General features: G+C 60.1%; 48 protein-coding genes (2 of these 48 cut by a window edge). 23 read left to right on the top strand and 25 right to left on the bottom strand.

The genetic code is table 11. The annotated features are described in order from the left end of the window. From IC235_RS08665 to IC235_RS08645, 5 genes are all read right to left on the bottom strand, one after another. A protein-coding gene (locus tag IC235_RS08665; RefSeq protein ID WP_191004777.1) for a sensor histidine kinase crosses the window boundary here: on the bottom strand, positions 1 to 2,321 show its 5' portion. It extends 529 nt beyond the left edge of the window; the window shows 2,321 of its 2,850 coding nt (coding positions 1-2,321); its start codon is at positions 2,319 to 2,321; its stop codon lies beyond the left edge, outside the window. A 179-nt stretch (positions 2,322 to 2,500) separates the two neighbouring features. Beyond that, complete coding sequence (locus tag IC235_RS08660; protein ID WP_191004776.1) at positions 2,501 to 2,725, bottom strand: hypothetical protein; 225 nt, start codon at positions 2,723 to 2,725, stop codon at positions 2,501 to 2,503. Positions 2,726 to 2,854: 129 nt separating this feature from the next. Further along, positions 2,855 to 4,366 (bottom strand): MFS transporter, encoded by a 1,512-nt coding sequence (locus tag IC235_RS08655; RefSeq protein WP_191004775.1) that lies wholly within the window; start codon positions 4,364 to 4,366, stop codon positions 2,855 to 2,857. Between the two features lie 46 nt (positions 4,367 to 4,412). Continuing rightward, complete coding sequence (locus tag IC235_RS08650) at positions 4,413 to 6,032, bottom strand: hypothetical protein (protein WP_191004774.1); 1,620 nt, start codon at positions 6,030 to 6,032, stop codon at positions 4,413 to 4,415. A 167-nt stretch (positions 6,033 to 6,199) separates the two neighbouring features. Beyond that, positions 6,200 to 6,631: an IS1/IS1595 family N-terminal zinc-binding domain-containing protein gene (locus IC235_RS08645; protein WP_191004773.1), complete on the bottom strand. Its 432-nt coding sequence runs from the start codon at positions 6,629 to 6,631 to the stop codon at positions 6,200 to 6,202. A 646-nt stretch (positions 6,632 to 7,277) separates the two neighbouring features. Here IC235_RS08645 and IC235_RS08640 point away from each other — a divergent pair. Further along, positions 7,278 to 8,198: a flavin reductase family protein gene (locus IC235_RS08640; RefSeq protein ID WP_191004772.1), complete on the top strand. Its 921-nt coding sequence runs from the start codon at positions 7,278 to 7,280 to the stop codon at positions 8,196 to 8,198. Between the two features lie 516 nt (positions 8,199 to 8,714). Further along, positions 8,715 to 8,978 (top strand): hypothetical protein, encoded by a 264-nt coding sequence (locus IC235_RS08635; protein WP_191004771.1) that lies wholly within the window; start codon positions 8,715 to 8,717, stop codon positions 8,976 to 8,978. 139 nt (positions 8,979 to 9,117) lie between these two features. Here the strand turns inward: IC235_RS08635 and IC235_RS08630 are convergent, their stop codons facing one another. The 3 genes from IC235_RS08630 to tsaE form a co-directional block, all read right to left on the bottom strand. Continuing rightward, positions 9,118 to 9,573, bottom strand: a complete 456-nt coding sequence (locus IC235_RS08630) for a DUF1569 domain-containing protein (RefSeq protein WP_191004770.1) — start codon at positions 9,571 to 9,573, stop codon at positions 9,118 to 9,120. Between the two features lie 67 nt (positions 9,574 to 9,640). After that, entirely contained in the window at positions 9,641 to 10,867 is a 1,227-nt protein-coding gene (locus IC235_RS08625; protein ID WP_191004769.1) for an alanine dehydrogenase, read from the bottom strand. Positions 10,868 to 10,960: 93 nt separating this feature from the next. Then, positions 10,961 to 11,398 carry a tRNA (adenosine(37)-N6)-threonylcarbamoyltransferase complex ATPase subunit type 1 TsaE gene (tsaE, locus tag IC235_RS08620; RefSeq protein ID WP_191004768.1) on the bottom strand — a complete coding sequence of 146 codons (438 nt, stop codon included), beginning with the start codon at positions 11,396 to 11,398 and terminating at the stop codon, positions 10,961 to 10,963. A gap of 214 nt (positions 11,399 to 11,612) precedes the next feature. Here tsaE and IC235_RS08615 point away from each other — a divergent pair, with 214 nt between their 5' ends. The 3 genes from IC235_RS08615 (at position 11,613) to IC235_RS08605 (ending at position 17,945) form a co-directional block, all read left to right on the top strand. Further along, positions 11,613 to 14,084, top strand: a complete 2,472-nt coding sequence (locus tag IC235_RS08615; RefSeq protein ID WP_191004767.1) for a TonB-dependent receptor — start codon at positions 11,613 to 11,615, stop codon at positions 14,082 to 14,084. Positions 14,085 to 14,156: 72 nt separating this feature from the next. Continuing rightward, positions 14,157 to 16,619, top strand: a complete 2,463-nt coding sequence (locus IC235_RS08610) for a TonB-dependent receptor domain-containing protein (protein ID WP_191004766.1) — start codon at positions 14,157 to 14,159, stop codon at positions 16,617 to 16,619. A 69-nt stretch (positions 16,620 to 16,688) separates the two neighbouring features. Then, on the top strand, positions 16,689 to 17,945 hold the full coding sequence (locus IC235_RS08605; protein ID WP_191004765.1) for a pyridoxal phosphate-dependent aminotransferase: 1,257 nt from the start codon (positions 16,689 to 16,691) through the stop codon (positions 17,943 to 17,945). Between the two features lie 381 nt (positions 17,946 to 18,326). On the opposite strand, the gene porX is transcribed toward IC235_RS08605, so the two are convergent. Beyond that, the gene (gene porX, locus IC235_RS08600) at positions 18,327 to 19,895 is read right to left on the bottom strand and encodes a T9SS response regulator signal transducer PorX (protein ID WP_191004764.1); all 1,569 of its coding nucleotides are present in this window, start codon (positions 19,893 to 19,895) and stop codon (positions 18,327 to 18,329) included. Between the two features lie 191 nt (positions 19,896 to 20,086). On the opposite strand from porX, the gene IC235_RS08595 reads away from it, so the two are divergent. From IC235_RS08595 to IC235_RS08565, 7 genes are all read left to right on the top strand, one after another. Next, the gene (locus tag IC235_RS08595) at positions 20,087 to 20,410 is read left to right on the top strand and encodes a four helix bundle protein (protein ID WP_223847146.1); all 324 of its coding nucleotides are present in this window, start codon (positions 20,087 to 20,089) and stop codon (positions 20,408 to 20,410) included. Positions 20,411 to 20,500: 90 nt separating this feature from the next. Continuing rightward, positions 20,501 to 21,730: an HD domain-containing protein gene (locus tag IC235_RS08590; protein ID WP_191004763.1), complete on the top strand. Its 1,230-nt coding sequence runs from the start codon at positions 20,501 to 20,503 to the stop codon at positions 21,728 to 21,730. Between the two features lie 218 nt (positions 21,731 to 21,948). Further along, positions 21,949 to 22,989, top strand: coding sequence for a UDP-3-O-(3-hydroxymyristoyl)glucosamine N-acyltransferase (gene lpxD, locus IC235_RS08585; RefSeq protein ID WP_191004762.1), 1,041 nt, complete (start codon positions 21,949 to 21,951; stop codon positions 22,987 to 22,989). 99 nt (positions 22,990 to 23,088) lie between these two features. Continuing rightward, positions 23,089 to 24,483 (top strand): bifunctional UDP-3-O-[3-hydroxymyristoyl] N-acetylglucosamine deacetylase/3-hydroxyacyl-ACP dehydratase, encoded by a 1,395-nt coding sequence (locus IC235_RS08580; RefSeq protein ID WP_191004761.1) that lies wholly within the window; start codon positions 23,089 to 23,091, stop codon positions 24,481 to 24,483. A 111-nt stretch (positions 24,484 to 24,594) separates the two neighbouring features. Further along, entirely contained in the window at positions 24,595 to 25,404 is an 810-nt protein-coding gene (gene lpxA, locus IC235_RS08575) for an acyl-ACP--UDP-N-acetylglucosamine O-acyltransferase (RefSeq protein WP_191004760.1), read from the top strand. A gap of 12 nt (positions 25,405 to 25,416) precedes the next feature. Beyond that, positions 25,417 to 26,049: an ABC transporter ATP-binding protein gene (locus IC235_RS08570; protein ID WP_191004759.1), complete on the top strand. Its 633-nt coding sequence runs from the start codon at positions 25,417 to 25,419 to the stop codon at positions 26,047 to 26,049. Positions 26,050 to 26,251: 202 nt separating this feature from the next. Then, on the top strand, positions 26,252 to 26,614 hold the full coding sequence (locus IC235_RS08565) for a hypothetical protein (protein WP_191004758.1): 363 nt from the start codon (positions 26,252 to 26,254) through the stop codon (positions 26,612 to 26,614). 241 nt (positions 26,615 to 26,855) lie between these two features. On the opposite strand, the gene IC235_RS08560 is transcribed toward IC235_RS08565, so the two are convergent. Beyond that, on the bottom strand, positions 26,856 to 27,662 hold the full coding sequence (locus IC235_RS08560) for a DUF4197 domain-containing protein (protein WP_191004757.1): 807 nt from the start codon (positions 27,660 to 27,662) through the stop codon (positions 26,856 to 26,858). Positions 27,663 to 27,776: 114 nt separating this feature from the next. Between IC235_RS08560 and IC235_RS08555 the strand changes: the two genes are divergently transcribed. Then, positions 27,777 to 29,069 (top strand): competence/damage-inducible protein A, encoded by a 1,293-nt coding sequence (locus tag IC235_RS08555; protein WP_191004756.1) that lies wholly within the window; start codon positions 27,777 to 27,779, stop codon positions 29,067 to 29,069. A 38-nt stretch (positions 29,070 to 29,107) separates the two neighbouring features. Continuing rightward, positions 29,108 to 29,440: a hypothetical protein gene (locus IC235_RS08550; RefSeq protein WP_191004755.1), complete on the top strand. Its 333-nt coding sequence runs from the start codon at positions 29,108 to 29,110 to the stop codon at positions 29,438 to 29,440. A 453-nt stretch (positions 29,441 to 29,893) separates the two neighbouring features. Here IC235_RS08550 and IC235_RS08545 read toward each other — a convergent pair whose 3' ends face one another. Then, positions 29,894 to 30,292: a hypothetical protein gene (locus IC235_RS08545; RefSeq protein ID WP_191004754.1), complete on the bottom strand. Its 399-nt coding sequence runs from the start codon at positions 30,290 to 30,292 to the stop codon at positions 29,894 to 29,896. A 59-nt stretch (positions 30,293 to 30,351) separates the two neighbouring features. Continuing rightward, positions 30,352 to 30,705, bottom strand: coding sequence for a hypothetical protein (locus IC235_RS08540; protein WP_191004753.1), 354 nt, complete (start codon positions 30,703 to 30,705; stop codon positions 30,352 to 30,354). Between the two features lie 237 nt (positions 30,706 to 30,942). Here IC235_RS08540 and IC235_RS22940 point away from each other — a divergent pair, with 237 nt between their 5' ends. Beyond that, entirely contained in the window at positions 30,943 to 31,083 is a 141-nt protein-coding gene (locus tag IC235_RS22940) for a 2Fe-2S iron-sulfur cluster-binding protein (RefSeq protein ID WP_317173547.1), read from the top strand. Next, positions 31,080 to 31,235 (top strand): 2Fe-2S iron-sulfur cluster-binding protein, encoded by a 156-nt coding sequence (locus IC235_RS22935; RefSeq protein ID WP_449405151.1) that lies wholly within the window; start codon positions 31,080 to 31,082, stop codon positions 31,233 to 31,235. The genes IC235_RS22940 and IC235_RS22935 overlap by 4 nt, the downstream gene beginning before the upstream one ends. A 481-nt stretch (positions 31,236 to 31,716) precedes the next feature. Here IC235_RS22935 and IC235_RS08530 read toward each other — a convergent pair whose 3' ends face one another. From IC235_RS08530 to dnaG, 9 genes are all read right to left on the bottom strand, one after another. Further along, complete coding sequence (locus IC235_RS08530) at positions 31,717 to 32,064, bottom strand: hypothetical protein (RefSeq protein ID WP_191004752.1); 348 nt, start codon at positions 32,062 to 32,064, stop codon at positions 31,717 to 31,719. Between the two features lie 37 nt (positions 32,065 to 32,101). Next, the gene (locus IC235_RS08525; protein ID WP_191004751.1) at positions 32,102 to 32,716 is read right to left on the bottom strand and encodes a pentapeptide repeat-containing protein; all 615 of its coding nucleotides are present in this window, start codon (positions 32,714 to 32,716) and stop codon (positions 32,102 to 32,104) included. Between the two features lie 127 nt (positions 32,717 to 32,843). After that, positions 32,844 to 33,155: a divalent cation tolerance protein CutA gene (cutA, locus tag IC235_RS08520; protein WP_191004750.1), complete on the bottom strand. Its 312-nt coding sequence runs from the start codon at positions 33,153 to 33,155 to the stop codon at positions 32,844 to 32,846. A gap of 12 nt (positions 33,156 to 33,167) precedes the next feature. Next, positions 33,168 to 33,506 (bottom strand): divalent-cation tolerance protein CutA, encoded by a 339-nt coding sequence (gene cutA, locus IC235_RS08515; protein ID WP_191004749.1) that lies wholly within the window; start codon positions 33,504 to 33,506, stop codon positions 33,168 to 33,170. Between the two features lie 324 nt (positions 33,507 to 33,830). Continuing rightward, positions 33,831 to 35,060 carry a bifunctional 3,4-dihydroxy-2-butanone-4-phosphate synthase/GTP cyclohydrolase II gene (locus tag IC235_RS08510; RefSeq protein ID WP_191004748.1) on the bottom strand — a complete coding sequence of 410 codons (1,230 nt, stop codon included), beginning with the start codon at positions 35,058 to 35,060 and terminating at the stop codon, positions 33,831 to 33,833. Between the two features lie 60 nt (positions 35,061 to 35,120). Then, a complete protein-coding gene (locus IC235_RS08505; protein WP_191004747.1) occupies positions 35,121 to 36,290 on the bottom strand; it encodes a glycosyltransferase in 1,170 nt (389 codons plus the stop codon). After that, a complete protein-coding gene (locus IC235_RS08500; protein WP_191004746.1) occupies positions 36,287 to 37,543 on the bottom strand; it encodes a glycosyltransferase family 4 protein in 1,257 nt (418 codons plus the stop codon). The genes IC235_RS08505 and IC235_RS08500 overlap by 4 nt, the downstream gene beginning before the upstream one ends. A gap of 235 nt (positions 37,544 to 37,778) precedes the next feature. Continuing rightward, a complete protein-coding gene (locus tag IC235_RS08495; RefSeq protein ID WP_191004745.1) occupies positions 37,779 to 38,834 on the bottom strand; it encodes a potassium channel family protein in 1,056 nt (351 codons plus the stop codon). A gap of 372 nt (positions 38,835 to 39,206) precedes the next feature. Next, entirely contained in the window at positions 39,207 to 41,306 is a 2,100-nt protein-coding gene (dnaG, locus tag IC235_RS08490) for a DNA primase (protein WP_191004744.1), read from the bottom strand. A 471-nt stretch (positions 41,307 to 41,777) separates the two neighbouring features. Between dnaG and IC235_RS08485 the strand changes: the two genes are divergently transcribed. After that, positions 41,778 to 44,852 (top strand): leucine--tRNA ligase, encoded by a 3,075-nt coding sequence (locus IC235_RS08485; protein WP_191004743.1) that lies wholly within the window; start codon positions 41,778 to 41,780, stop codon positions 44,850 to 44,852. Positions 44,853 to 45,103: 251 nt separating this feature from the next. Here IC235_RS08485 and IC235_RS08480 read toward each other — a convergent pair whose 3' ends face one another. From IC235_RS08480 to IC235_RS08470, 3 genes are all read right to left on the bottom strand, one after another. Next, positions 45,104 to 46,033, bottom strand: a complete 930-nt coding sequence (locus IC235_RS08480) for a hypothetical protein (RefSeq protein ID WP_191004742.1) — start codon at positions 46,031 to 46,033, stop codon at positions 45,104 to 45,106. A gap of 751 nt (positions 46,034 to 46,784) precedes the next feature. Continuing rightward, the gene (locus IC235_RS08475) at positions 46,785 to 47,843 is read right to left on the bottom strand and encodes a response regulator (protein WP_191004741.1); all 1,059 of its coding nucleotides are present in this window, start codon (positions 47,841 to 47,843) and stop codon (positions 46,785 to 46,787) included. Further along, positions 47,821 to 49,434 (bottom strand): sensor histidine kinase, encoded by a 1,614-nt coding sequence (locus IC235_RS08470; RefSeq protein WP_191004740.1) that lies wholly within the window; start codon positions 49,432 to 49,434, stop codon positions 47,821 to 47,823. Before IC235_RS08470 ends, IC235_RS08475 begins: the two co-directional genes overlap by 23 nt. Positions 49,435 to 49,618: 184 nt before the next feature. Between IC235_RS08470 and IC235_RS08465 the strand changes: the two genes are divergently transcribed. Further along, positions 49,619 to 49,936, top strand: coding sequence for a thioredoxin (locus IC235_RS08465; protein WP_191004739.1), 318 nt, complete (start codon positions 49,619 to 49,621; stop codon positions 49,934 to 49,936). Positions 49,937 to 50,362: 426 nt separating this feature from the next. Here IC235_RS08465 and IC235_RS08460 read toward each other — a convergent pair whose 3' ends face one another. Beyond that, complete coding sequence (locus IC235_RS08460; protein WP_191004738.1) at positions 50,363 to 51,772, bottom strand: T9SS type A sorting domain-containing protein; 1,410 nt, start codon at positions 51,770 to 51,772, stop codon at positions 50,363 to 50,365. 368 nt (positions 51,773 to 52,140) lie between these two features. Between IC235_RS08460 and IC235_RS08455 the strand changes: the two genes are divergently transcribed. The 5 genes from IC235_RS08455 to IC235_RS08435 all read left to right on the top strand — a co-directional run. Next, positions 52,141 to 54,609 carry a heavy metal translocating P-type ATPase gene (locus tag IC235_RS08455; protein ID WP_191004737.1) on the top strand — a complete coding sequence of 823 codons (2,469 nt, stop codon included), beginning with the start codon at positions 52,141 to 52,143 and terminating at the stop codon, positions 54,607 to 54,609. 11 nt (positions 54,610 to 54,620) lie between these two features. Continuing rightward, positions 54,621 to 54,776: a cbb3-type cytochrome oxidase assembly protein CcoS gene (gene ccoS / locus IC235_RS08450; protein ID WP_191004736.1), complete on the top strand. Its 156-nt coding sequence runs from the start codon at positions 54,621 to 54,623 to the stop codon at positions 54,774 to 54,776. 123 nt (positions 54,777 to 54,899) lie between these two features. Then, positions 54,900 to 57,110 (top strand): cytochrome-c oxidase, cbb3-type subunit I, encoded by a 2,211-nt coding sequence (ccoN, locus tag IC235_RS08445; protein WP_191004735.1) that lies wholly within the window; start codon positions 54,900 to 54,902, stop codon positions 57,108 to 57,110. A gap of 77 nt (positions 57,111 to 57,187) precedes the next feature. After that, positions 57,188 to 57,391 (top strand): hypothetical protein, encoded by a 204-nt coding sequence (locus tag IC235_RS08440; protein WP_191004734.1) that lies wholly within the window; start codon positions 57,188 to 57,190, stop codon positions 57,389 to 57,391. After that, positions 57,385 to 57,671, top strand: partial view of a hypothetical protein gene (locus IC235_RS08435; protein ID WP_191004733.1) — the 5' portion only. Its footprint extends 52 nt past the window's final position; 287 of the gene's 339 nt are visible here — the first part of the coding sequence; its start codon is at positions 57,385 to 57,387; its stop codon lies off the right edge, out of view. The genes IC235_RS08440 and IC235_RS08435 overlap by 7 nt, the downstream gene beginning before the upstream one ends.

Here is a 57,671-nt window from a genome sequence, read left to right as displayed (position 1 = left end):
TCAGGCACCGGAATGGCCACCCGTTCCAAAGTAGCCTGGCCGGATTCGAATTTTTCCAAATCCAGCACCAGCGAAATCAGGCGGGTGAGGCGTTCCGCTTCGCGCGCGATGGTCAGCTGGAAGCGCTGGCGCTCGGCCTCCTCCAGCTCGGGGTTGTCGGCCAGAATCTCGGCCAGGGCGCGGATGCTGGTCAGGGGCGTGCGCAGCTCGTGGGTGACGGTGTACAGAAACTCGTCCTTGCGCTGGTCCAGGGCCTGGAGCTGGTCGTAAGCGCCCCGTAACTCGTCGGTGAGGCGTTGGAGCTGGCGCGACTGCTTCTGCAGCTGGCGGTTGGCTTCGAGCAGCTGCTGGCTTTCGCGCAGAATCCCGACCACGTTGTCGTAGCTGATTTGCTCGGCCCCCGCCACGGAAGCGACCAGCAGGCGCGCCGAAGCCGGGCCGAGGCTGCCCGCCAGCAGCTTTTCAGCGTACGTGAGTAGGCGCGGGTCGGCGACGCTGGCCTGGTGGCCGGGCGAGTTGAGAAGCTGGGGCAGGCTTGGGTTTTCTGGGAGCACGGCGTCAGGAAAGCGGATGGCGAAGGCGCGCAGGGCCTGGTTGGTGCGCTTTTTACCGAGGAAGCCCAGCAACAGGGCCCGCACGTCGGGAAAGGCCGTACTACCCTGCCAGCCGGCTACTTCCTCGGCCAGGCTGCGGCGCGTGAAAACGTCGACGAAGACGTCGGCTTGGCGCAGCTCCAGGGCCGAGGGCCGCCCGGCCAACGACAGCCCCACGTAAAGGCCAATGTTAAAGAACCAGCTCCAGAACAGGCCGTGCGAAAGGTAGTCGAGCCCTTCGAACCCAAACAGCGCAAACGGCCGCAGCCAGGCCACCCCGCCCACGCCCTCGGTGAGCACGGCCGCCGGCAGCCGCCCCGGCCCCACCAGCGTGGGCAGCACCAGCGTAAAAAACCAAACCCCAAACCCCGCCAGCAGGCCCGCCGTGGCACCGCGCCGGGTACCGCCCTTCCAGTACAAGCCCCCCAGCACGGCCGGGACGAACTGCGCCACCGCCGCGAACGACACCAGGCCGGTGTTCACCAGGGGCAGCTGCTTGCCCACGCCCATGTAGTAGCCATACGCCAACAGCAGCACGACCACGACCGCCAAGCGGCGGCTTTCGAGGGCCACCTGCCCCAGATAAGCAAACCAGCGGGTTTGTAAAGCCGGCCGCGCCGCCGGCACCCGAACCAGCAGCGGCATGAGCAAGTGGTTGCTCATCATCACGCTCAGGGCAATGGTTTCGACGATAATCATGCTGCTGGCGGCCGACACCCCGCCCAGGTAGGTGAACAGGGCCAGCCCCGCGTGCCCGGCGGCCAGGGGCAGGGCCAGCACGTAGGTGTCGGCGTCGAGCCCCTGCCCGCCCAGGCGCAGCATGCCTCCGAAGGCCACGGGCAGCACAAACAGGTTGATGATGATGAGGTAGAGCGGAAACAGCCACATGGCCTTCCGCAGGTGGTTCTCATCGACGTTTTCGACCACCGACACCTGGAACTGGCGGGGCAGCAGCAGAATGGCCGACATGCTCAGCACCAGCAGCGTAAACCACTCGGCGCCGCTAGTGCCGGAACCCCGTAGCGTGAACAGCTGCCGCAGGGCCGGCACCGCCGCCGCCTGGTTGAACACGTCGCTAAAGCCCGCAAACAGGCCGAAGGTGACAAATAGGCCCAATACCAGGAACGCGACCAGCTTGAGCACGCTCTCCACCGCCACAGCCAGCACAATGCCCTCGTGCCGCTCGGTGGCCTCCACCGAGCGCACCCCGAAAAAAATGGTGAACACGGCCAGCAAGCCCGTGGTGTAGAGGGCCGTAGCGGCGGCTCCCCCCACCCCGGCCCCGCTGCCCGTCATCGTCACGAAAGAAGCCGCAATGGCCTTGATTTGCAGCGCGATATAGGGCACGATACCCAGCACGCAGCCTCCCGTAACCAGGGCGCCCAGCGCGGCGCTCTTGCCGTAGCGGGCCGAAATAAAATCGGCAATGGAGGTGAGCCGCTGCTGCCGGCACACCCGGATAATTTTGCGCAGCACCAGCCACCAGGCCGGAGCCAGCAACGTGGGCCCCAGATAGATGCCCACGAATTCGAGCCCATTGTGCGCGGCCCGCCCCACGCTGCCGTAGTACGTCCAGGCCGTGCAGTACACCGCCATGCTCAGGGCATACACGTACGGGTTGCTCACCAGGCTCTTCCGAGCCACCGAGCGCCGCTCGGCGGCGTAGGCGACGCCGAAGAGCAAGGCCAGGTAGCCGAGCGAAAAGCCAATGACGAGCAGCTTGGACATGGAGCGGGTGAGGAATGCGGGCCGGGTGAATTAATGGATTGATGCGGACTCAACGAAACAACTGGCGCCGCCGAGGCTTGATGCGTAAATATTCTCCTGATTGCGCCAGGGCCGCGCAAGTCCGGGCTTGGGCTCCCTTCAGCCCGACCTGGGCCCCGGACGCCCGGTAGCGGCCTGACTTACTCTTTACTACCGCGTACCAGGTAGCCGGTGAGAGCTACCAGCAGCCCCCAGAGCAACAGCACGTATAAGTACAACACCGGCACCCCGCCCACCCGACCGTCGCGGTCGAACACGGCCAGCAGCGGAAAGTTGAGCAGGACGCCGAATAGCCCGGCTAGAAACAAGAGGCGCTGGGCCCGGCGTGGCTCATCGTGCTCGGAGTGCGGGGTCGGGGGCGGCATGGGAAAATCGGGCTTGGCAGGTAGGAGTCGGGCCCATCTTAGTCTTAGCGCTGGGCAGGCCCTCCAATTTAATGGAAAAGCCGCCGACCCGGTGGGCCAGCGGCTTTTCCTTCGTTAAGCGAGCCGCTCTTACGCTGCGGCAGGCTGCTCGTCCATGAGCTTCACGTTGCGTACGTCCTTCATATACAGCGAGCCAATGATGAAGCACAATAGGGCAATGGTTACCGGGTAAGCCAGGCCCATCAGGCTGCTGTGGTCCTTCACGAACGTCCCCTCGGGCTGGGCCGCCGCCCACACCGTGAGGGAAGTCGCGATGAAGGGCACAAAGCCGCCAAATACGCCGTTGCCGATGTGGTAGGGCAGCGAAAGCGAGGTGTACCGCACCTTGGTGGGAAACAGCTCCACCAGGTACGCGGCAATGGGGCCGTATGCCATGGTCACGAACAGCACCAGGCAGAAGGTGAGCAGAATCATGGGCAGCAGTTGCGGCGAGGCCGATTGCATGACGGCCGGCACGGCCGCCACGGCGGCCCCCGCGGCGTCGACGGTGGCCGGAACGGCGGCGGTTTTCTCAGTCAGGGGGCCCGCGAAAGCCTTCAGGCCGTGGAAAATCGGCACCGTGAAGAGCGCCCCGCAGAGCAGGCCCGTCATAATGATCTTCTTCCGGCCAATCCGATCCGAGAGGCTGCCGAAATACACGAAGAAGGGCGTGGCCAGGGCCAGGGCCGAGCACAGCACGATGGCGCCGTCCACGATGCTCATCTTCAGGGTCGATAGCATGAACGAGTAGGCGTAGAACTGGCCGGTGTACCACACCACGCCCTGGCCCATGGTCGCGCCAAACAAAGCAATGAGCACGAGGCGACGGTTAACGGGATTCACAAACGACTCGCGGAGCGGGTTGGTGCTGGTTTTACCTTCAGCCTTGGCTTTAGCAAACAGCGGCGACTCGGCCAGCCTGCGGCGGATGTAGTAGGAAGCCACGATCAGCGCGCCCGAAAGCAGGAAGGGGATGCGCCACCCGTACTCCTTGAACGCCTCCTCGCCCAGGACCTTGCGGGTGGCCAGGATTACGAGGACCGACAGAAACAGGCCGGCCGTGGCCGTAATCTGGATAAAGCTGGTATAATACCCCCGCTGGTTGTCGGGCGAATATTCGGCCACGTACGTCGTGGCGCCGCCGTACTCGCCACCTAGGGCCAGGCCCTGCAACAGGCGCAGCACCACCACGATGGCCGGGGCCGCCAGCCCGATCTTGTCGTAGCTCGGAATCAGGCCGGTGACGAACGTAGCCCCGCCCATGATGAGCAGGGTGAGCAGAAACGTGTACTTGCGGCCTATCATATCGCCGATGCGGCCAAAAAACACCGCCCCGAACGGCCGCACCACGAACCCGGCGCCAAACACGGCCAGCGCGCCGAGCAGGGTATCCTCGATTTTACCTTTCGAGCCGAACAACACCGGCCCAATGATGGTGGCCAAGGAGCCGAAGATGTAGAAATCGTACCATTCGATAACGGTGCCCACTGAGGAAGCGGTAATCACCTGCCAGATCTTACTCGTGGGCGTGGTGTTGTTGTCGTGGGCAATCGGCGTTTCCACCGAGCTGCCGTACCCGGCGGCGGCTATGCTTTGGTCCATGATTAAAGCGGAAATGAGGTGATAAATAAGGAAACGGGGCCGCGGCCTACAGGAAAATCTGGGTTTGCAGCGTGATTTCGGGGCGGTATTCCACGTCGGTAGGGGCCGTTACCGTGCTGGGCGTGCCCGCTGGCAGCGAGAAGTCGGGCCGGTGGCGGTAGTTGAGCGTAAACTTGGCGTTGTGCCCGTCGAGGAAGAAGTTGGCGCCCACGTCGACAATGTTCACGTTCTTGCGCTCGTTGGCGGCGGTGCGCAGGCCCTCGTAGCCTGCCAACAGGTACGAGGCGTAGGGCTGCACGCGCATCTTGGGGCCGAGCAGGCTTTTGGGCAGTAGGTAACCCGCTTCGGCGAAGCCCGCCTGCCCCGTACCGGACTGCGGCACGGCGTTGCCGCGGCGGGCGTTGGTGCCGTAGCCGGGGTTTGCGGCTCCAATGAACCGCACGTGGTTAGGGCCCATATTATAGTTGTAGTACACCCCGTAAACCGTGAAGGCGGTGCCCGTTTCCTTATTGATGGGCGTATCGAAGAAGGCGTCGAGCGACCACAGGCCGATGTCGTGCTTGCTCGTGGGAATGGCCGCAATCTGGGCCGGGGTGAAGGCAGCGCCGGGCACGGCCACGGTGTTGTCGCGCGAGAACATGCCGTCGTGGTTATAAAAGAAGCCGCCCCCCAGGTTGAATACCCGCTTGGTACCCAGGTAGCTGCCCACATTGAAGGGCAGCAGGTTCGACTCTTGCTCGAGAAACTCCCAGCTCAGGTAGCCCTGGTAGATGTGGTTGGTACCTTGGGGGTTATACTGAGCCGTGTTGTTCCCGATACTGGTGGTTACCTGGTCCGCGCCCGTGCCCGTAGTAACCGGGGTTCCGCCCAGGGAGAGTGGCGTGAGGGTCAGATTAGTGAGCATTGACTCGTTCACACTAAACGCGTAGTCAAGCTTGCTTATCCGGCCTTTGGCATACGCCCCAATGCCCCGGGCAAACTGATCGATGGCTTCAATCGTGGGCCAGTTGGTAAGCGGCGCGTCCAGCGTCAGGAAGTTGAGCGTACTGGCGCGCGTCAGGCGCGAAAGGCCGTTCTGGTAGTGCAGGCCGGTGCCCAGGCTCAGGTACTTGTTAACCTTGTATTCGACCACGGCTTCGTGAATGAACAGCTGCGGCTTTTTCGCATCCGTGGCCGGCGCAAAGCCGCCGTTCACCGCCGTCTGGTTGTTGATGCCGATGTGGGTGTAAATCAGAAAGCGGGGGTTCAGCTGCGCCAGGATAATGAGGCGCGAGCGCCGAATGGCGAAGTCAACCTGGTCGGTCTGCAGCTTGCCGGGGGCACGCTCGGTATTGCTGTTGTTCTCGGTGTAGCGCGTCCAGATCTGGTGCCAGGTAATGAAGCGCAGGTACTTGGAGCCGTCAGGCGAGATGTTCACCTTCATGCCCGCCCCGTAAGGCACCGACTCGGTGGGCGGGGGCGTGGCCGCGCTGCCCGCCGCCGGGGCTACGGGGGCCGAGGGCGTTTGCTGACCGGAGGGTACCGGGTTGGCTCCCGCCGGCACTGGGGTCGGGGTGGGTAGGGCGCCCGGCGGGGTAGGCGGCGGGGGCGTAACCTGGCCGAACGACGCACCGGCATTAGCCAGCATCAGGCCACTTAGGGCTAAAGCGTAGCGATGAACTCGCATAAGCAAAAGGAAGGAATAGGTGAAGAAAGAAATTGAAATGCACCGTGCAGGCCTGGCCCGTACCCGCCAGACTTTGCAGCAGCTAATTAGCAGTCTCAACCCATCCTTTGCTACCCAGGCGCTATACTTTTGCTAACTTCTATAGCCTTTCGGCCGGGGCCCGCTCTTTACGCGGTTCGAAACCGCTCCCAGCGAATGACCATGAACTTATCACCCAACTCGGTGACGATCATTCCCGCGCCTTTTAAATTGCCCGGCACCTGAAAAAATGCGGCCAGCTCGCTCTGGTTGAATATCTTGTACGTGGGGTGATAGTCGGTTTGGCGCGGGGCCCGCACCCCGTATTTCTTCACCCAGTTCATCACACTCACGTGGCTCACACCGAGCAAGCGCTCTATTTCCCGGTACCCCACCCCCTCAATATAAAGCTGCAAGGCCTTCACCACGTAGTACGGGCTCACTTCCCGACCTACTTTGGCCACCGTGTAGTGGTAGCCACAGTGCTTGCACTTAAACCGCTGCCGGTCGTTCACTACCCCACTTTTAGTGGCTTCTTTCGATTCGCATTTCGGGCAAGCGGGAGCCTGTATTGGGGCCATAGTCGACAAGGGAGGTAGAAGCTATAGATGATCAGCAAATCTATATCTATTTAGCGAATAAAAGCGTGAAGTTTGCCTGAACCGATCAGCTATTTATTTTGGCAATCAATTTAATACGTATCAGCTAGCCAAATCACCCCGCCTCCTGTTTCACCACCCAACTCATGCGGCTTTAATCGCATTTCACCTATGTTGATAATTTTGAACTATTCTAATTCACAACACTGACTAAAGCCAGCCCGCGCAACACGGCCCCACCCTACTCAACTCAAGTACTCTGGACCGCACGACCGCGGCAGCAAGCCCAGCCCGCGGCCCACAAAATGCGCATTGCGCCAGCCACAGCTTTGGCCGCCCGGTAACCTAAGTAACCTTTTTTTGCGAAGCCGAAGGTAAGTTTGGCGGAAGAAGCCTGCCTTCAACTCTATGCTACTTTAACAAATTCTCGCTTCCTAATAAGCTCCCATTTCGTCTCCGAGTCACTTGGTTCCCCTCTGCAGAGGCTTCGCGCATCAAGCGAACTGGGGTCGTACCCGGTAGGGCGGGCCCTACCGGATACGACCCCGCAGGGGGCATATGAGGTCGGGTGAGCTTGCTTGGTAGTCCTGTCACCTTTTCGCCCCCGTCCGTATTTTCTTCTCGCTTCATGTCCGCCTTTCACTCCCTTACCCCCACCGACCTCAAACCCAGCCAATGGCATCCCTTTATGGTGGGGGCCGTGGCCCCGCGCCCGGTCGCCTTCGCCAGTACCATCGACGCCGCCGGCCGGGTAAACCTGAGCCCTTACAGCTTCTTCAACGCCTTCAGCTCTAATCCGCCCATTCTCGTGTTCTCGCCCGCCAACCGGGTGCGCGACAACTCCCAGAAGCACACGCTGCAGAACATCCGCGAGGTGCCCGAAGTCGTCATTAACATCTGCGATTTTGCGCTGGTCGAGCAGATGTCGCTGGCCAGCACCGAATACGAGAAGGGCGTCAACGAATTCACCAAGGCCGGCTTAACCGAACTGGCCTCGGAGCAGGTGCGGCCCCCGCGCGTGGCCGAGGCTCCGGCCGCCTTTGAGTGCGTGGTGGACCAAGTTATCGAGCTGGGCCACAACAACGGGGCGGGCAACCTGGTCATCTGCCGGGTCGTTCGCGCCCACTTCCGCCACGACATCCTCCTGCCCGACGCCACCGGCATCGATCCCTTCAAGCTCGACGCCGTGGCCCGCCTCGGCGGCGACTGGTACTGCCGCGCCAGCGGCGCCAGCCTCTTCGAAGTGCCCAAGCCTAACCGCCACATCGGCATCGGCATCGACCAACTGCCCGACTTCATCCGCAACTCCGACGTGCTGACCGGCAATGAGCTGGGCCGCCTGGCCAACATTGAATCGTCGGCTTTGCCCACGGCCGAAGCAGTAGAAGCCTTTAAAACGGAGCCGATGGTGGCGTATATCCTCGATAAATACCCTGGCGGTGCCCCGGAGGCGAAGCAACAACTCCTGCTACTGGGTCGGCAACTGCTGGCGCAGGGACAGTTACCGGAAGCCTGGAAGGTATTGCTGCTGGCACAGACGCGCAGCTAGGAATAGCGCTCACCCAAAGCAGGCATCAGCTACTTCTCTTACCAACAGGCTGAACTCATTTCGTTCGGCCCGGGACCTTAACGCCGGCCTTCAGCTTGGCCAAACAAGCCCGCCAAGACCAGACAAATCCAGCTACTGAGCCGGAGCCTGAGGAACCAACCAGTCGCGGACGGTCAGCAGTCGATAAAACAGTCATGCGTGAATGGTAAAAAAAAAGTAATGTTACTCGACGCGTCGGGCGCACCAACCCGCCTGCGGCCTGGCAACGCAACCGCTGACGCCCCTTATTAAAACCAAATACTCATGACTATCAAACGTTTATTCTAACGCTATGAGCCATACAATGAAACTTTCTTACGCCCTAGAAGAACTGGTGGAATATAAGAATTTCAGATGAAAGTCTCATTCAATCAACCGAGCCCAGAAGCTACCAAACGATGGACAGCAACCTTTTGGGCGTTCTTGGGTTAAAAGCACCGTTTGTCATCTAAAAGGTGTCTACCGCATACACAAGCTATGATGTTTGGTATTTTATTCGCGCTGTTGGCCCTGTTCCTAGCTGGCTTTCGGGAAGGAGTCTGGACTAAGTACACCGCCCAGGATGTGGCCCGCTGGCAGACCGAGGCCGCCACGCAAGCCGCCGTCGCTACGGGCTTGCCGCAACCTCCCGCGGCTCCTCCGGTAGTTAGCTCGCCCGCGCCCATCCGCCTCGCTCAACCTAGCTCACCCATAAAGGCTGAACGGAAAAAAGTGGAGGAACTGGAATTGGAGGCTGTTTAGTCAACTAGCAAATTCATGGAGCGAGCGCACGGGCATTTTTGGCAAACATACCGAGTAGCCCGCGGCTCGCTTATTTCAACAGAATGCCGATAGCTGTGCTTATCCTGCCATTCCAGGCGGCCATTGAGGGCAGCTCATCCTAAACCCCAAACTGCCGCAGGTGGTGGTCGAGGTGTTTCCAGCTTACTTCGCCGAACTCCTGCGCGGTGAGGTGTCCAAATAATGGGTGCTCCACGCCACTCGGTGCATAGCAAGCGGGATCCAGCAGTTCCAGTAGAGCGGCCTGGTCGGCCGCAAACGTGGTGGGGGCGCTCATCCCCGATTCGGCGGCCAATTCCTTTATGGTGCGCGTTCCCGGCTTGAATTCCTTCAGCCGCGAAACGAGCAGCCACTTCAGCAAGGGCTTGAGGAAGCCCGGAATACGCACCGAGGTAATCGGCTTCTCGCCCCGGCTCACGCGCAGCTGGTCGGCGCAATGCACCAGCATCTGCCCAGCCGTCATTTTCCCCCACTGGCGCGGGCTATCGGGCCGGAGAGCCCGGATACGAGCGACCAAAGCCGCGTGGTCGCTGGGAGTAAGAAAGTTATACGCCATAGCCCGAGGATAAAGCTCCGGCAGCAACCAAGCCCCGGCTACCGGCACGGGGCGGCCTGACCCAGAGCTAATTTCGCACTGCAATCAGCAGCCCCAACTCTTTGTAGCGCAAATTAAATTTTTTCGCAATCATGGCATTGGTCAGCGAGCCGCGGTAGATATACACCCCGCTGCGGAAGTGCTCGTTGGTGAACAGCACTTCGTTAATACCGCCTTGCTGGCTAATTTCCTGCAGGATGGGCGTGAAGATGTTGCTCAGCGCGTTGGTGGCGGTGCGGGGCACGCGGGAGGCGATGTTGGGCACGCAGTAGTGAATCACGTCGTACTTGCGGAAGACGGGGCTGCTGTGGCTGGTCATCTCGCTGGTTTCGAAGCAGCCGCCCTGGTCGATACTCACGTCGATAATGATGGAGCCGGGCGACATGCTGGCCACCATTTCTTCGGGCACCATGAAGGGAATGCGGCCGTCTTCCACGGCCAGGGCGCCGATGACGACGTCGGCCCGGCGGATCTGCTGGCCGAGGGCAAACGTATCCAGCGTACTGGTATAGAGCTGCATACCCAGGTTGTGCTTGAGGCGGCGCAGCTTGTAGAGGTGGTTGTCGAACACCTTCACTTCGGCGCCCAGGCCGGTAGCGGCGCGGGCGGCGTACTCGGCCACCGTGCCGGCCCCAAGAATAACCACCTGCGACGGCGGCACCCCGGTGATGCCGCCCAGGATAATGCCTTTGCCCTCGTTGGAGCGGGCCAGATACTCGGCCGCGATGAGCATGACCGTAGAGCCCGCGATTTCGCTCATGGCGCGCACCACCGGCCGGGCTCCACTGGGGTCCTTCATCAGCTCGAAGCCGATAGCGTTGATTTTTTTGCGGGCCAGCGCGGCAATGTACTCCTGAGTCATTGAACCCATTTGCAGGGCCGAAATCAGGGTTTGGTTGGGATGCAGCAGCTCGATTTCGTCGAGCGTGGGCGGGGCTACCTTCAGCAGGACGTCGGCTTTGTAAACTTCCTCGGTGGAATAGGCAATCTGGGCGCCGGCTTCGGAATAGGCGTGGTCGGCATACTTGCTGGGCTCCCCGGCCCCGGCTTCCATCACCACCTCGTGCCCGGCACTCACCAGGTGCTGCACGGCTTCGGGCGTGAGGCCAATGCGGTTTTCCTGCAGCGAGGTTTCGCGCGGCAAACCAATGAACAGCTTGCGTTTGCGCGTTTCCACGGCCAGCATCGACTCCTGCGTAAAATAGGCGCGGCTCGTCGCCAGAGACTCAAAACCAGAAGGAAGCTGTTCGGCCATAAATAAATCAAAAATTAAAAATTGAGAATTAAAAATTAAAAAATAGAAAGCAATTATATCATCAATAACATATCGATTAATAATTTTTAATTCTCAATTTTTAATTTTTAATTCAATCTCCCGGGCTTCGGCGTTCAGTACTTCGATGCGCACTTCCAGTCGGGGCCCGGGCAACAGCGCCGCCACGCGGGCGGGCCATTCCACCAAGCAAAGATACCCCGAATCGAAGTACTCGGCGGCCCCCATGCGCTCGGCTTCCGCAACTGAGTCGATGCGGTAAAAGTCGAAGTGATACACCGGCTGGTTGCGAGCGTCGCGGTACTCGTTGACCAGGGCAAAAGTGGGGCTGCTCACCTCGTCGGCGACGCCCAGCCCTGCGGCCAAGGCCCGGATGAGGGTGGTTTTGCCCGCGCCCATCTCGCCCTCGAACGCCACCACCCGGCATCCTGAAGCAGCCAGGGCACCCTGCAACTGGGTGGCCGCGGCGGGCAAATCGGCTAGGGTGGGTACGGAGATGGTTAGGGGAAACATGACGCGAAATTACCGGCTGCCCCGCAAAAGCATATTCCTTTTTTTGGATAATCCGGGCTTTTGCCCCACCTTTACGGCCTATCATGTTGGCTAACGTGCTCAACTAAAACACTGTACGCTTTTTTACCCCTATGACCCCGGCGCGCTCCACTCGCCCAGCGGTTGGCGCGGACCAGTGCATAAGATGGTTTGATTTCTACCCAGTCCCTGTTACATGCCCTACTTTGTCGTCACTCGGCTCGGCTTCGTGCCTACCCCCTTCGTACGATTGCTGCTGCTAAGTCTCTGGCTAACTACCCCGTTGCTGACCCTCGCGCAAGGGCGCGCCGCCGTGAGCGGCACCGTGACCAGCCCGTCGGGAGCCGCGGTTGAGTTTGCAACCGTCACGCTGCACCGCGCGGCCGACTCAGTGGTGGTAAAAACGGAGTTTAGCGACCCGCGCGGTGCTTTTCAGCTGGATGGGGCCGCGGGCGGGCGCTACCGGGTGTCGGTGGCGCAGGTCGGCTTCGAACGGTACTGGAGCCCGGTGTTCGAGCTGCCCACGGCGGGAATGACGTTGCCGACCGTAACCCTGACCGCCAGTGCGGCCACGGCCCTGAAGGAGGTGACCGTGAAGGCCCGCAAGCCGCTGTTTGAGCGGCAGGCCGATCGCACCGTCGTGAATGTGGCCGACAGCCCCCTCTCGGCCGGGACCACGACCCTGGACGTGCTGGGCCGCTCGCCCGGCGTAACCGTAGATGCCAGCGACAACCTGAGCCTACGCGGCCGGCAGGGCCTGCTCGTCGTCATCGACGGCAAGCGCCAGCCCATGACCGGCTCTGAGCTGGCCGACTACCTGCGCGCCCTGCCCGCCGAGCAGCTGCAAAGCATCGAGCTGATTACCAACCCGCCCGCCCAGTACGATGCCCAGGGGGGCGCGGGCGTCATCGCCATCAACCTTAAAAAAGACCAGCGCCAGGGCACCAACGGCAGTGTCAATGCCAGCTACGGCCGCGGAGAATACGGCAAATTCACCGGCGGATTCGCGCTCAACCACCGCCACAAGAAGGTTAATGCCTACGGCAACTACGCCTATACCGACCGGCGGGGCTTCGTGCGGCTCGATTTCAACCGGCGCTATTTTGCCACCCCGCAATTGCCCGAGAGCCGCAGCGTGCTGGCCAATAAGCAGCTTTCGCACCTGCTCTCGCACAGTGGCAAGCTGGGGCTCGATATCGCGCTCTCGAAGCGCACCCTCGTGGGCGTGGCACTGACGGGCCTGGCGAGCCAGACCGATGCCGACAACACGAACGACACGCAATTCTTTGGCGCCAATGGGGAGCGCACCGACCACTACACCGGCACGGCCGCCTCGGACATCGACCGGCCGAACGGGGCCGTCAACCTGAATCTGCGCCACACCTTTGCCGATTCGGCCACGGCCCCCTCCCTGACGTTTGATGCCGACTACGCCCGCTACCACACCACCCGCTTGCTGGCGCTGAACACCTATTACCACGAGCCGGCCCGGCCCGCCACCCTGCTCAGCGGCGACCAGCGCAGCAAGCTCAGCATCGGCGCGTTGAAGGCGGATTTCAGCTGGCCCCTGCCCCACCGGGCTCGGTTGGAAACCGGGGTGAAAGTAACTCAGGTTACATCCGACAACAACGTGGCCTTCTATCGGTCGGCGGGCGGCCCCGCCGTGTTCGACCCCTTGCTGTCCAGTCAGTTTAGCTACCGTGAAAACGTGAATGCCGCCTACGTCAACCTACGCGGCACGGCCCCCGGCATGACGCTGCAAGCGGGCCTGCGCGCCGAGCAAACCAACACCCGGGCCGATTTATCGGGCGAAGACTCCCGGACCCGGCACTACCTTCAGCTTTTCCCCAGTGCCACCGTGGGGCGCACGCTCAACGCGCGGCACGCCTTGGCTTTGGCGGTGGCCCGCCGCATCGACCGGCCCAGCTATGCGCAGCTGAACCCGCTGCGGTCCTACCTCGACGCCACTTCGTACAGCGCCGGCAACCGCGATCTGGTGGCCCAAACCAGCTATAATGTTGAATTGACGCATACGTATCGCCAGAAATTCAGCACGGCGCTCAGCTACGCCCGCACCAGCCAGCCCTTGGTATTGGTGGTGCAGCCTTCGCCGGATGGGGGCCGATTGGTGGTCAACCGCACCGTGAACCTGACCACCCAGCACTTCTACTCTCTTACCCTGACGGCTCCCCTGGAACTCACCAAATGGTGGACGCTGTACGCCAACGGCGTGTTTTACTACAGTCAATACGTGGGCAACCTGGTCGGCACGAACCTTAACCGGGGCCGGGCCGCCTGCAACCTGACGGCCAACAGTAGCTTCACCCTGCCGAACGGCTGGTCGGCAGATTTGAATGGCCTGTACGAGTCGCGGGAGGTTGAAGGCTTCCAGCTTACGCAGGCGCGCGGGCAGGTGGCGGCGGGCCTGCAAAAAAACGTCTGGGGCAAGCAGGGCACCTTGCGAGTGAACGTAGCCGATATTTTTTACACCACGCCCATCCGCGCCACCTCTACGTACGACAACTTTACGGAGACTTTTTACCGGGGCCTGGACAACCGGGTGGTCACGGCGGCTTTTACCTATCGTTTCGGTAACAGCAAGGTTGCCGCCGCCCGCAAGCGCGCCGCCGGGGCCGACGACGAGCTGCGCCGCGCCGCCGGGCAGTGAGCCCCCTAACTGCTTCCGATGCAACGGCGGCAAACGCCAATAGTCATTAGCCCAACTTAAGCGCTAATGATTATGTCCCGCACCTTTTCTCTGCATGGCCCTGGGGGCTCTTTCTTCTTTCTACTTACGCTGGCTGGCTGGGTGATTTCTACTGGTTCCGCGGCCGCCCAGTCGCGGGCGGCACTTACGGGAACGGTAGCAAGCGCCACGGGCGCGCCGGTCGAGTTTGCTACCGTTACCCTGCACCGGGCCGCCGATTCGACGGTGATAAAAACCGAGTTTAGCGACGGCCAGGGCCACTTCCAAATAGAAGCCCCCAGTGGGGCCCGGTACCGGGTTTCGGCCGCGCAGGTAGGCTTTGAGCGGTACTGGAGCGCCCCATTCGACTTGCCGGCGGCGGGCCTGACGCTGCCTGCTATTGCCTTACAGGCCAGCGCGGCCACGGCCCTGAAGGAAGTGACCGTGACGGCCCGCAAGCCCCTGTTTGAGCGGCAGGCCGACCGCACCATCGTGAACGTGGAAGATAGCCCCCTCTCGGCCGGCTCCACCACGCTCGACGTGCTCACCCGCTCGCCGGGCGTGACGGTCGGCGCGGGCGACGCGCTGAATTTGAAGGGCCGCCAGGGGGTGCTGGTGCTCATCGACGGCAAGCGCGTGGCTATGACGGGGACCGAGCTGGCCGACTACCTGCGCAACTTACCGGCCGACCAGCTCAAGAACATCGAGCTCATCACCAACCCGCCGGCCAAGTACGATGCCCAGGGCGGGGCCGGCATCATCGCCATCAACCTCAAAAAAGACCAACGCCAGGGCACCAACGGCAACCTGAGCGTCAGCTACGGCCGCGGGGAATACAACAAGTACAACACCACCCTGACGCTGAACCATCGCCGCGGTAAAATCAACGCGTTCGGCACTTATGGCTACGCCGACCGTGAAATGTTCAACGCGCTGACCATCCACCGCGACTTTCTCGAAGGCGGGCGCATTGTGGGGCGCAGCGACCAGGACAACTTTATTGGCATTCGTAATTATGCCCACACCTACAAGGCCGGGTTTGATTACAGCGTGTCGGAGCGCACCACCGTGGGGCTGTCGGTGAACGGCCAAGCGGTGCACGTACCCCAAAACGGCACCAATGCCGCCGTGCAAGCCGATGCTGCGGACGTGCCCGTGCGCCGCTACCAGGCCACCAACCAGCGGGACCTGCGCTTTCCCAACGCGGCGGCCAACCTCAACTTCCGGCACGTCTTCGCGGATTCGCTCGGCGCCCGGGAGCTGACGGCGGATGCCGACTACGCCCGCTACAGCAGCACCCGTTTGCAAACCCTGACCACCGCGTTCGATCTGCCCGTGCAAGGGCCCGTCATTCTCGAAGGCGACCAGCGCGGCACCCTCACCATCCAGTCGTTCAAAGCTGATTACACCCAGCCCCTCTCGAAACGGGCCAAGCTCGAAGCAGGGCTTAAAACCAGCCTGGTAAGCTCGGATAACAACGTGCTCTTTACCATCACCCAGAACGAGCAAACCACCATCGACCGCAATCAATCCAACCACTTCCGCTACCACGAGAACGTGAACGCCGCTTACTTCACGTTCACCCACAGCCTGGCCAAAGGCTCGCTCACGGCCGGCCTGCGGGCCGAGCAAACCAACGCGACGGGCAGCCAGGAAGTAGGCGACGAGCCATTTCCCCCGCGCCACTACGTACAGCTGTTTCCCAGCGCGGGCCTCAAGCGCAGCCTCAGCGATAACCACGAGGTGGCGGTGTCGCTGAGCCGTCGGATCGACCGGCCCACCTACAACCAGCTCAACCCCTTCCGCGCCTACATCGACGCCACCACCTACGGCTCGGGTAACCCCAACCTGCTGCCCCAAACCAGCTACAACCTGGAGCTGAGCCACACCTTTAAGCAGAAGTTCACCACCGAGCTGGCCTGGTCCATCACCGATAAGCCCATCATCAACGCCGTGCAGCCCGCGCCCGGCCCAGGCAATTTTGTGGTGGCCCGCGACATCAACCTTAGCCGCCAGGACACCTACACCCTCACCCTGAGCGCGCAGCTCGAACCCTTTAAGTGGTGGAGCACCAACACCAACGTCGTGGGGTACTACGCCCGCTTCGTTGGCAACCTGGCGGGCACGGCGCTCGACAAAGGCCGGCCGGCCTTCAACTTCACCTCCAACAGCACGTTCATCCTGGGCCACGGCTGGGGGGCCGACCTTACGGGCACCTACCAGTCGCGCCAGATTTACGGCTTCTTTGACCTGCGGCCGCAGGGCCAGCTAACGGCCGGCCTTTCGAAGAGCCTGTGGGAGAACAAAGGCAACGTGAAGCTGAACGTAGCCGACATCCTCTACACCCAGAAAACGCGGGCGACGTCGACCTACGACAATTACCAGGAGCGCTTCTACCAGCGCTTCGACTCGCGGGTGGCTACCCTGACTTTCACGTACCGCTTTGGCAACCAGAAGGTAGCCCCCACGCGCCGCCGGGCGGGCGGCGCCGAAGACGAGAAGCGCCGCGCGGGCTAGCACCGGGCCGATTCGGCGGCGCTGAAATACCTTCGTGGGCCGTTGCGGCGTTTCATTCCCGTTTTTTCCATGCAAGTATCTAAAATGGCGGCCGGCCTGAGCGGCTCGGAAATCATTCGTATTGGCAACCAGGTAAGCGAGCAGGTGCGCCAGGGCGCCAATATCTGCAACCTGACCATTGGCGATTTCGACCCGAAGATTTTCCCCATTCCCGCGGGCCTGAACGATGGCATCACGCGGGCTTACCAGGCCGGGCATACGAACTACCCGCCCGCCGCCGGCCTGGGCGAGCTGCGCCAGCAGGTTTCGGCCTTTCTGAAAACCCGCCAGGGCCTGGAATACAGTCCCGATAACTTGCTGATTGCCGGCGGCTCGCGCCCGCTCATCTACGCTACCTACCGGGCCCTCGTGGACCCCGGCGACCGGGTAATTTTCCCGCTGCCCAGCTGGAACAACAACCACTACTGCCACCTCGTCGGCGCCACGCCCGTGGCGGTGCCCACCCGGGCCGAAAACAACTTCATGCCCACGGCGGCCGACCTGGCTCCGCACGTGGCCGGCGCGACGCTGCTGGCCCTGTGCTCACCGCTGAACCCCACGGGCACGGTGTTTACCCGCGCTGGCCTGGAAGAGATCTGCGACCTGGTAATTGCCGAGAATAAGCGCCGGGGCCCCGACGAAAAACCCCTCTACGTGCTCTACGACCAGATTTACTGGCTCCTCACTTTCGGCGCAACCCAACATTACGACCCCGTGAGCCTACGCCCCGCAATGCGCGACTACGTGATCTACATCGACGGCATTTCCAAGTGCTTCGCCGCTACGGGGGTGCGCGTGGGCTATGGCTTCGGCCCCGCGGCCATTATCAACCAGATGAAATCCATCCTGGGCCACATGGGGGCCTGGGCGCCCAAAGCCGAGCAGGTTGCGACGGCCCATTTTATTCCCGAAACCGCGGCCGTCGACGAGTACCTGAGCAGCATGAAAAGCCGCTTGCAGCATTCCCTGGAGGTTCTTTTCGCGGGCTTGCAAGCGCTCAAAACCGAGGGTTACCCCGTCGATGCCGTGGCGCCAGCCGGGGCCATCTACCTCACGATCAAAATCGACATGCTGGGCCGCACTACCCCCGATGGCACGGTGCTGGCCTCTACGGCCGAGCTCACCTCCTACCTGATCTCCGAAGCCAAGCTGGCGCTGGTGCCCTTCAGCGCCTTTGGCTCGCCCGGCTCGGCGCCGTGGTTCCGGGCCTCCGTGGGGGCCGAGACGGTCGAATCCATTCAGGCCGCCTTGCCACGACTGCGGGCGGCACTGGATAAGCTGCGATAGCGAGGTTTCACACCACAAAAAGCCCGTCGCGCAAAGTAAAGATTCCTACTTTGCGCGACGGGCTTTTTGTGGAAGCTTACCCCCGATCAATCCAACTGGACAACCTGGCGCGAGTTTAGCGTAGCGTAACTCGTGACTAGCCTTGATGGGAGGCTGCGCCTCCCCTGCCACAAAGCGGCAAGCTTGCGTGAGGTGCCGTACTACTAGCTCGTTCTATTGCGAGGCACAGCCTCGCCCGGATGGTCGGCACGAGTTACGCTGCGCTAAACCCGCGCCAGTTGGGGGCCAGATCGAGGAGGTAAGAAAAGGGAAGTCTCGCAAAGCTTGGCAGAACGTCAACCTTTGCGAGACTCCCCTTTCTCACTTCGCGGAACTTTGCGCTCAGCCTTTGGCCGTCAGCGTCACGTAGGGAATGATGCATTCCTCGAGCGAGATACCGCCGTGCTGGAACGTGTCCTTGTAGTAGTTCACGTAGTAATTGTAGTTGTTGGGGTAGGCGAAGAAATAATCGCCAATCGTAAATACGTAGGCCGTCGACACGTTCTCCCGCGGCAGGAAAATGCTCTCCGGCTTACGCACCACGTACACGTCGCGTGAATCGTCGAAGCCCAGGTTTTTACCGTGCTTGTAGCGCAGGTTGGTGTTGGTGTTGCGGTCGCCCACAATCTTGTAGGGGCGCTTACAGCGGATGGTACCGTGGTCGGTGGTGATGATGAGCTTGCCCTTTTTCTCGGCAATCTGCTGCATCATTTCGTAAAGCGGCGAGTGCAGAAACCACGAGCGGGTAATGCTGCGGTAGGCCGACTCGTCGGCCGCCAGCTCCCGAATCATGGCCATGTCGGTCCGGGCGTGCGAGAGCATGTCGACAAAGTTATAGACGATGACGTTGCACTTGTAGTTATTGTGCAGGTTGCTCATCTTGCCCAGCAAATCCTTGCCCGCTTGCAGGTTGGTCACCTTGTTGTAGCTGTGCTTAACCTTCTGGTTGTTCTTCTGGAAGTTGATTTCCATGAACTCCGCTTCGTGCATGTTTTTGCCCTCGTCGTCGTCGTCGTTCACCCACAGGTTGGGGTATTTCTTTTGAATGTCGCTGGGCATCATGCCCGAGAAAATGGCGTTGCGCGCGTAGGCCGTGGTGGTGGGCAGAATGGCGTAGTACATTTCCTCACTATCCACCGTGAATAATTCGCTGATGATGGGTTCGAGCACCTTCCACTGGTCGTAGCGCAGGTTGTCGATCAGCACGAAGTACACGGGCGTGTCGCCGGTGGCTTTCAGCGTCGGGAATACCCGCTCCTTGAACAGCTGGTGCGACATAAGCGGGGCGTCTCGGTCGTCGCCCCGCACCCAGTCTTCGTAGTTCTCGGTGATGAACCGGCCGAAGTACGTGTTGGCCTCATCCTTCTGCATGTTGAACACCTCAGCCATGCTCTTGCCTTCGGTCTCGTTGATTTCCAGCTCCCAGTACACGAGCTTCTTGTACACCTCAGCCCACTCGGCAGCCGTGAGACGGTCGGAAAGCTGCATGCCCAGCTGGCGGAAGTCGCGCTGGTAGCCCGAATTGGTTTTTTCGCTCACCAGGCGCTTGTTGTCGAGCACCTTTTTCACGGAGAGCAGAATCTGGCTGGGATTAACGGGCTTGATGAGGTAATCGGCAATCTTTGAGCCGATCGCTTCTTCCATGATGTGCTCTTCCTCGCTCTTGGTAATCATCACCACGGGCACCGTGGGGCGAATGGCTTTGATTTCGGTGAGCGTTTGCAAGCCGGTGAGCCCGGGCATGTTCTCGTCAAGAAACACCAGGTCGTAGCTCTGCTCCTGAATTTGCTCGATGGCATCGGCGCCGCTGTTTACCGGCGTTACGTCGTAGCCTTTTTCTTTGAGAAAGAGTAAATGGGGCTTGAGCAAGTCGATTTCGTCGTCGGCCCAGAGAATGGTGGTTTGTTGCATAGTGGGAACTTAGGGTCTTGGGGACTTGGGATATTGGTTTTCATTCGGGTAACGGCTATGCGCTGCCTAGATTGTATCCGTTGGCTCAACGGTACGCCGTAGCTTCGCGCTCAGTCATTGACGGACAACGGCTACAAATGTTGTCTCTTGCTTTTCACCAGCCGCTCTTGTGCCGCAGTTCACTCCCTGCCATGTTCGATTTTCGCAAGCTAAGAATCTGGCAGGAAGGCTACACCCTGACATTGCAAGTATATCAGATGACGCGAAGTTTCCCCAGAGACGAATTATTCGGCCTGACCAGCCAAATGCGCCGCGCTGCAAACTCCGTTCCCCACAACATTGCCGAAGGCTGTGGCCGTAACTCAAGGGCCGAGCTATTGCGCTTCATCGTTATTGCCATGGGCTCGGCCAGCGAGTTGGAATCAGAAGTGCTGGTAGCCCAAGGGCTGATTTTTTCGAACCAGCGCAAGCAGAAACATTGCTCGATAACATTGGCCGGCTCCGCCGTATGCTAACCGCGTACCACCAGAAAATGAAAGCCGCTCCAGAATCTGTCAATACAGCCGAAAACCCCAAGTTCCCAAGTCCCGAAGCCCCCAAGCCCCTTGAATAAGAAGAAAATCTTCAACGACCCGGTTTACGGTTTCGTTACCATCCCGACCGAGTTGCTGTTCGACCTGATCGAGCACCGCTACTTTCAGCGGCTCCGGCGCATCCAGCAGCTGGGGCTCACCGGTTTTGTCTATCCCGGGGCCTTGCACACGCGCTTTCATCATGCGCTGGGCGCCATGCACCTCATGTCGCTGGCCCTGCGCACGCTAAAAGATAAAGGCGTTAAGATATCCGCGGCCGAGGGCGAGGCGGCCCTGGCGGCCATTCTGCTGCACGATGTAGGCCACGGCCCCCTCTCCCACGCCCTGGAAACGGCCATTTTTCAGGATGTGCCGCACGAACGGCTCTCCCTGTTTCTGATGCAGCGGCTGAACGCGGAGTTCAACGGCAAGCTCACCCTGGCCATTGCCATGTTCGATGGCAGCTACGGGCGGCCGTTTTTTCATCAGCTCGTGAGCAGCCAGCTCGACATGGACCGGCTCGACTACCTCAATCGCGACTCCTTCTACACTGGCGTCGAGGAAGGCCGGCCGGGGGCCGACCGGCTCATCAAAATGCTGCGCGTGCACGACGAGCGGCTGGTGCTGGAAGAGAAAGCCGTGTACTCGGTGGAGAACTTTCTGGTGAGCCGACGGCTGATGTACTGGCAAGTGTACCTGCACAAAACCGTGACCAGCGCCGAGCAAATGGTGATCCGGGTGGTGCAGCGGGCCCGTGACCTGGCCCGCCAGGGGGCCGACGTGCCGGCCAACCGCTGCCTGAGCTATTTCCTGGGCCGCGCCGTCAGCCTGACCGAGTTTGAGGGCGACGACAAAATCCTCAACCACTTCGTCGAGCTCGACGACTACGACATCTGGTCGGCCATTAAAACCTGGGCCCACCACCCCGACAAAGTGCTCAGCTACCTCGCCAAGAGCATCCTGCACCGCAACCTGCTGAAAATTGTGCTGGCCCCCGAGCCCTTCGACGAGGACTTCCGCCTGGGCATCCGCGAGCTGATTGAAGAAAAATTCGACCTGCCCCCCGCCGAAGCCGAGCTGCTCATGATTTCGGGCCGCCTCAGCAACAGCGCCTACAACGCGGAAAGCCAGGAACCCATTGAAATCCTGACCAAGAAAGGCGCGGTAGTAAACGTGATGGAAGCCTCCGATCTGCCCAACATCCGCGCCCTGAGCAAGCGGGTAGAGAAGTTCTACATCTGCTACCCCAAGGAAATCGTGTAGGGCGGCGCCCCCGCACCGCCGGCTTGGTGCCGACGGTGCCGGCTCGGACTTTGGCGCCGGTAAGGCCCTGCCATACTTCGAAATAAACCGCTCATCACCGCAGCGGAGCGCCGGCCCGCCGTACTGACAAGCAGTTGTGGTGGAGCCGGAAATCTGCTCTCGACTGCAAACTATTCGGCCGCTTAGGCGGAGCAAAGGCTCGGCCCTACTTTTGCCGTATGGAATTTACCATTCAGCAAATCGCCGAAGTACTCGGCGGCACCGTGGAAGGCGATGCTACCCAGCCTATTTCCAGCCTGGCTAAGATTGAAGAAGCCCAAACCGGCTCGCTCACTTTCCTTTCGAACACCAAATACGAGTCTTTTTTGTACGAGACCGGGGCCTCCGCCGTCATTGTGGGGCGCACGCTGGAGTTGCGGCAAGCCATTGGCCCCGCCCTGATCCGGGTTGATGACCCCTACTCGGCTTTCAGCCGGCTGCTAGAATTCTATGCCCAGGCCACCCGCACGGGCAAACGCGGAGTTGAGCAGCCCTCCTACATCGGCGAAACCTCCGAAATAGGTCCTGGGCACTACCGGGGCGCGTTTTCCTACATTGGCGAGCACTGCAAGCTGGGCGAGAACGTGCTGATTTTCCCGCACGCCTACGTCGGCGACCGCGTGACGATTGGCACGGGCACCATTGTCCACGCCGGCGCCAAAATCTACCCCGATACGGTTATCGGGCAGTTTTGCGTCATCAAAGCGGGGGCTGTGATTGGCTCCGATGGCTTCGGGTTCGCCCCGCAGCCCGACGGTTCTTACAAGGCCATTCCGCAAATCGGCCACGTGGTGCTCGAAGATTACGTGAGCATCGGAGCCAATACCACCGTCGACTGCGCTACGCTGGGCTCAACCCGGGTGGGCCAGGGCAGCAAGATCGATAACCTCGTGCAGCTCGCCCACAACGTCGAAATCGGGCGCCACACGGTAGTGGCTGCGCAAACCGGTATTTCCGGTTCGTCGAAAGTGGGCGACCACTGCGTGCTGGCCGGCCAGGTGGGCCTGGCGGGCCACTTGTCGCTGGCCAACCGCACCACCGTGACCGCGCAGGCCGGCGTGGGCAAATCCGTGAAACAAGAGGGGCAGATTTTACAGGGCTCTACGGCCTTCGACTTCAAGCAGAATCAACGGGCCCAAATCGTTTTCCGCCGCCTGCCCGAACTGGAGCAGCGCGTCGAGCGCCTGGAGAAGGCGCAAAACGCGACGGAAAAGCCCTAGCTTTGCAGCCTCTTAGTTGTCAGTTGCTGGTTGTCAGTTGCCCGGCTTTACAGGCCCTGGGCAGCGATGGCGAACGATTAACAACTGACAACCAGCAACATGAACGACAAGCAACACACCATTCAGGCGCCCGTTACCGTACGCGGCGTCGGCTTGCACACGGGCGTGGAAGCGACCATGACGTTTTGCCCCGCCCCGGTAGGGCACGGCTACAAGTTCCAGCGGGTGGATCTGCCCGGCCAGCCCATCGTGGATGCCGACGTGGACAACGTAGTGGACCTGAGCCGGGGCACCACCATCGAGCAAAACGGCGCCCGCATCAACACCGTGGAGCACACCCTGGCAGCCCTGGTGGGCCTGCAGCTCGACAACGTGCTGATTCAGCTTTCGGGCCCCGAACCGCCCATTATGGACGGCTCCTCGGCCGAGTTCATCAAGGCGCTGAATACGGTGGGCCTGGCCGAGCAGAACGCGTTGCGTAACTACTACGAAATTCCGGAAAGCATTCGCTACGTCGACAATGCCCGCGGCGTGGAAATCGCGGCCCTGCCCCTGTCCGACTACCGCCTGACGGTGATGGTGGACTACAACTCGCCGGTGCTGGGCTCGCAGCATGCCACCCTGACCGACATCGGCCTGTTCAGTGAGGAGATTGCTTCCTCGCGCACCTTCTGCTTTTTGCACGAGCTGGAGATGCTCTACAAAAACAACCTCATCCGCGGCGGCGACCTCAGCAACGCCATCGTGGTGGTCGACCGGGTGGTGACCGACGACGAGCTCAACGACCTGGCCAAGATGCTGGGCAAGCCCCGCGTGTCGGTTAAGAAGGAGGGCATTCTCAACAACGTGGACCTGCGCCATAAAAACGAGCCGGCCCGCCACAAGCTGCTCGACCTCGTGGGCGACCTCGCGCTGGTGGGCCGGCCGCTGAAGGGCCAGATTCTGGCCGCCCGGCCCGGCCACGCCGCCAACGTGGCGTTTGCCAAGCGCATCAAGAAGAAGATGCTCGAAGCCCGGACCAACCCGGTGCCGGTGTACGACCCCAACCGCGAGCCGGTGATGGACGTCAACCGCATCATGCAGGTGCTGCCCCACCGCTACCCCTTCCTGCTGATCGACAAAATCATTCACCTCGACGACCACATGGTGACGGCGGTGAAGAACGTGACCATGAACGAGCCCTTCTTCCAGGGTCATTTTCCGGGTAACCCCATCATGCCCGGCGTGCTGCAGGTCGAAGCCATGGCCCAGACCGGCGGCATCCTGGTGATGAATACCGTACCCGACCCCGAGAACTACTGGCAATATTTCTTGGGTATTGAAAATTGCCGCTTCCGCAAAAAAGTGTTGCCCGGCGACACCATCCTCTTCCACTGCCAGCTGTTGGCCCCTATTAAACGCGGCATCGCCAAAATGCGCGGCCAGGCCTTTGTAAATGGCAAGGTGGTCATGGACGCCGAAATGAGCGCCGCCATTGTTCGCAAAGACGCTTAGTTTTTTAATTAAAAATTGAGACTTAAAATTTAAAGATGTCGCCCGCTTCCCACCGCGAGTCATTCCTAATTTTTAATTCTTAATTCTTAATTTTTAATTCCCCTATTAAGAATGATCTCGCCCCTCGCCCATATTCATCCCCTAGCTCGGCTTGCGTCGGGCGTAACCGTCGAACCGTTTACGACCATTGCGGCCGACGTCGAAGTTGGAGAGAACAGTTGGATAGGGCCAAACGTGACCATTATGAGCGGGGCCCGCATCGGGCGGCACTGCCAAATATTTCCCGGCGCCGTTATTGGGGCCGTCCCCCAGGACCTGAAGTTTGCCGGCGAGCAGACAACGGCCGTCATTGGCGACCACACCGTGCTGCGGGAGTGCGTAACGGTGAACCGCGGCACCGTGGACCGGGGTTGCACCGTGGTGGGCAGCCACTGCCTGCTGCAAGCCTACGTGCACGTCGCCCACGACTGCATCATCGGGAACCACTGCGTGATTTCCAACTCGGTGCAGATTGCCGGCCACGTCACTGTAGGCGACTGGGCTATCCTGGGCGGCACCTCGGCCATCCACCAGTTCGTGACCATTGGGCCCCACGCCTTTTTGGGGGGCGGCTCGCTGGTGCGCAAGGACATTCCGCCCTTCGTGAAAGCCGCGCGCGAGCCGCTCACGTACGCCGGCATAAACTCGGTGGGCCTGCGGCGGCGCGGCTTCTCCGAGGAGCAGATCAACGGCCTGCACAACTTATACCGGCTACTGTTTCTGGGGGGCATGAACACCCAGGATGCCTTGGCGCGCATTGAGGCCGAAATCCCACCATCGACCGAGCGCGACCTGGCCGTGAGTTTCGTGCGGGCCGCCACCCGGGGCATCATCAAAGGCCCCAAGCGCGAGCGGCCCGACCTGGACAGCGAGGCTGAATAGCCCCCGCCCACCATGCAGATTACGGCCACGAGCCTGGGCAAGCGCTTCCAGCGCGACTGGATTTTCCGGGGCCTCACGCACCTTTTCCGTCCCGGTAGCGCCACGGCCGTGCTCGGGCCCAACGGCGCCGGTAAAAGCACGCTGCTGAATACGATTTCGGGGCAGTTGCTGCCCACCGAGGGCAAGTTAGCCTACACCCTGGCCGGCCGGCCGGTGGCGGTGGAAGACCTCCCGCGTCACCTGGCTTATGCCGCGCCCTACCTGGAGCTGCTGGAAGAGTTGACGCTGCGCGAAATGCTGCACTTCCACACCCGGTTCAAGGCGCTGCGGCCGGGAGTGAGCGCGGAGGCCCTGATTGACCTGATGTACCTGGAAAAGTCGCGGCATCAGCTGGTGCGCGAGTTTTCCTCGGGCATGAAGCAACGCCTCAAGCTGGGCCTGGCGCTGTACGCCGACGCGCCGCTGCTACTGCTCGACGAGCCCACTACGAACCTGGATGCCACCGGCGTGGCCTGGTACCAGGAGCACGTGCAGGCGACCCGGGCCGGCCGCACGCTGCTGCTCAGCTCGAACGTGCCGGCCGAGTACGCCTGCTGCGATGAGCTCCTGCTGGTGACGGATTATCAAAATATTCGGGCACGGTAGGGAGCGCTTTGCGGGCCCACAACTTACTAGTATATTGGCCGAAGCATTGCTAGGCGTCAGCCCAGATGCCCAATAGCAAGGCCTGAGCGGGCTTTTTGGACCGCAATTTTTACCTTATTCATTAACCGTAGATGCCCCCGCCCCGTATCTTCGCGGCCACCACAGTATCAATTTTCCACCTCAATTTATTTCCGCCCCGGCCATGATAGATAACGACGACCTGGACGATGACCTGCTTGACGACGACGATGACCTGGACACCTACGCCACCAAAGGGGGCGCCACGGCTCTTGGTGCTTCGGAAGACCGGCTCTCGGCCAAATATGCTGACTACCTGATGTGGACCGACACCGGTTCCTCGCACGACGAAGCCCTGGACCTGGCCAACATGACCGAAGAAGAGTTTGTGGAGGCCGAACGAGCCGAGAACGCCGACCGCGGCGCCTTCACCAGCCTCGACGACGAGGATGACGACTTCGCCGACGACGAGGACGACGACCTCGACGAGGGCTACAGCAGCGGGCGCGGCGGCCGCAGCCGTGGCTTCGACAGCGACGACTACTAGTTTTTGGTGCTTGGTTGTTGGTGCTTGGTGCCGGGTTGCTCTAGGTTAGAGCATAGCCTTGACCAGACCAGTTCAAAATCGGCAAGCCCGCTTTATACTCTCACTACTACGTTCAAATGCAAAAGGCCCCGCCTGAATCTTCAGGCGGGGCCTTTTGCTTCTTTAAAAAACCAAGCACCAAGCACCAGGCACCAAGCACCAGGCACCAAGCACCAGGCACCAGGCACCAAAAACCAAGAACCTATTTCCGGCCGAATACCTGCTTGAGGATATCGGAAGTGCGGGCGGCCGGGTTCTTGCGGATTTTGCTTTCCTCTTTGGCGAGCAGAATGAAGAGACCGTCGACTGCTTTTTGCGTGGTGTAGGCCGCAAGGTCGGTTTGCACCGGGGTCATCAGCGGAATGCGGTTGTACTGGCTGGTCATTTTAGCGTAGGCTTTGCCAGCGCCGACCTGGTCGATGGCAGCCTGAATATCGGGGCTGAACGCCGTGACGAGCTGGGCTTCCGTGGCCCGGCGCAAAAACTGGGTGGCCGCATCAGTCGAGCTGTTGGTAACCAACGATAAGGCGTCAGGGATGCTGATGTTGGCCAGGGCGTTAAGGAAAATGTCCTTGGCTTTGGGCGCCGCCGCCTCGGCCGCCCGGTTGAGCTGGGTTTCGAAGGTGCCAATGATGGTATTCATCCCGGGCAGCTTGCTCAGGGTGGTTTTCATCAGAATGGCATCTTCCGGAAAAGGAATGTGAATGTCGTCGTTGGCATTAAAGCCATCCGGCTCGGAGGCGAACTCCACGGCCCTCAGAATGCCCTTGTTTAAGGCTTCTTTAATGCCAGCGCTGGCCTGGGACTCGGTAAGCGGCGCCGGGGGTGGTGTTACAGCGGGTTTGGTGGCCGGCTTGGCGGGAGCTTTCGCAGCAGTAGCCTTTTTAGCGGCGGCAGCTTTTTTAGCCGCGGCGGCTTTTTTGGCGGCGGTAGTTTGAGCGTGGGCGGCCGGAGCAGCCGTGGCCAGGAGGCCGGCGACCAGCAAGGCGCTGGTAATGCGTGTAAACATGGAATAAACTGCCGCAACGGGAAAACCGGATGGCCCCTATGGCTGTCCTTGGACCGTTGCTTATGCAAATTAGAAGACAATTTTGCGGCCAAACCTATTTTCAACTTCCACCCGATGCCCTCACCCACCTCATTTCCGCCCGCCCCTGCCCCATCCCCCGCCCCGCCCGACGTCGAAATCATGACCATTGGCGACGAGTTGCTGTACGGCCAAGTGGTGGATACCAATTCGGCCTTTATGGGCCAGGAACTGGCCAAGATTGGCTTGCGGGTGCGGCAAATATCCTCGGTGTCGGACCGCGCCGACGAAATAGTGGCGGCCCTGGACCAAGCCCGGGCCCGGGCGCAAGTGGTGCTCATCACCGGCGGCCTGGGGCCAACGAAGGATGATTTGACCAAGCACGTGCTGGCCCGCTATTTCGGCACCGAGCTGGTGATGCACGAACCCACGCTGCACCACGTGGAAGAAATTTTCCGGCGCTTCCGCCGGCCCATGCTGGAGGTGAACCGCCAGCAGGCGCTGGTGCCGGCCAACTGCGAGGTGCTACCCAATGCCGTGGGCACGGCCCCGGGCATGTGGTTTCTCGACCAGGGCACGGTGTTCGTGAGCATGCCCGGCGTACCGTTTGAGATGAAGCGCCTGATGACCGACCACGTGCTGCCCCGCCTGCAAGCCCAGTTTCACCTGGTACCCATCGAGCACGTGGTGGTGATGACGGCCGGCCTGGGCGAGTCGTTCCTGGCCCAGAAAATTGCCGACTGGGAAGATGCCCTGCCGGCTAATATCAAGCTGGCTTACCTGCCCAGCTTCGGGGCCGTACGCCTGCGCCTGACCGGCACCGACGACGGCCAACCTGACTTACGCGGCCGCATGCTGGCCCTGCTCCCGGCCCTGCGGGCGCGCATTGGCGCGTACATTTTCGCCGAGGAAGAAACGACGCTTGAAGCCGCCATTGGCCAGTTGCTGCGAGCCCGGAACCTCACCGTGGGCACCGCCGAAAGCTGCACGGGCGGCTTGGTGGCCCACCGCCTCACGGGCGTACCGGGCAGCTCGGAATATTTTCGGGGCAGCATCGTGGCCTACCACAACGACCTCAAGCAGGCCGAGCTCGGCGTGAAGGCCGAAACCCTCACCGAGTTTGGCGCCGTGAGCGAGGCTACCGTGCGCGAAATGGCCGAAGGGGCCCGCCGTCGTCTGGGCGTGGACGTGGCCGTGGCCACCAGCGGCATCGCCGGCCCCACGGGCGCCACCGCCACCAAGAAGGTCGGCACCGTGTGCCTGGCGTACGCCGACGCGAACCAGACCATCAGCCGCGAATACGTGCTGGATCGCGGCCGGGCCCTGAACGTGGAGTACGCGGCCCAGTCGGTGCTGACGCTACTCCGCGAGCAACTGGCGGGGCTGTAAATCCGTCCTGGTATTAGCCGAGAATAAAATAATTATAAATGGAAACATATAGCTACTTGCAGAAAATAATTTGGCAAGAATTTTCATCTCAGTATCTGCCTGATGAGCTTCCCCTGAAATGGGAGCAGGCTTTTATAGATCAAGAATTACCTGATATAGCGAGACGTTCAGCCTTAAGATTGCGACACGGGCTTAAAAACGATCATGTTCGAGAGCTAAGCGAACTCCTTGAAACTTCTAGTCGAGACCCAAACCATTCATTAATTCAAACGATTTGTGATGCTACTCTCATTGACTGGGCAGATGAATCCGAAAACTGGATCGTTCTTCAGAAGGTTTTGAATCTGATTGCACTAAATCTAAAACAATAAAAAAGCTGTATGAGCACCCAAACAGCGCATTAACACATAAATAATTCTCATTTCATACGGACAACTTAACTTATAATCTTCAGAGAGTTCACAAGATCCATCACTGCCAGTGGTACAAACTGATTGTAGGTTACCCTTACCGATACCCAGTTACCCCTCCATTCCCGCTTTAGCGTTTTGTCAAAGTGCATCATGCTGTCCAGAATCGCTTTTGGGTACAACAAGCAGTCAGTTAAATTGAGGGCTTCGACAAGTTTCGGCAACGGAAAGCACCTTGATTGGGTCAGACTATCTCGGATCACACGTTCCCTGATCTTGGATAATAAGACACACAAATAAGGTTTTGGTTCAAATTCATCCGGTTGAACTAATCAGGTAATCGGCAATAATATAGCCAATTTAAAGTCACTCCGCATTAGTTTAGCTGTCAAAACCGTTAAAATGCTACAAATATCAGCTATTAAGCAACTTGATTCGATAAAAGCAAGTTGATGGTCCTCCTTCCAGACAAATAAACACGTCTAAATTCAGGGCTTCAAATCTCATTACTATTCCTTCTCCATAGTTTTCATAGTTCATATCAATTACACTTGCTAGCTCAGCCAAAAAATTAATAATATCGGCATTAGTATTAACAAGTTCTTTGGATAAAAAATTTATCTTATTCGTTGTATTTTTATTTAATATGTTTTTCCAAAAATCCATAAACCATGGTGGGACGTTAATAGGCAAGTCTAAAGCATTGCCCTCAATTATTTCATAAATCGATTCTTTGATATCAATACCCGCCTCCTCACCTTTTAACTTTTGGTAGAGCTCAATAACTATGCTTGCCAGATTCAAATTACCCATTTAAATATATTTTATCTGCAATGAAATTATTTGTTCAAAAAAGCAGAGTAGACGGCGTGCTACCTTCTATTGAGAAGCTTTGCTAATACGGCACGCAATGATGCATCAGGAGTCCACACATCATCCTTTGCTTCCAGGCTTTCTGCTGCCGCAAGCGCGACTTCAACTTCAGGGGACTTCAGCATTTGGCATAGTAGATCGATAACACGCGGTTTATCAGATCCAAATACGGCGTCGGCAAGTCTGACCTGCCAGGCACTCGGTCTATCCCTCCAGGTTCTTTCTAAACGATGCCAATCAGCCTCGTCGAAACCATCCAGGAGTTCAGCAGCATGATCGATGGCATCGTCAGACCACTGGTCTAGACCGTAAGCAACGGCCAGGTATCGATCCAACTCATTAAATGTATTCATGACTGCTCCTCTCTAAGTTAAAAGTTCGTACTTGAACTGCCTCCAGTTGGCTGGAAACTCATTACGCTCCTAGCTTTTGTCGAAAACGACGACAATGTCAGCTTCTGAACCTAGAAGGTCTAGACAATCGGGGCTGCGGGAATTGCAGGATTGAGGACGCTTTTTTGTTGAAGCTATAGAATTTGTCCGCTCCATTGCCTCCATACTCAAAGTAGTTTCAGACCATACTTCTAACACATGGCAATTTACAAATTCACCCTCATCAGCGAAGCCGAAGGAGTCAACCAGACCATTGACGTTGAGGATGATACTTACATTCTTGATGCCGCGGAAGAGGCGGGACTAGATTTTCCGTATTCTTGTCGCGCTGGTGATTGACCTGCGCCGGCAAAATTATATCAGGGACGGTTGACCAATCCGACCAGTCTTACCTGGATGACGACCAAATCAAGAACGGATTTCTCCTCTGCGTCGCCTACGCTGAGTCTGACTGCACCATCGAAACGCACAAAGAAGGAGCGCTGCACTAGCGGTAGAATCCCAGGGTGTGGTGGCCGAAAGTTCGTCAGAAACGATGGGACACCTACTTCACGGCTGCGGGAGTACAGCGCAGTATCGAGCACCGTCCGGAAAGCCTCCAACCGCTCGCCGCACGCCCCACCATCACCCCGCAAACCGTTGCCAACTGGTGCTGGCAAACCAGGCATTGACTTGCTGAGTAGAGAGGGATGTAAACTTAAAAGATGGAGCTATGCACCAGGAGCCAGCGTCTTTCTTCCCACCCCAAGTATCGCGCAGAGGCTAAATTGTGGTGCAATCTTGCTCAATGTTTCGTTCTTCATTGTCAATTTCTGCAGAAAAATGATTAAGTTTTACCCGTAAGCTCAAATCCTTCTTTTCACGCAACAATCATCACGATGCAGCAAATAATTTGGCAATTAATCCAGGTTATCACTATCTAACCATCAGATTTCTAAACCGTGAATCACTAAGGCTCAACAAGCTTTATAATTATCCAATGAATTCAACGATGTTGTCTCCTAATAAGGAGAGAAAACAACGCTTCGATGAAGAACCTGAGGTTTCGCTAATAACTTCTAAATATTTCTTTTCGACGTCGAGAACACGTACAGCCGTGCATTGTGTAATCCGGATGGATGCACCGGTAACTGCTGGATTGCATCGGACAATCACATTGGCCCCCTCTTCGTATATGGAGAGGACTAGGGTAATGGTAATTCTATCCGGTCGAGTAAATTTGAACCAGTAAATTTTCTGCTCTTCATCTGTTAGCGGAAGTAATTCATCAAAGACAACCAGAAGACTGCTTAAATCAAAATTTATATCGCTGGCGTGCATAAGAAAACATAGTGTAAATAAGCTGCTCATCCAGTCGCTAATGCGCTTTTCCTCTTACGGCACAAACTAACCAATCGCGCAGTTGGTCGCCCTCCAGCCTGATAGGCGATTCTTCAGGACCGATGTCAATCCACTTTGCGCTAACACGCTCAAATCCTTTCACACTGGTCAAATCGGCTCTAAAAAGACGAACGCCCTCTAAAGTCGCACCCGTAATATTGGCCCCACGAAGGATAGCTCGCTCCAAATCAGCGCCCACGAAGTATGCGTCTGTTAAGTTAGCATCAGTTAAATCAGCACCACGCATATCAACCTCTATAAAACTAGCTTTGAAAGCTTTAGCATTTCGCAAGCTAGCATCATTTAGAGAGGCGTAGTCAAGAGTTGCTCTGGTCAAATCGGCCTCCGTTAAATCGGCGCCGGAAAATGAAGCAGAGGCAAGGTTTGAACTATATAAATCTACTTGTTTAAGGCTGGCTTTATCGAATCTAACACCGGGCAGACTCGCCTGAGAGAGTATCCTTCCCGAAAAATCCAATCCGGTGCAGTCATCATCTTCTAAAGCTAGCTGACGACCTGACCTTCCAAGCGATTCAAGCCAATCGTGATGGAGCTTCAGTTTTTTAAGCAAACCGGGAGGATGAAGCGCCATTAGGAATCAGTTATTTTGGTCAACTTTGCTTGCGCACCTTGCGTCTTTAGCTATATCAAGTACTACAGAAAAGCCTCACTTATTTTTCGCGGGAATGTGTAGCCAGGCGACGAGGTTGTCAGCCTCACTAATGGGCCAGATACCGTGCCATCCATTTTACGTAGGGCTTGTGAACATCCTCAATCGGAAGGGAAACAATGGCAGCTAATTCAGGGGCACAGAGTTCCAGAATGATTTCATATAACTCATCACTCAAATCGCTGCGAGTAATCATCACCAGCGTTACTCCAGACGCTACACGAGGGGGCATACTCCAAAGATAATGCGCCCCAACAGGCAGTTCATAGATCTGAGAGGCAAGCCGATGTTCAGCAGCTTGTATAGTGATTTGGTCTGCAACATCTGGTGAACAAGTAAAAACAATCAGCTTGACATCCATCGCAAAGCACCCTTAAATTTCTGAAGAATTGTTCGTTCTGGTTTGGCTGACGAGCGTTTCTTCAGCCCACTTGAGGTATTCATAATTACCAGAAGTAATTGGCAAAGCGATAATTGCAGGAGCTTTGGATGGATGAAGGCTGGCAAGTAACTCAAACAGGGGTTCCAGATGTTCTATTGGAGTTTGAATGAATAGTACCGTTTCTTCCTGAACACAGGGAGCCTCTTTGCGTAGTGAAGTGGTTTTTACGCCGGATACCGCATTCACAAGGGCAGCCAGTCGGCTTTCAACAACTGCGTTAGCAATTGTATCTGCTACTTCCTTCGGACAACTGCACATGATTAGCCGCATCCCCCTTCTACATTTAGTTTAAATGAAAAACACCGGTATTACAACTCATGGTTGAAAAACGTTACCAATTTCCAGCGCCTGCCCCAGCTTTGCTTTGTTGGCCTCAAGGTTTAGGCAGCGTATGGTTTAAGATGTACTTAGGGTTTATTGCCAAAAGACACCGTAGAAATAAAATCAGGGCGCACTGCCGGCTTGATCAAATGCTACTGTGCATACGGTTAGGGGTCTTGGCCCGAGTTCACTGCATCGATGACAATGTTAATATACCCTAAGCAGAATTTAGTTCTTCAATAGCCAGAAACCTCCACCTATCCAACCCGACATCTACGCCGCTTCCGGCGCGCCGCTCCTCGCCTTGCGCAGGATGTCGTGGCCCATTTTGTCGCGCTTGGTAGTGAGATACGCCTCATTGTGGGGGTTGGCGTCGATTTCGATGGGCAGGGAGTCCACGATTTCGAGGCCGTAGCCAATGAGGCCGGTGCGCTTCCTGGGGTTGTTGGTGAGCAGGCGCATCTGGGTAACGCCGAGGTCGCGCAGAATCTGCGCGCCCACGCCGTAGTCGCGCTCGTCGCCCTTGAAGCCCAGGTCTTCGTTGGCTTGCACGGTGTCGCGGCCCTGCTCCTGGAGCTTGTAGGCTTTGAGCTTGTTGAGGAGGCCGATGCCGCGGCCTTCCTGGTTCATGTACACGATCACGCCGCGGCCTTCGCGCTCAATCTGGCGCATGGCCTGGTGCAGCTGCGGGCCGCAGTCGCAGCGGCACGAGCCGAAGATGTCGCCGGTTACGCAGGAGCTGTGCACGCGCACCAGCACCGGGCCAGGTTCGCTGATGTCGCCCTTTACCAGGGCCAGGTGCTGCACGCCGTTGCTGCGCTGGGTGTAGGCGTAAAGGTCGAAGTCGCCCCATTCCGTCGGCATCTTCACCGAGATGTCGCGCTGGATGAGGCTCTCCTGGGCCAGCCGATACTTGATGAGGTCCTGTACCGAAATCAGCTTCAGCCCCCACTTTTTGGCCACGATTTCCAAATCGGGCAGGCGGGCCATTTCGCCGTCCTCTTTGAGAATTTCAACCAGCACGCCCGCCGGCTCAAACCCCGCCAGGCGCGCCAGGTCGACGGCCGCCTCGGTGTGGCCCGCGCGGCGCAGCACCCCTTCCTTGCGGGCTTTGAGCGGAAAAATGTGGCCCGGCTTGCCCAGCTCTTCGGGCTTGGTAGCCGGGTCGATGAGCGCCAGAATGGTTTTGCTGCGGTCGGAAGCCGAGATGCCAGTCGTTACGCCGTTCTTCAGCAAGTCGACCGACACCGTAAAGGGCGTGGCGTGCAGGGCCGTGTTGTGGCCCACCATCAAATCCAGCCCCAGCTCTTCACAGCGCTGCTCGGGCAGCGAGGCACACACCAGGCCCCGCCCGTGCATGGCCATGAAATTAATGATTTCGGGGGTGGCGCACTGGGCCGCGCAAATAAAGTCGCCCTCGTTTTCACGGTCTTCGTCGTCGACGACGATAACTACCTTACCGGCGCGGATGTCGGCAATGGCGGAATCAATGGTGTCAAGCATGGAGTGGGGTATTTCGGGCCATAACAATGGGGGCCACCGCAAAGTTAGCCCAGCGGCCCCTCACCCGAACAAGGCTTCCAGGCGGGCCGTGGCACCCGCCCAGGTGTAGTGACGCTTCACAAAAGCGTGGCCTCGGCCCGCCATCACGCTGGCCTGGGCATCGTCATCGAGCAGGCCGACAATGGCCTCCGCGAGGGCCGGGGCCCCGAGGGCGACGCGCAACTCCTGGCCGTCGGTGCCGCCGAGGGCATTATTAGCCAACGGAGTGGTTACGCAGGGCAAGGCCATAGCCAGGGCCTCGAGCAGCTTGTTTTGCAGCCCGGTGCCCACCCGCATGGGGGCCACAAACACCCGGGCCGCCGCGTAGGCCGCCCGAATGTCCGGCACCCAGCCGCTCACTTCCACCTGGGCCGAAGCCAGCGCCTGTACCCGCGGGGCGGGCGTGGTGCCGGCCACCAGCAGCCGCGCGGCGGGGTGGTGGCGGCGCACCAAGGGCAGGATTTCTTCGGCCAAAAAGCACGCCGCATCCACGTTGGGATGATAGCTCATATTGCCGCAGAACAGCAGGTCGTAGGCTTTCGCGGCGCCGGGCTGAGGACGGAAAAACTCGGTGTCGATGCCATTCAGCACCACCTGAATTTCGTTGCGGTTCGGGTGCTCGATGAGCTGCCGGTCCTGGTCACTGATGATGGTGTGATGGCGGAACCAATCGAAAGCGGCCACCTCGTAGCGCAACAGGCGCTGGGCTTCCAGGGCCAGCACGGGCCGCTGCCACAGGGGGGCCTGGGCGCTACGCCGCCGCATGCCAGCCGAAAATACGTCCATGTAGTCCAACGTCATCGGGACCCGGCCGCCATGCGGCCGCAGGTACTGGGCCATGCGGATGAGCTGGCAGTATACATGGTCGGGCCGAAAGTCGCTCAGCAGCCCATTTACCCGCTTCTGGGCCAGGGCGTCGTAGAAATAGCCCACCTGCAGCGGCCAGCCCCGGGCCAGGGCCCGGGTCATGTTGCCGGCAATTCCGGGGCGGCGTAGCCGGTGCACCACCAGCCCGCCCCGACACAGCGGGCGTACGGCCGCCTGAGCCGCCGCCGAAACGTCCTCATCCGTGAGGGCGAACAGACAGATTTCGTGGCGCTCGGCCAAGTAACGTAATTGGTGGTAAGCTCGCAGCTTGTCGCCCTTATCGAGCGGGTACGGAAAGCGCGAAAGGAGTACGAGCAGCTTCATAAGGGCGGCGAATGGGCCGGCGTCCCGACGGGCGCAGGCAAGAGCAGCTGCTCGTACAAGTCCACAAATTGCTGCACCACCCGGCGGTTGTCGTACAGCGTAGCCGCCGTGCGGGCCGCTGCCGCCCCAATCTCGTCCACGGCCACCTCGCCGCGGGCACAGGCGCGCAGGGCCTCGAGCCAAGCATCGGCGCCGTCGCGCACCAGCAGGTTGTGGCCGTCCTGGGCCGCAATGCCTTCGGCGCCCAGCGGGGTGCTGAGAATGGTCTTGCCCAGGGCCATGCCTTCGATGATTTTGACGCGCATGCCCCCGCCGCTCAGCAGTGGCACCAGCATCAGCTCAAACTGCTGCATAAAGGCCGGAGCCGACTCCACGAAGCCATGCATAAACACGTTGTCGGAGCGCGTAGCCAACAGCTGCGCGGGCGGATTGCGCCCGGCAATGTGCAGCTCAACGTCGGGCCATTCGGCGTGGAACCGGGGCCAGACTTCGCGCAGCAGCCACTCCACTCCTTCCTGATTGGGCAGCCAGTCGAGCGAGCCAATCATAAAAAGAGTCCGCGGCCGGGCGGGCCGGATCGGGGCGGGCGGCAAACGGGTGAGCTCGACGCCGGCGGGCACGAACACCACCGGCTCGGGGCAGTGCAGGGCCCGCAGGCGTCGGGCATCTTCCTCGGTAATGGCCGCCACGGCGTCGAACTGGCGCAGGTAGCGCCGCTCAAATTTTTCGAGGCGCGCGGCCATGACGGTCAGAAAAAACCGCTTCAGCGGGTTGGCCTCCCGGGTGGCCAGCATTTGCCAGATGGTGTACTCCACGTTGTGCGCGCGGAGCACCAGCGGCGGCACCCGAAAATCGGCCCGGTGCTGGCGGCCCAGAAACTCGGCATACCAGGCCACGAAGGTTCCTTCCAACTGCACCACGTCGACCTGCTCGGTTCGCAGGATTTCCAGCAGCCGCTCCCCCACGGCCGCGCTGATAAACCGCTCAGCATTGTAGGGCTGGCGGCTGAAAAGCAGGTTTTTCAGGGCCTTGCTGGCGGAAATAGCTGTGTCGACGTCCACCGTCACCAGCCGCAGAGCGGGCCCTAAGTGCGCCAGGGCATCGGCCGGCTGGCGGTGCTTGGGAGTGTTGATGGCCAGCACCGTAACCCGATGGCCAGCCCGAACGAGCCCCGCAGCCACGTCGTACATGGCGATGGCTCCACCGTCGTGGGGCGGAAATGGAACGCGTGGGCAAAGTTGCAATAGGTGCATGAGGCCCGCAAAGGTAGCAAGCCGCCGAAGTAGCTGCAGCAAAGGCTCCCCTCGCTGATGAAGTGGGAAGGGTCAAGCCAGCGGGCAAGGGTGATGGAGCTCGTGGCCCGATGGCTTCCCAGGGGGCATTGTTCGGGTATCGCTCTACCGTTCGACGACTTGAGTTACAACCACCCCAGTTGTTGCCCTGCGCCAGCGCCCCCTTCTCAGGCGAGGAGTCGGTCGTTCTTCCCCCTTACAGCTGCCGGAACTGCACCTCAAACTTCTCGATCTGGTCTTCGCTGCCGAGCAGCAGCAGGACGTCACCGGAGGCAGGCACGTAATCGACCGGCGGGCTCACCAGCAACGCGCCGTTGGCCTGACGCAGGCCGATGATAGTGGCCCCGGTGATGGAGCGCACGTCCAGCTCGCGAATGCTACGGCCCCGCAAATCCTGCCGAAGCTGGTCGAAGGTGATTTCTTCGAGCCGCAACTTATCGACGCTGAGGCCCGAAATCAGGTCCAGAAAGCGGATAACTTCGGGGCGGACCACCAGGTTGGCCATGTGCGAGCCGCCGATTTCATCGGGCATCACCACCGAGTCGGCGCCGGCCGAAAGCAGCTTGCTTTCGGAGGTTTTGTAGGAGGCGCGGGCAATAATTTTCAGGCGCGGGTTCAGGGCCCGGGCCGACAGGGCCACGAATACGTTGTCGGCGTCTTTGGGCAGGGCGGTGATAAGAGCCGAAGCCCGCGTGACGCCGGCCTGTTGCAGGATGAGGTCGTGGGTAGCGTCGCCCACCACCGTAAAAATCTGGCCCCCCGCCACTCCGTCGCCGTCGTAGTCCTCGCCGGTCCGGCCGGCGCTCAGGTCCCTCATCAGCTGCTCGTCTTGCTCCACGACCACCACGCTGGCCCCGTTGAGGCGCAGCTCCTGGAAAGCCTTGCGGCCGTTGCGGCCAAAGCCACACACGATGATGTGGCCGCTGAAACGTTTGATCTCCTGGTCGGTTCGATACATCTTGAAGAGTTTGCGCAACTCGCCGTCAAAGATAAAGGTGGAGAGCACCGACACCAGGTAGGCCACTACCACGAGGTTGTAGAGAATGAAAAAGGCCACGAACAAGCGCCCGGTTTCCGATAGCGGGTGCAGCTCCCCAAAGCCCACCGTCGAAACGGTGATGACCGTCATGTAAAAGGCATCCGTCGCCTTGTAGTGCTCAATGGTCATGAAACCCGCCATCCCGACCACCAGGCTCAACAAGGTCAGGGCGCAGGCTAGAATAAGACGATTGACATTGACGCGCTTCAACATTTCATTTAACAGTTATCACTTGACAATTCAGAAGCCCGCCCGCCGTAGGGTGGTGGGTGGTGCCACGAATAGCCCGCAGGGCTTGGTGGTACCACTAATTCGATACCACGAAACAGCAGAGCTATAAAGCGCTTACACTCACAACAACTAGAGCATATTATGTACTCTCTAAGTCATTTAGGGCACATTCTACGCGGTTTTCAGCTATTATCGAAATGACCCAGCAGACCAACCTGACAAGGGTGCCACCCTGGGCTTGCTTGGGCGTTGGCGTTGTTGTTAGGGCCGTTTTTGGCGGTTAAGCCCATAAGCTCTAGTGGTACCTCGAAGCCCTGCGGGCCATTCGTGGCACCACTCCACGCGTCTAAACTACTAAGCACCCCGGGGGATGACGGTTCCCAGCATACCGGCTAGCTGGTTGTCGAGCTGCTTGAGGCCCTTGATGGTACCGAGGATTTCGAACATCTCCGCGTCGTCGAGGCCGGGCAGGCGCAGGCGGTCCATGGCGCGGTCGAGCTCGCGCTGCACGTGCACTTTGTTGAGGCGCAGCACGGCGTTGTCGCAGGCCAGCTTGGGCAGGTCCACTTCGTTGAAGACGTATATTTCCTTGGTGCGCCAGTTGGGGCTGATTTCGTAGCGCTCGGTGGCCAGGTCGGTGATCAGGCGGCGGATGTCGGCCCGCTCGTTCTGGGCCAATGTTCGCGCCTCGGGGAAGCGGCCGGCCAGCAGCTCCTGGCGGCAGATTTCCCACATCTCGGCGTAGAGCGGCGTTTTCAGGGGCGCTTCGTCGAGCTGGCCGAGCAGGTAGGCCGCCACGCTGACTTCGGTATCGACCTCGCGCGCGGCGTAGAGCACGAGCAAGCGCAGGACTTCGCGCTCGCAGGTTTGCAGCAGGTCGGGCAGGTCGGCCGCCTCATCGGGGGTGCCGGCGCCGGGCTCATAATTGGGGCTCGCGCCCGGCATTCCGGCGGTGGCTTCGGCTCCGCCGTACATGAGCATTTCGGCTTCTTCCTCGTCCGAGAGGGCGCGGGCGGGCGGGCCGGACCGAGCATCCGCATTGGCTGGGAAGCCGGGGGTGGCGCCGCCCGCCCCCCGGCTGTAAGTACCCGGGCTGCCGCTGCCGGAGCCGCTGGGTTTGGCGGCCGGCGCTTTCACCAGCTTGTTGTATTCGGTGATAAGTACCTGCTCGTCGATGCCGAAGGTGGCCGAGGTCTGCTGTAAAAACACCGATCGCTTGATGGCGTCGGGCACCTTGGCGATGCTGTGGAGCACGTCGCGGATGGCCTCGGCCTTCTTCACCGGGTCGCCGCTGGCCTCCCGGGCCACCAGCGTGGTTTTGAAGGTGATGAAGTCCTGGCTCTGGTTCTCGATGTACTCGGTGAAGCGCTGGTCGCCCACTTTGCGAATGTAGGAGTCCGGGTCGTCGCCGTTGGGGAAGAGCACGACGCGCACGTTCAGCCCGCCTTCGAGCAGCAGGTCGGTACCGCGCAATGAGGCTTTGATGCCCGCCGCATCGCCGTCGTAAAGCACGGTCACGTTGTCGGAATACCGCTTGATAAGCCGGATCTGGCCTTCGGTGAGCGAGGTACCCGACGAGGCCACCACGTTCTTGATGCCGCCCTGATAGAGGCTGAGTACGTCGAGGTAGCCCTCTACCAGGTAGCACATCTCCTCGGTGCGAATGGCTTGGCGCGCCTGAAACAGGCCGTACAGCACGTCCGACTTGTGGTAAATATCCGATTCGGGCGAGTTGAGATACTTCGCCATCTTGTCGTCGCGCTTCAGCGTGCGCGCCCCGAAGCCCACCACCCGGCCGCTGATGTTGTGAATCGGGAACATCACCCGGCCCCGGAACCGGTCGTAGCGCCGGCCGGTGTCGTGGCCCTGGTCGTCGGTTCTGATGACGGTGAGGCCAGTCTTTTCCAGGTACTTCTTGTCGTAGCCGGCTGCTTCGGCGGCTTTCAGCAGGTCGTCCCAGCTATCGAGCGAGTAGCCCAGCTCGAACTGCTGGATGGTGGTCAGGTTCAGCCCCCGCTCCTTAAGGTAGCCGTAGCCGATGCTCATGCCCTCCTCGGAGTTGAGCAGCAGGCGGTGGTAGTGGTTTTTGGCCCAGTCGGAAACGATGAACTGCGAGTCCCGCTCGTTCTGCTCCTGCTGTTGCTGGGGCGTCTTTTCTTCCTCCTCAATGGTGATGGCGTACTTCTTGGCCAGGTACTTGAGAGCCTCCACGTAACTGGTACCCTCCACGTCCATCACAAACTGCACCACGCCCCCGGCCTTGCCGCAACCGAAGCACTTGTACAAGGACTTGGCCGGGTTAACCGAGAACGACGGGGACTTTTCGTTGTGGAAAGGGCACGGCGCCCACAGGTTCTGGCCCTTGCGCTTGAGCTGCACAAAGTCGCCGACGACTTCCACGATGTCGGCGGTCTGGATAATCTGGTCAACTAGTTCTTTGGGAATGCGGGCCATGCCACGAAGTTACAGCGGCAGCTTGCGCACCAGATGCACGCAATTCGTGGATATATTTCGTATATATTATTTCGAATACTCTCGCAGCCCCCTGCTTATGAGCTCATTTACCGACCAAGTAAGCAGGGTCTAACCCTTCCTACCGACCAGTAATGTCGCAGCACGTAAGGGCCCGCTGCCAGTACTAACCACCGACCAAACTGCGTAAGCAGTTTCACCGGGGGCCGGACGACGATTACTATGTAATCATCGCCGCTGTTTGGTTTGTTTCCCATGGTTCTTCAAGATTAGGGAGCGAAACAAATCACCCACTTTCGAAACCCGTGGTTGGCGGGAGAAAATTCGAATCAGGAATTTAGCCATAGGCCCGCACAGTGTCGCAAAGCTACGCCTTCGGCCGGAACGCAGCCATTTCCGGAAACAGGGCAAAAAGCCAGGCTATACCTTTGCCGGGAATAAACTCCGCGCAAGATGCCCGCATACCGCCCCGAAGAAATTGAAAAGAAGTGGCAGGCCCACTGGAAACAGTACCGCACCTTCCAGGCCCATAACCACTCCGATAAGCCTAAATACTACGTGCTCGACATGTTCCCCTACCCCTCCGGGGCGGGCCTGCACGTGGGCCACCCCCTGGGCTACATTGCCTCCGATATCGTGACGCGCTACAAGCGCCTGCAGGGCTTTAACGTGCTGCATCCCATGGGTTTCGACTCCTTCGGCCTGCCCGCCGAGCAGTACGCCATCCAAACCGGTCAGCACCCGGCCCTAACCACCGAAAAGAACATCGAAACCTACGTCCAGCAGCTCAGCAGCCTGGGCTTCAGCTACGATTGGGACCGCGAAATCCGTACTTCCGACGCCAGCTACTACCAGTGGACGCAGTGGATTTTCCTCAAGCTGTTCAACTCCTGGTACAACCTCGACACTAACCGGGCCGAGCCGCTGACGGAGCTCACCGCCCGCTTCGCCGCCAGCGGCAGCGAGGGCATCCGCGCCGCCGGCGACGCCGACGAGCGCCAGGTGTTTACCGCCGGCCAGTGGCAGCTCTTTACCGAACACCAGAAGCTGGCCGCCGTGCACCCCTACCGCTTGGCCTACCAGCAGGATACCTACGTGAACTGGTGCGCCGGCCTGGGCACCGTGCTCAGCAACGACGAGGTAAAAGACGGCCTGAGCGAGCGCGGCGGCTACCCCGTCGAGCGCCGCCTCATGCCCCAGTGGAACCTGCGCATCACCGCCTACGCCGACCGCCTCCTCCAGGGCCTCGACACCCTCGACTGGCCCGACGCGGTGAAAGAGATGCAGCGCAACTGGATTGGCAAGAGCATCGGAGCCGAGGTGGAGTTTTTAATTAAAAATGAAGAATTAAAAATTAAAAATGGCGCGACTGAATCCTCCGACTCCGAAGCACCAACAACCAACAACCAACAACCAACAACTAAGCACCAAGCACCAAGCACCAAGCACCAGCAATCAAGCATCAAGGTTTATACTACCCGCGTTGATACGATTTACGGGGCCACGTTTCTGGTGCTGGCGCCCGAGCACGAGCTAGTCGACACCCTAACCACGCCCGAGCAGCGCGCCGCCGTTGATGAGTACATCGCCGCTACCAAGCGCCGCTCCGAGCGCGACCGCATGGCCGATACCAAAACCGTGTCGGGCGTGTTCACCGGCGCTTACGCCCTGAACCCGGTGAACAACGAGCCCGTGCCCATCTGGCTGGCCGACTACGTGCTGGCCGGCTACGGCACCGGCGCCGTGATGGCCGTGCCCAGCGGCGACCAGCGCGACTGGGTGTTTGCCACCCACTTCGGCCTGCCCATCATTGCCGTCACCGACGCTCAAAAAGACCTCGACCAGCAAGCCGACCCCACCAAGGAAGGGCGCTACATCAACTCTGAACTCATCAACGGCCTCACCTACCAGGAGGCCACCGCCAAGCTTATAGGTTTTCTCGAAGAAAAAGGGCTGGGCCGCGGCAAAGTCAATTTCCGCCTGCGCGACGCCATTTTCGGCCGCCAGCGCTACTGGGGCGAGCCCATTCCGATTTACTATAAGGACGGTACCGCCTACGGCATCGCCGAAAGCGACCTGCCCCTGGTGCTGCCTGAAATCGACGAGTACAAGCCCACCGAAACCGGCGAGCCGCCCCTGGGCCGCGCCCAAAACTGGCTCTACCGCGGCCAATACCCCTACGAGCTGAGCACCATGCCCGGCTGGGCGGGCTCCTCCTGGTACTACCTCCGCTATATGGACCCCACCAACGAAGCCCGCTTCGTGGGCGAGGAAGCCGAAAAGTACTGGGGCACCGTGGACCTCTACATGGGCGGCGCCGAGCACGCCACGGGCCACTTATTGTATGCCCGTTTCTGGTATTTGTTTTTGAAGGATTTGGGGCTGGTCAGTGGAAACGAGCCGTTCCAGAAACTGATTAACCAGGGGATGATTTTGGGTCGGTCGAATTTCGTTTATCGGTTATGGCACCAATGGCGTACAAATAAGCCAGATGAGGAATTTCATTTGCCCGCAATTTATGTATCAAAATCGTTTCATGATTATTTATCCGAAGACCTGAGAGGAAGGACTGATGAACCCAAATTTCAGGAGTACATAAAGCAAGTAAATGGAATTATTAGTCGCGCAAGAGATAAGTATCCTGAACTTGATTTGAATCTCTTAGTTCACGATTTGGGCAAGGATTTTTATGCAGCATTTTCTGCCTTACCCGTAGATGTAAGTTTTACAGATAATGATGTATTAGATCTTTCAAAATTTAAAAATTGGCGGCCTGAAAATTCTAACGCAGAATTCATTTTAGAGGAGAACGGTACTTACGTTTGCGGCTGGGAAGTTGAGAAAATGTCGAAGTCTAAATTCAACGTCGTTAACCCCGACGTTTTAATTGGCAAATACGGCGCCGACGCCCTGCGGCTCTACGAAATGTTCCTGGGTCCGCTGGAACAGTACAAGCCCTGGAATACCAACGGCATCAGCGGCGTGGGCGGCTTCCTCAAGAAGTTCTGGCGGCTTTTCCACCCCGAAGACGGCCCCCTGGCAGTAACCGACGAGCCGGCCAACCCCGCCGAGTTGAAGGCGTTGCACAAGGCCATCAAAAAGGTGCAGGAAGACATCGACAAGTTCAGCTTCAACACCTCCGTCAGCGTGTTCATGATTACCGTGAACGAGCTCACGGCCCTCCATTGCCACAAGCGCGCTATCCTGGAGCCGCTCACCATCCTGCTCTCCCCCTATGCGCCCCACTTAGCCGAGGAGCTGTGGCAGGAGCTGGGCCACGAGGCCGGCAGCATCAGCACGGCGCGCTACCCCGAGTTCCGTGAGGAATATTTGGTAGAGGATACGGTGGTGTACCCCATTGCGATAAATGGCAAAGTGCGCGAGCAGCTGCAGTTCGCCGCCACTGCCACCGCCGCCGAAATTGAAGCCGCGGTGCTGAGTTCAGATTTCCTCTCGCGGTTTGGTGAAGGCAAATCGGCCAAAAAGGTAATCGTGGTGCCGGGCCGGATGGTGAACGTAGTGGTGTAGCCGTTGTAGATAGTTAATGCGAAAAAGTCGGCTGCATCCGCAGCCGGCTTTTTCAGTTTTTACGTCCTTGAAAACGGCGGCGTCTGGCGCGACCTATCGGTTAATTTTCCACCTGATCAGTGTCGTCAGCATCCTTTAGCGCGAGCGGGGCGGGCCAGTCGGGAAAACTCATCCCCACCCCCGGTTCGTTGGAGGCGCGAAGCCATAGGAGAGGGGAGCCAGACGTCGGGTACACGGACTAGGAAACAGCTCTAACGCGGCCGCGGGGTGGGCACGGCCACCTGTTGCCCGGTGGGAAGGGCCGGGCGCCGCCGGGGGGCGGGAGCGACCGCCGGGGCAGCAGTAGCTCGTTGGGCTGCGGCTGCGGGCGGGCTGCCGAGGGTGAGCGGCTTAAGCGAGCCCCCTAGCAGGCCAGCCTGCGAGCCGAAGGTTTGGCGGCACTGGTAGAGGTGGCGCAGCGTGTCGTCCTTGGCTCCGTTAGCTAGGGGCCTGTTGCGCACGTACAGACCGTAGTACAGTGTGTCCGGCTCGGCGGGGGTGGCTTCCTGGAAGAAGTAAAAGCCCTTGGCGTCGCTTACCTGCAGGATAGTAGGCAGCGGCACGCGCCCGCCCCGGAAGGTGGTTACCGTGCCCCGCAGCTGAGGCCGGGCCAGGCTGTCGAGCCCACCAACGTCTAGCACGGGTTGCCAGAGTAGGCGAAACGCCTTGCCCGCGGCCTGGGCCGTGCCGTCGGCTCGCTGCAGCGCCAGGCTCGGTATCGTGTGCAGATTATCAAGCAGCACCGAACCTGTTGTGTAGCTTGGTATCGCGACCCCGCCAGGACCATACCTGGGAGGAACCGTACCAGTAGCTTCAAAGAACAAAGTCGTCATATCGGCCGTGGGCGTGAAGGTCACCGTATCCGTTTGCCAGCGGGTACGGGCCATCGGGATGAGCTTGCTCCACAATAAGGTACTGGCAATTGGGTCGCGGTAGTCAACGCAGATTACCCCTTGCGGGCTGGCTCCCCAAACCTGTAGGGTGATAGGCATTTGAGTAAATGGAATACCTGGATAAAAAGAATTTTTATAAAAGTCGAGGCCATAGGCTACATCAACTACGAACGTATAGGTGACGCCCGCTTTGAGCGTATCGCGTAAGCGCTGGGTGGCAATAGGAGCACTTCCGTCGGTACTGGTCAAGCCAATAAAATTGTTTCCGTCCGTCGGCGCGAGGGTACTGTAATAATATTCCCAGAATACAGCCGGCATTAAATCAAACTGTCTCCCGCATCCAGGACGCTCCCAACCAATGACATTGCCATCTTCTTCGTCTATGAAAGTAGCTTCGAAAGAGGGGTTCGTAAAGAGCGCGTCTTGTCGGAAGGCGGGGGTGGTCGTGGTGGCCGACGCGTTGCGCCTAGCAGCTTGGGAAGGAGGACTTGCGTGGGCAGCCCTCAAGTGGGCTGGTTGGCGAGGTGCCGTTTGGGCCCCGCTAAGCTGCGACGTCAGCAGTAGTAGCGAGGTCAGCCATAGGCGCCAGGCGCGGGCGAAGGGTACGCGTCTTGTTTTCATGCGTGGTAGAAAAGGATGGAAGAATGAGGGAAAGTTAAGACCGTCACCAGCCGCCGCATAGGGCAACCTTTGCGCTCAGCGGGCACAGTGGTGAAGAAGAATAGAAAGAGCGACCTTGATGCGTTCAGCACCGAACGTTGCTGGCCGAGGCGTCCCGCTTAACAACAGCTATTGACTATGCAATAATAATGATCAACAAATATAGATAGAGCCAATAAATCACCTCGCTCAGATTTGATTTTAAAGACAATAGGGATCGATTATCGTACGGGTACTTGAAAGCTGTTTAAGCTAACTTTTCGTCGCAGATCATAATCCTGCGAATAGATTTGCCACCTTTTTGCGTAGTCGACGGCAGCCTACCCGGGCTAGAATGGCACTACCAGTTGGCTCGGCGCAGCTTATCGGGCTGTAGCACCCGAATAAACTTGTTCGTCACCTCCAGCAGCCCGTCCTGGCGGAATTCGCTCAGCGTCCGACTCAGCGATTCCGGGGCCGTACCGATGAGGGCCGCCAAGTCGTCGCGGGAAAGCTGAATGAGCGGGTCCGCGGGGTTGAGGGCGCGTTGCTGCTCGTGCAGCCGCAGCAGGGCATCGGCTACGCGCTTGCGCAGGGAGTTGTAAGCCATATCGAGCAGCAGCTCTTCCTGCTCGCGTACCTGCCCGGCCAACAGGCGCACAAACTGCTGGCTCACCTCGGGGTTGCGCAGCAGCAGTTGGGTAAAGTCGGCGGCCGGGATGTAGAGCAGCACGCTATCTTCCACGGCCACGGCGGTATCGTGGTGAGGGGTGCCTTCCAGCAGGGCCTTGTAGCCGAAGAACTCCCCGGCCTGGTGCAGGCCCGTAATAAGCTCCTTGCCGCCGGTGGTGTTCTTGGTGGTTTTGATGCGGCCCGCCTGCACGAAGTACAGCCGGATGGCTTCGTCGCCCTCGGCATATACAATCTGCTTGCGCGGCACGGCATGGGGCTTGCGGTCGGCGGAGAGCGTCGTGAGGTTGCCCACTTGCTGGGCGTCGTGCAAGAACTCACTCAGCCCTCCGGCCCGCAGGTCGTACTCGAGCTTGAGGTGCTGGAAGCGGGCCAGGCGGCCGGCAATGGCGCTGAGCAGCTCCGAGCTGTCAAACGGCTTGGTGAGGTAGTCGTCGGCGCCCAGCGCCATGCCGCGGCGCAGGTCGGTGCGCTCGGTTTTGGCGGTGAGGAAGATGAAGGGCACGCCCGCCAGCTGGGGGTTTTGGTTGAAGATGTGCAGCACCCCGTAGCCGTCGAGCACGGGCATCATGATGTCGCACACTACCAGGTCGGGCTTGGTGGCGAGCGCTTTTTCGATGCCGACCTTGCCGTCCTCCGCGGTAACGACCGCGTAGCCGGCCAGCTCCAGAATTTCGGCCGTGTTTTCGCGGATGAAGTCGTTGTCCTCAATCAGCAGAATGGTTTTCATACGGAATGGCAATGGTGACGGTGGTGCCCTCGCCGAGCGTGCTGTGCAGGGCGATGGTGCCGTTCATCAGTTCTAAGTACTTGGCAATGATGTAGAGGCCCAGGCCGGTGCCGGGCACGTTGGTGACGTTGCGGGCCCGGAAAAATCGCTCGAACAGCCGGGCCTGGTCTTCCTCGGAAATGCCCACGCCCTGGTCCTGCACCGTGAGCGTGAACTGGCCACTGGCGCACCCTGCCCGCAGGCGCACCACCGAGTTTTCGCCCGAATACTTCAGGGCATTGGAGAGCAGGTTGACGAGGATTTTGCGCAGCAGCGAGGGGTCCAGCCAGGGGTCTTCGGGGCAGCACACATCCTGCTCGATTTCCTGGCCGGGCTTGCGCAGGCCCTGCACGTCGGCCACGGTGTCGTGCAGCAGGGCCGCCAGGTCGAGCCGGGCCGGACGGGCCTCCACCTTACCTTCCTCGATGCGCCCCACCGAAAGAAACTCCTCCAGGATGTCGTTGAGATGGTTCACCGACTGCCGGATCCGCTCCAGGTGGCGCAGGCGCTTGTCCTGCTGCTCGGTGGCGGGGTACTTCTCAATCAGCGAGGCCGAGGTGAGGACGGCCGTGAGGGGGGTGCGAAACTCGTGCGAAGCCATGCTCACGAAGCGCGACTTCAACTCACCCAGTTCCTGCTCGGCGGCCAGAGCTTTGGCCAGCTCGTCCTTGCGCTGCTCCAGCTGCTCGAGGGTGCTGAGCAGGGCGTGAGTGCGGTCAGCCACCTTTTGCTCCAGCTCGGCGTTGAGCCGCTCCACCCGCTGCCGCTCGGAGATCAGGGCCCGCTGGGCATTCTTTTTATAGGTGATGTCGAGGATGTAGGACACCACGAACAGCTCCTCATCGAGGTAGAAATAGCTCAGGCTGACTTCGACCGGAAACACCGAGCCGTCCTGGCGCAGGGCCTCTAGGTCGCCGCTGTGCGCGCCCATGGCCCGCACCGAGGGGCGGGCGTTGAAGGACTCGCGCAGCTGCTCGTGGCGCCGGCCGGCGGCGTCGGGCACCAGGGCCTCTATTTTCAGCTTGGTCAGCTCGCCTTCGGCGTAGCCGAACTGCTGGTGAGCCAGGCGGTTGGCCGAAATAATGGCCCCACTACGGTTGCACACCAGAATGCCGATGGTAGCGTTGGCAAACACGGCCTCGAAGCGGCGCACGCTCTGGGCCAGCTCCTGCTCCACCTGCCGCAGGCGGTTCTGCTCGGTAATGCGAACCAGGAAGAAGGGCGCCTGCTCCTCTTCAAAGTAAGTCAGCTCGATGCGGGCCGGAAAGCGGCTGCCGCCGGGCCGCTCAATGTCGGCTTCCGCTCCCTGATGGCCGTCGCGGCGAACCTGCTCGCACAGAGCCGCCCAGTCAGCGGCCGAAAACGCGGGCGTGCGCAGCTCCCGGTGGGGGTCGGCCAGCAGCGCTTGCTCGCTCGAGTAGCCCAACAGCCGTACCCCAGCCGGATTCACCTGCGTAAACCAGCGCCGCGTGGCATCGTACACGCCCACAAAGTCGGGGGCCTGGTTGAGGAGAATGTCGGTGAGGGCAAGCGCAAACGGGGATTTGGGCATATCGAAGGCTTTGGGGCAGCCGCACGGCGCCAGCAACGCTTCAGGAAGCGGCGGCAGTCGGCCAAAGTTCCGCAAAATAAGCGGGTCCCGCGCATGACGAATATCAAGCCAGTGCTTGAGAAGCCTCATGGAAGGCCCTGGGGTGGAAAAGTAATTTTACCCTGTCAATCTAACTTCTCCGCTGATGTCTCTTACTCCGCCCCCATCCGCGTTGCCCGCCGCGGCGGTACTGCTGGTGCTCCTGCCGCGGGTGCCCGCGGACCAAGCAGCGCTCCGCCAGCCGGCCCAGGCGGCACTCCGCGCCCTGCAGGGACGGCTGGGCTCGGCCGTCCGGGTGCTTAAAATTGATGAGGCTACCCACCCGGCCGTGGTGCAGAGCTTCGACTCGCCTGAGCTACCCGCCTGCGTGCTGGTGCGGCAGGGCGTGGAGCTGTGGCGGCAACAGGGCCTGCCCGACGAAGCCGACGTGAACACCCTGCTGGAAGCTGCCCAACGGGCCTAGCACCGAAGCGCAGGAGTAGTGTGGACTCTGCGAGTCCGCACGTGGGTTGGGCGGGTGGGTTCGCGCGGACTCGCAGAGTCCACGCTACAGGGCGTTACAACTACAAAGGTCCTCCCTAACATCAATCAAGTCCGGTCTTGATACTTGCCATCGTGTTGGCTGGGACCGGGGCGGAGCTTTGCTGCTGCGTTTAACTACGTTTACCCGTGCCTGCCATACTCGACCCACCCGCTACCCGCCGAGCCTGTGCCCACTGTGGCGACGGCTGCCCGGCCCACCTCCTGCTCCTGGCTGGCCAGCTCCTTTGCTGCGCCGTTCCTCGACTCCGAAGCGGCGCAGGCGCAGCCTGCAGGTGCTCCGCAATATAAAAGGAGGGCCTTATCCCGCGGGATAAGGCCCTCCTTTTATATTGCGGAGAATGGCGGCTTACTCCACCACCAGCCGCTGCTGGGCTACGCCCGCATCGGTGCGCAGCTCCAGCAGGTAGACCCCGGCCTTCTCCTTGCTCAGGTCGATGGTCGTGGACTTGGCGGCCAGGGCCGCGGCATCCAGCTCCTGCTTCACGACTTGCCGACCTACGACGTCGAGCACTCGCACCGTGGCGCCCGATTTCAGGCCCGGGGCCAGCTGCACCGTGAAGATGCCGGTGGCGCTGGGGTTGGGATACACGACCAAGCTCTTCTGCAGCGCCGCGTTGCGGCTGGCGAGGATGCTGACAGCCGTGTATTTGCCGATGTCAGAGCCACCAGCCGCCGCCGGAGTACCAGCGGCCCAACCCACCGTTCCGGACACGAAGCTCACGACCGAATAATCTTTTCCAGTTTCGAGCGTCAGCCAAGTAGCCCCGTAGTCGCGGCTAATGGACGCCCCACTATTACTAGCACTCGTTACGTCTCGACTCGGACCAACGGCTACGAGGGTATTTCCGCCGGGAATGGCCCGCACATCCGAACTGCGGAAGGGAGTTCTGGGCGTCTGATCGCGCCACGTGGCACCACCATCGGAGCTAAGATTCAGGGTGCCACCGTTAGTATAGGCTACTCCGTTGTTCGTATTGGCGAAAGCGATACCGGTGATAGGGCCAATACTAAACGGGATATTCGTGTCATAGCTAGTCCAGGTAAGACCACGGTCCGTGGATTTGAATACCCGTCCTGGTGAGCTACTAATTGCCTTAGCATACGTCGTAAACCAGATAGTATTTCCCACCGCGCAATAAGAACGAGATATTCCTGTTTCTGGATTATTGGCACTCAAACCAGCACTCCTGGGGACGCGGTTCCAGGTTGTGCCCCCGTTAGAGGTAGTATACACCTCAAAGAAACGCTCGGCACTAGCAGGCGTAATGTTGGGGTCGCCCATGCAGACCCCGTTCTGCGCATCGAAAAAGTGGATACTGTTGGCAAAGCCGTCGGGCGCGCCGAACTGAGTGCCGGCCAGAGCCGCCGATCCTGGCGTGGTGACCGGCGTCCAAGTGGTGCCCCCATTCGTGGTACGAACAATAACGGCGCCCCCACCGGCCGCACTGCTGCGGTTGAGCACCGCGAAAGCGGTCGTCGCGTTCAGCGCGAACAGGTCCGCCGCGCTATAACCGGTTAAACCAGCCGGAATCAGCGAGCCCCGTTGCCAGGTAGCGCCGCCGTTTGTCGTCCGCAGGTAGGTGCCAGAAGCAGCCGGCGGCCCGGCCAGCCCCCAGGCCGTATTGGCATCGATGGCCTGGATATCCAAAACTCTATCGCTTGCTCCCAGATTGGAGGCTTGCTGAGTGAAGGATTGGCTCTGGCCCGGCAGGCTCAGCGCGAGCAGGGCAAAGAGACTAAGTAAGGTTTGCTTCATGAGTGACAGTTGTTGTATTGGGAGTGAGAGAAAAAAAGGTACTTCTATTGCTGTTTCTAAGGAGTGCTACTATCCGACTGGACAAGTAGCTGCCACCGACGAAACACGGATTTGCGTCAGTACGAACCCAGTACGGGCTTGGGTGAGGAGGTTGAGAGCCTGTTGCCCAAACTATATACTCAGATCAGAAAATAAACCGATGAGTGGGCAGCAGGCAATTTCCAAAAACGGTGCCAATGATTCGGCGCCTGCAGCCTGGCGTCCGTAGCCCCGGCCCCTAACATCAATCAAGCCTGGTCTTGATGCTCGTCATCGTTTTGGCCGGGGCCGGAGCGGAGCTTTGCCGTTGCATTTAACCAAGCCTGCTCGTGTCTGCCGTACTCGACCCACCCGCTACCCACCAGGCCTGTGCCCATTGTGGCGACGACTGCCCGCCCCAGCCCCTGCTCCTGGCCGACCAGCCCTTTTGCTGCGCGGGCTGCCGCACCGTGTACGAGTTGCTGGATGCCAACAACCTTTGCACCTACTACCGCCTCGACGACAAGCCGGGCCTGAAGGTGCGGGAAGTAGAGCTGCCCGGCCGCTTCGACTACCTCGACGCCGAAGCGGTGCAGGCGCAGCTGCTGGCCTTCCGCTCGTCGGAGCGGGCCTGCCTCACGCTGCAGGTGCCCCAAATGCACTGCACCTCCTGCATCTGGCTGCTGGAAAACCTTTCCCGGCTGAACCCGGGCATCGTAGAGGCGCGGGTGCAGTTTCTGCGCAAGGAGATCACCATCACCTACCTCACGGCCGAAACCAGCCTCAAAGGCGTCGTGCAGCTGCTGACCGCCGTGGGTTACGAGCCACAGATAACCCTGGCCGAGCTGGGGGCGCAGCCCCACCGGGCGGAGCGCACGCTCTACTACCAGCTGGGCCTGGCGGCCTTTGCCTTTGGCAACGTGATGCTGCTGGCTTTGCCCGAGTACTTCTCCTTCGTAGAGGAGCTGCAGGTGGGCTTTGGGCGCTTTTTCGGCTACCTGAGCCTGGCCCTGGCGCTGCCGGTGCTGTTGTTCAGCGCCCGCGGCTTTTTCCGCACCGCTTGGCAGGGCCTGCGCCAGCGCTACGTCAACCTCGACTTTCCCATCAGCCTGGGACTGGCTTCGCTGTTTGCCGTCAGCACTTTTGCAGTACTAACTGGTAGCGGACCGGGCTATTTCGACTCGTTTACGGGCCTGGTGTTTTTCATGCTGATTGGCAAGTGGGTGCAGCAGCACAGCTACGACGCCCTGCGCTTCGACCGCGACTTTACCTCCTACTTCCCCGTGGCCGTGACGCGCCTCGGCCCCGCCGGCGAGCAGTCCATTTCGGTAAAAGAGCTGAAAGTGGGCCACCGCATCCGGGTGCGGCACCAGGAAGTGGTGCCGGCTGATGCCGTGCTATTGCGCGGGGCGGGCCAGATCGACTACTCCTTCGTGTCGGGCGAGAGCACGCCGGTAGCCCGCGCGGCCGGCGAGCTGCTGTATGCCGGCGGCCGGCAGTTGGGCGAGGCTATAGAGCTGGAAGTGGTTCGGGAAGTCAGCCAAGGCTACCTCACCCAGCTCTGGAACAACCCCGCCTTCGCCAAGGAGGAAGGCCACCACACGCTGGAAAGCTACGCCAACCGCGTGGGCCGCTACTTCGTGGCTCTCACGCTGCTGCTGGCTGCCGGCACGCTGGTCTACTGGGGCCACCGCGATACGGCCATGATGTGGCGGGCCTTCACCTCGGTGCTGGTCATTGCCTGTCCCTGCGCCCTGTCGTTGGCGACGCCCTTCGCCCTGGGCGCGGCGCTACGGATACTGGGCCGCCATCAGCTTTACCTGAAAAACTCCGCCGTAATCGAAACGCTGGGCCGCGCCGACACCCTGGTGTTCGACAAAACCGGTACGCTGACGGATACCAGCCAGGCGGCAGTGGAATACCAGGGCCGCCCGCTCACGGCATCGGAGCAGATGCTGCTGTCCACCGTGGCGGCGCAGTCGACACACCCGCTCAGCCAGCGCCTGGCCCGGGAGTTCGCCGCGGAGCCAGTTGAATTGACCAGCTGCCACGAAATTGCCGGGCAGGGAATCAGCGCCGTAACGGCCGACCGCCGCACCATACGGCTGGGAGCGGCCAGCTTCGCGGGCAGTAGCGCGAACTCCATAAGCCACGAGCCAGCACCAGAAACACCTGGCCCACGGAATCCGCATTCCCCCACCCCTGAGGCCCCGGAGACGCGCGTGTACCTTGCGCTGGATGGTGAACCGGCCGGCTACTTCACGTTTCGCAACGTGTACCGCCCGGGCCTGGCCTCGGTGCTGGGTGCGCTGGGCCGGCGGTATCGGCTGGCGGTGCTTTCGGGCGATACCGACGCGGAGCAGCAGCGCCTGCGGGGCTTGTTCGGCGAGGATGCGGAGCTGCGCTTCCGGCAGTCGCCCAGCGACAAGCTGGCTTACATCGCCGCCGAGCGGGCCCGGGGCCGCACCGTGGTGATGGTCGGCGACGGCCTCAACGACGCCGGCGCCCTGCGCGCCGCCGACGCCGGCATCGCGCTCACCGACCAACTCACCAACTTCTCCCCCGCCTGCGACGCCATCCTCGACGCCCGTGAGTTTGGCCGCCTGGCAACGTTCCTGGGCTTTTCGCGAGCCTGCCTGCGCGCGGTGCTGGTCACCTTCGGGCTGTCTTTCTGCTACAACGGCCTGGGGCTGGCGCTGGCCGTGCAGGGCCGCTTCACACCGATTGCGTCGGCCATTCTCATGCCCATCAGCTCGCTGAGCGTGATGGTGGTAGCTACCCTGCTCGTGCGCTGGGCCGCCCGCCGCCACCAGCTTTAACCCTGACTACTATGACCATCCTGTTTCTGCTGATTGGCATCAGCCTGCTGGTTGCCCTCACCTTTCTGGGCGCCTTCCTCTGGGCCGTGCGCAGCGGGCAGTACGACGACGAGTACACGCCCTCGGTGCGCATGCTCTTTGATGAGGAAGAACCTCACCACCCGTAGCGTGAGCCACCCCGTTCGCGCTACCGGTATTGACATCAATCAAGCGCGGACTTGACGTACGTCATACTGCCGGAATGAGGGCTGGAGGACCTTTGGAGTAATAAAACATCCACTTCATCTCCCATGCAAGTCGCTCCTCTCTCGCCCCTGGCCGCTCCCAAACCGCCGCTGGCTGAGCCCCGGCTCAGTGCGGCCATCGACGAGTTTTTCTACGATAACAAGATTGTCCGCGACTTCGGCATCGCTACCGTGTTCTGGGGCATCGCGGGTATGCTGGTGGGCATCCTGGCCGCCTTTCAGTTGGCGCAGCCCGAGGCCAACCTGCACACTGCTGCCACCACCTTCGGGCGCATCCGGCCGCTGCACACCAACGCAGTGATTTTCGCCTTCGTCGGCAACGGCATCTTTATGGGCGTGTACTACTCGCTGCAGCGCCTGTGCAAGGCGGCGATGTACTCCCGGAAGCTCAGCAGAATTCACTTCTGGGGCTGGCAGCTCATCATCCTCAGCGCCCTGATTTCCCTGCCCCTGGGCTACACCACCAGTAAGGAGTACGCCGAGCTGGAGTGGCCCATCGACATTGCCATCACCCTCATGTGGGTGGCCTTCGGCTGGAACATGTTCGGCACCATCGCCCGGCGGCGCGAGCGGCACCTGTACGTGGGCATTTGGTTTTACATCGCCACGTTCCTGACGGTGGCCGTGCTGCACCTGGTCAACTCGGCCGAAGTGCCGGTGAGCTGGATGAAAAGCTACTCGGCCTACGCCGGGGTGCAGGATGCGCTGGTGCAGTGGTGGTACGGCCACAACGCCGTGGCGTTCTTCCTCACCACCCCCTACCTGGGCCTGATGTACTACTTCCTGCCCAAAGCCGCGGGCCGGCCGGTGTACTCCTACCGCCTGAGCATCGTTCACTTCTGGTCGCTGATTTTCATTTACATCTGGGCCGGGCCGCACCACCTGCTCTACACCGCCCTGCCCGACTGGGCCCAGAGCCTGGGGGTGGCCTTCTCCGTGATGCTGATCGCGCCGAGCTGGGGCGGCATGATTAACGGCCTGCTGACGCTGCGCGGCGCCTGGGACAAGGTGCGCGAGGAGCCGGTGCTCAAGTTCCTGGTGGTGGCCGTCACGGCCTATGGCATGGCCACCTTCGAAGGGCCGATGCTCTCGCTGAAGAACGTAAACGCCATTGCCCACTTCACCGACTGGATTGTGGCGCACGTGCACGTGGGCGCCCTGGGCTGGAACGGCTTCCTCACGTTCGCCATGCTCTACTGGCTGTGGCCGCGCCTCTACCGCACCGAGCTGTATTCGAAAAAGCTGGCCAACGCGCACTTTATGGTTGGCACCATCGGCATCCTGTTCTACGCCCTGCCCATGTACTGGGCCGGCTTCACCCAGGGGTTGATGTGGAAGCAGTTCAACGGCGAGGGCATGCTGCAGTACCCCAACTTCCTCGAAACCGTGCTGCAGCTCGTGCCCATGTACTACCTGCGCGGCATTGGCGGGGTGCTCTACCTGAGTGGCGTGTTCCTGATGGTGTACAACCTGGTGAAAACCGCCCGGGCCGGCACCCTGCTGGCCGAGGAAAAGGCCCACGCCCCGGCCCTGGCGCCGGCCGAGCTGACTGAGGAGCACTCCGGCGGGCACTGGCACCGCTGGCTGGAGCGCCGCCCCCTGCAGCTGGCCATTGGCGCCACGGTAGCCATCCTCATCGGCGGGGCCGTGGAGATGATTCCGACCTTCCTGGTGAAGTCCAACGTGCCCACCATCGCCGCCGTGAAGCCGTACACCTCGCTGGAGCTGCAGGGCCGCGACCTCTACATCCGGGAAGGCTGCTCGAACTGCCACACCCAGATGGTGCGCCCCTTCCGCTCGGAAACCGAGCGCTACGGCGAGTACAGCAAGGCCGGCGAATTCGTGTACGACCGGCCTTTCCTCTGGGGCAGCAAGCGCACCGGGCCGGACCTACACCGGGTGGGCGGCAAGTACCCCCACTCCTGGCACTACAACCACATGCTCGACCCCACCAGCATGTCGCCCGGCTCCATTATGCCGCCCTACCCCTGGCTGTTCGAGAATCAGCTTGATTACTCGACCCTGCCCAGCAAAATCAGGGTGCTGCAGCGGCTGGGCACCCCCTACCCGGCCGGGTACGACCAACGGGCCGTGGCCGACGCCAAGCGCCAGGCCGAGGGCATCGCCCGCGACCTGAAGAAGGAAGAAATCGAGGTGATGTCGGACCGGGAAATCGTGGCCCTCATTGCCTACCTGCAGCGCCTGGGCACCGACATCAAAGTGAAGCCCGAGCAAGTGGCCGCCGCGGCGCAATAGCGCGGGCGTAGCAATCCGCGAATCCGGGCATTCCAACAAATCACCAAATCGCGGACTACCACGTCCGCACTGCCTTCATGTACAAGCAAGTTCTGCAATCCATCACCGGTATCGAGATATACCCGCTTATCTCCTTCGGCATCTTCTTTCTCTTTTTCCTGGGCCTGCTGGGCTACGTGGTGGTGGCCAACCGCCAGCACCTGCACACCATGAGCCAGCTGCCCCTGGCCTCCGACGAAGAAACTCTCCAACACCAACTAAACCACGACGTACTATGCTAACCACCCGCTTTTTTCTGCTCACAGCTGCCGGTTTGTTTTCCACTTTCCTGGCCTCTGCCCAATCGACTACCCCGGCCGGTCCTCAAGCCACCGACGTGCTAAGCTGGGTGACGTGGTGGGTGGCCGGCGTGGTGCTGCTGATGGCCCTCATCAACGGGGCGACGGCCACGGCCGCCGCGCAGCGCCAATACTCGGCCGCCGCGGCCGAGCAGACGCCTGCTCCGGTCGCGGGACCGGTAGCTCCGACTGAGCCCACGCCCGCCCACGCCCCGGCTCCCAC

The sequence above is a fragment of the Hymenobacter montanus genome, assembly GCF_014699115.1.
GTDB classification, from domain to species: domain Bacteria; phylum Bacteroidota; class Bacteroidia; order Cytophagales; family Hymenobacteraceae; genus Hymenobacter; species Hymenobacter montanus.
Note: the sequence above shows the minus strand (reverse complement) of the source record. Positions and strands in the feature narration are given on the sequence as shown.

What these genes read in the sequence shown, in the direction of transcription:
- IC235_RS08565 (WP_191004758.1), top strand. Translation starts at nt 26,252, where the DNA reads ATGATAGATAACGACGACCTGGACGATGACCTGCTTGACGACGACGAT.
- IC235_RS08475 (WP_191004741.1), bottom strand. Translation starts at nt 47,843, where the DNA reads ATGAAAACCATTCTGCTGATTGAGGACAACGACTTCATCCGCGAAAAC.
- IC235_RS08460 (WP_191004738.1), bottom strand. Translation starts at nt 51,772, where the DNA reads ATGAAGCAAACCTTACTTAGTCTCTTTGCCCTGCTCGCGCTGAGCCTG.
- IC235_RS08550 (WP_191004755.1), top strand. Translation starts at nt 29,108, where the DNA reads ATGGAAACATATAGCTACTTGCAGAAAATAATTTGGCAAGAATTTTCA.
- ccoS (WP_191004736.1), top strand. Translation starts at nt 54,621, where the DNA reads ATGACCATCCTGTTTCTGCTGATTGGCATCAGCCTGCTGGTTGCCCTC.
- IC235_RS08650 (WP_191004774.1), bottom strand. Translation starts at nt 6,032, where the DNA reads ATGCGAGTTCATCGCTACGCTTTAGCCCTAAGTGGCCTGATGCTGGCT.
- cutA (WP_191004749.1), bottom strand. Translation starts at nt 33,506, where the DNA reads ATGCGGCTAATCATGTGCAGTTGTCCGAAGGAAGTAGCAGATACAATT.
- tsaE (WP_191004768.1), bottom strand. Translation starts at nt 11,398, where the DNA reads ATGTTTCCCCTAACCATCTCCGTACCCACCCTAGCCGATTTGCCCGCC.
- IC235_RS08470 (WP_191004740.1), bottom strand. Translation starts at nt 49,434, where the DNA reads ATGCCCAAATCCCCGTTTGCGCTTGCCCTCACCGACATTCTCCTCAAC.
- IC235_RS08525 (WP_191004751.1), bottom strand. Translation starts at nt 32,716, where the DNA reads ATGGCGCTTCATCCTCCCGGTTTGCTTAAAAAACTGAAGCTCCATCAC.
- porX (WP_191004764.1), bottom strand. Translation starts at nt 19,895, where the DNA reads ATGCAACAAACCACCATTCTCTGGGCCGACGACGAAATCGACTTGCTC.
- IC235_RS08635 (WP_191004771.1), top strand. Translation starts at nt 8,715, where the DNA reads ATGATGTTTGGTATTTTATTCGCGCTGTTGGCCCTGTTCCTAGCTGGC.
- IC235_RS08530 (WP_191004752.1), bottom strand. Translation starts at nt 32,064, where the DNA reads ATGCACGCCAGCGATATAAATTTTGATTTAAGCAGTCTTCTGGTTGTC.
- IC235_RS08495 (WP_191004745.1), bottom strand. Translation starts at nt 38,834, where the DNA reads ATGTTGAAGCGCGTCAATGTCAATCGTCTTATTCTAGCCTGCGCCCTG.
- IC235_RS08630 (WP_191004770.1), bottom strand. Translation starts at nt 9,573, where the DNA reads ATGGCGTATAACTTTCTTACTCCCAGCGACCACGCGGCTTTGGTCGCT.
- cutA (WP_191004750.1), bottom strand. Translation starts at nt 33,155, where the DNA reads ATGGATGTCAAGCTGATTGTTTTTACTTGTTCACCAGATGTTGCAGAC.
- IC235_RS08625 (WP_191004769.1), bottom strand. Translation starts at nt 10,867, where the DNA reads ATGGCCGAACAGCTTCCTTCTGGTTTTGAGTCTCTGGCGACGAGCCGC.
- IC235_RS08545 (WP_191004754.1), bottom strand. Translation starts at nt 30,292, where the DNA reads ATGGGTAATTTGAATCTGGCAAGCATAGTTATTGAGCTCTACCAAAAG.
- IC235_RS08505 (WP_191004747.1), bottom strand. Translation starts at nt 36,290, where the DNA reads ATGAAGCTGCTCGTACTCCTTTCGCGCTTTCCGTACCCGCTCGATAAG.
- IC235_RS08510 (WP_191004748.1), bottom strand. Translation starts at nt 35,060, where the DNA reads ATGCTTGACACCATTGATTCCGCCATTGCCGACATCCGCGCCGGTAAG.
- IC235_RS08540 (WP_191004753.1), bottom strand. Translation starts at nt 30,705, where the DNA reads ATGAATACATTTAATGAGTTGGATCGATACCTGGCCGTTGCTTACGGT.
- IC235_RS08485 (WP_191004743.1), top strand. Translation starts at nt 41,778, where the DNA reads ATGCCCGCATACCGCCCCGAAGAAATTGAAAAGAAGTGGCAGGCCCAC.
- IC235_RS08560 (WP_191004757.1), bottom strand. Translation starts at nt 27,662, where the DNA reads ATGTTTACACGCATTACCAGCGCCTTGCTGGTCGCCGGCCTCCTGGCC.
- IC235_RS08645 (WP_191004773.1), bottom strand. Translation starts at nt 6,631, where the DNA reads ATGGCCCCAATACAGGCTCCCGCTTGCCCGAAATGCGAATCGAAAGAA.
- IC235_RS08555 (WP_191004756.1), top strand. Translation starts at nt 27,777, where the DNA reads ATGCCCTCACCCACCTCATTTCCGCCCGCCCCTGCCCCATCCCCCGCC.
- IC235_RS08655 (WP_191004775.1), bottom strand. Translation starts at nt 4,366, where the DNA reads ATGGACCAAAGCATAGCCGCCGCCGGGTACGGCAGCTCGGTGGAAACG.
- IC235_RS08595 (WP_223847146.1), top strand. Translation starts at nt 20,087, where the DNA reads ATGTTCGATTTTCGCAAGCTAAGAATCTGGCAGGAAGGCTACACCCTG.
- IC235_RS08660 (WP_191004776.1), bottom strand. Translation starts at nt 2,725, where the DNA reads ATGCCGCCCCCGACCCCGCACTCCGAGCACGATGAGCCACGCCGGGCC.
- IC235_RS08465 (WP_191004739.1), top strand. Translation starts at nt 49,619, where the DNA reads ATGTCTCTTACTCCGCCCCCATCCGCGTTGCCCGCCGCGGCGGTACTG.
- IC235_RS08640 (WP_191004772.1), top strand. Translation starts at nt 7,278, where the DNA reads ATGTCCGCCTTTCACTCCCTTACCCCCACCGACCTCAAACCCAGCCAA.
- IC235_RS08615 (WP_191004767.1), top strand. Translation starts at nt 11,613, where the DNA reads ATGCCCTACTTTGTCGTCACTCGGCTCGGCTTCGTGCCTACCCCCTTC.
- ccoN (WP_191004735.1), top strand. Translation starts at nt 54,900, where the DNA reads ATGCAAGTCGCTCCTCTCTCGCCCCTGGCCGCTCCCAAACCGCCGCTG.
- IC235_RS08570 (WP_191004759.1), top strand. Translation starts at nt 25,417, where the DNA reads ATGCAGATTACGGCCACGAGCCTGGGCAAGCGCTTCCAGCGCGACTGG.
- lpxA (WP_191004760.1), top strand. Translation starts at nt 24,595, where the DNA reads ATGATCTCGCCCCTCGCCCATATTCATCCCCTAGCTCGGCTTGCGTCG.
- IC235_RS08500 (WP_191004746.1), bottom strand. Translation starts at nt 37,543, where the DNA reads ATGCACCTATTGCAACTTTGCCCACGCGTTCCATTTCCGCCCCACGAC.
- IC235_RS22940 (WP_317173547.1), top strand. Translation starts at nt 30,943, where the DNA reads ATGGCAATTTACAAATTCACCCTCATCAGCGAAGCCGAAGGAGTCAAC.
- IC235_RS08440 (WP_191004734.1), top strand. Translation starts at nt 57,188, where the DNA reads ATGTACAAGCAAGTTCTGCAATCCATCACCGGTATCGAGATATACCCG.
- IC235_RS08605 (WP_191004765.1), top strand. Translation starts at nt 16,689, where the DNA reads ATGCAAGTATCTAAAATGGCGGCCGGCCTGAGCGGCTCGGAAATCATT.
- lpxD (WP_191004762.1), top strand. Translation starts at nt 21,949, where the DNA reads ATGGAATTTACCATTCAGCAAATCGCCGAAGTACTCGGCGGCACCGTG.
- IC235_RS08610 (WP_191004766.1), top strand. Translation starts at nt 14,157, where the DNA reads ATGTCCCGCACCTTTTCTCTGCATGGCCCTGGGGGCTCTTTCTTCTTT.
- IC235_RS08580 (WP_191004761.1), top strand. Translation starts at nt 23,089, where the DNA reads ATGAACGACAAGCAACACACCATTCAGGCGCCCGTTACCGTACGCGGC.
- dnaG (WP_191004744.1), bottom strand. Translation starts at nt 41,306, where the DNA reads ATGGCCCGCATTCCCAAAGAACTAGTTGACCAGATTATCCAGACCGCC.